This window comes from Nocardioides sp. 31GB23 (assembly GCF_040012395.1).
Taxonomy (GTDB): Bacteria; Actinomycetota; Actinomycetes; order Propionibacteriales; family Nocardioidaceae; genus Nocardioides; species Nocardioides salarius.
On record NZ_JBDYKJ010000031.1, the window covers coordinates 1 to 52028 of the forward strand.

Here is a 52028-nt window from a genome sequence, read left to right on the forward strand (position 1 = left end):
GAAGTTAAGCCTTTCAGCGCCGATGGTACTGCAACCGAGAGGTTGTGGGAGAGTAGGACGCCGCCGGACAATTCTTCGCAGCAGCCCCACCGCACCGCGGTGGGGCTGCTGTCATTTCCAGACTTCTTCTCGTGCCGCGCGCGGTGGCACAGCCGCGTGGCGCGCACAGGAAGGTCGGCACGCCGACTTCTCCACAGGGTCTCGGTGGGGGCTCCCACACCGGATGGATGCTTGTCACCCTGGTGGCCAGGAGGTGGTGCGGAATGCCCACGAAGGAGCAGTCAGAGGATCGCGAGGCGGTCAACGAGGTGCGGCTGCAGGGCCGGCTCGCACAGGACCCGCAGCTGCGCGAGCTGCCCAGCGGTGACCGGTTGTGGACCTTCCGGGTCGTCGTGGGCCGCCCGCCCCGGCCGGCGCAGGCCGACGGGCGCGGTCCCCGGGGCACCGTGGACGCCATCGAGTGCGCGGTGTGGGACGCGCGGGTGCGCCGCAGCGTGGAGCGCTGGCACGCCGGAGACGTGGTGGCGGTCGAGGGGGCGGTGCGCCGGCGCTTCTTCCGCAGCGGCGCCGGGACGGCCTCGCGGGTGGAGATCGAGGTCAGGTCCGGTCGTCGACTCCGTCGCGCACCGGGCGCATGAGCACGCCCACGCTGGGCTTGGGCTGGAACGACGTCGCCTTCTCCGGCAGCAACCTGCCGGCGCGCAGCACCCGCATCACCTCGTCGAGCTCCAGCGCGGGCAGCAGGACGGCTGTGCCGGCGGCGTTGTCGGCGCCGGAGAGTGCCTGGTCGGCGGTGTGCAGGTGGTCGACGGCAGGCGACGGCAGCCCCGCCGCGGCCAGGGCCGGAAGCAGGTCGTGGTGCAGCAGCTCGACGGGCAGCCGATCGGCAGGCACCCGGATCCAGGCGGCGTCGCGTCGGTCCGCCACCACCAGCACCTGCCGGTCGAGCGCCTCGAGCGCCTGGGCACGGCTGCCGGTGCGCACGTCGAGCCCGTGGGCGCGGGCCCGGTCGACGAGGTCCGCGACGCTGGCGCCGCGCAGCAACCGGTGGATGGCGCCGAGGAACAGCGGGGTGTCGTCGTGGTCGACCAGCATCGCCAGGCCCCGGCCCCACGGACCGTCCGCGCCGTGCTCGGCGCACAGCCTCAGGTACGCCGCGTAGCGGTGGTGCCCGTCGGCGATCAGCGCCTGGGTGCCGGCCAGGCACCGGGCGAGCTCGTCGGCGGTGGCGGGATCGGTCACGGCCCACGCCCGGTGGCGCTGGCCGCTGGGGTCGTCGACCTCGAGGTCCGGCTCGCCCGCGACCACCCGGTCGACCAGGGAGCGCTGCTGGGGGCCGGCGCGGTGGGCCAGCAGGATGGCCGCCGGCTGCAGCTGCATCTGGTGCATCCGCCGTTCCAGCTCGTCGACCTGCGCGGGCAGCACCCGCTCGTGCGGGAGCACCGCCGGGGTGGCGCCCGGGACCGCCTGCCGGGACAGGTCGAGAGCCCCGACCACACCACGCACGGTCATCCCGCGGGCGGTGTACTCGTGCACCCACACCGCGGGGGTGTCCTCCTCGACGGCGAGGCCCTCGCGCAACCAGCCGGCCAGCCGCTGCGGCACGCGCCCGTGCGGCGAGGCGAAGGCCCGGGCGCCCGCCGCGCTGCCCACGCGGTCGGCGGCCAGGTGCAACGCCCGGAAGGGGTGCAGCACCACGGGTCCGGCGAGGGCGGGCGGGCAGACCACAGCGCTCTCGTCCATCGGTGCATCGTAGGGTGCGGTCCGAACCACGACGGGGAGGGGACACACGTGCTGCGTGGGACGAGCGAGGCGCTGACCGAGCGCCACGACCTGGCGATGCTCGACCTCGACGGCGTCGTGTACGTCGACGGCGAGGCCGTGCCGCGCGCCGCGGAGTCGATCTCGAGCGCCCGCGAGGCGGGGATGCGGGTCGCCTTCATCACCAACAACGCCTCGCGCACCCCCACGACGGTGGCCGAGCACCTGTGCCGCCTGGGGGTCCGGGCCGATGCCGCCGACGTCGTGACCTCCGCGCAGGCCGCGGCTCGGGTCCTGGTCGAGGAGCTGGGGGAGGGCGCCCGGGTCGTGCTGCTCGGCGCCGAGGGGTTGGACGAGGCGGTGCGCGCCGTCGGGCTCGAGCCCGTCGGGGTGGAGGACGACGCCGCGGCGGTCGTGACCGGCTACGGCCCCGACGTGCGCTGGCGCGAGGTGATGCGCGCCGCGGTCCGCATCCGCGACGGGCTGTGGTGGGTGGCCAGCAACACCGACCTGTCGATCCCCACGGCGTACGGCACCGCACCCGGGCACGGCGTGCTCGTCGAGACGCTGCAGCGCTTCAGCGGGGTCGACCCCGTCGTCGCCGGCAAACCTGCGCGGCCGCTGCTCGACGAGACCGTGCGCCGGGTGGGCGGCCAGCGGCCGCTGATGGTGGGCGACCGGCTCGACACCGACATCGAGGGAGCCGTCGCCACCGGCGTCGAGGCGCTGCTGGTGCTGACGGGGGTCACCGACCTGGCGGCCCTGCTCTCCGCGCGTGCGCAGGAGCGGCCGACGTACCTGCACCTCGACCTGCGCGGGCTCCTGGAGCCGCACCCCGAGGTGGTCGTCGACGACACCGGCGCGACCTGCGGCGGCTGGACGGCCCGGGTCGACGACGGCCGGCTGGTGGTGCAGGGCCAGGGCGACGAGACCGACTGGTGGCGCGCCGCCGCCGTCGCCGGCTGGGCGCACCTCGACGCCACCGGTGACGTCGCGTCGACCGACGACCTGGTCGGGCCGCCGACGCCGGTGGGGCGGTAGCCTCGCGGCCATGGACGAGCAGCACCCCGCGGCACCCGACGGCCCGCACGCGGCCGAGGGACCGCACACCGGTGTGGCCGCGGTCGACGAGGTGACGGCCTCCATCGACGCGCTGCACGCGCGCCCCGTCGGCGAGCACGTGGCGGTCTTCGAGGCCGCCCACGACGCCCTGCGCCGCGCCCTCGACAGCGACCCTGACAGCGATCCCGACACGGGGACCAGCGCCCCAGACGAGGACTGAGCCGGTGCCGCCTCGTCGCCTGCGTCTCGACGCGGAGCTGGTCCGCCGCGGCCTGGCCCGCTCGCGCGAGCACGCCTCCGAGCTGGTGGCCCAGGGGCGGGTCAAGGTCTCCGGCGCCGTCGCCTCCAAGCCGGCGACGGGGGTGACCACCGACGTGGCCATCCTGGTCACCGAGGTCGACGGGGTGCCCGACTTCGTCTCCCGCGGCGGGCACAAGCTCAGCGGGGCGCTGGCCGCCTTCGGCCCGCACGGCTTCTCGGTCGCCGGTCGGCGCTGCCTCGACGCCGGGGCGTCCACCGGCGGCTTCACCGACGTGCTGCTGCGCGCCGGCGCCGCCGAGGTGGTCGCCGTCGACGTCGGCTACGGCCAGCTGGCCTGGTCGCTGCGCCAGGACGAGCGGGTGCGCGTGCACGACCGCACCAACATCCGCGAGCTGACCCCGGAGCTGGTCGGCGGCCCGGTCGAGGTGGTGGTCGGCGACCTGTCGTTCATCTCCCTGGTGCTGGTGCTCGACGCGGTGCTCTCGGTCTGCTCCGACGACGCCGACCTGGCCCTGATGGTCAAGCCGCAGTTCGAGGTGGGCAAGGACCGCGTCGGCAAGGGCGGGGTGGTGCGCGACCTCGACCTGCGCGCCGAGGCGGTGACCACCGTCGCCGCCGCCGCCGCGCAGCGCGGCTGGGGCGCGGTGATGGCGACCACCAGCCCCCTGCCCGGTCCCTCGGGCAACGTGGAGTTCTTCCTGTGGCTGCGGCGCGGCCCCGCTCGCGTCGACGCCGACGACCTCGCCCGTCTCGTGCGGGGCGAGGACCCGGTGGGGGAGCCGGGTGAGAGGGTGGAGCGGTGAGCCAGACCAGCACCCCACCGTCGCCCGACGCCACTGCCGCCGCCGACGGTGCCCGGCCGGTACGCCGGGTGCTGATGCTGACCCACACCGGTCGCGAGGAGGCCCGCAGCGCCGCCCGTGAGGTCGCCGCCGCGCTGGCCGGGCACGGGATGGTCGTGCGGATGATCGCCCGCGAGGCCCTCGACCTGGACATGAGCGTCGACGTCGAGACCACGCAGGACGAGTCGGGCGCCAGCGCCGGCTGCGAGCTCACGCTGGTCATCGGTGGCGACGGCACGATCCTGCGCGCCGCCGAGATCACCCGCGACTCCGGCACCCCGGTGCTCGGCGTCAACCTCGGCCACGTCGGCTTCCTGGCCGAGGCCGAGCACGACGACCTCGCCTCGGTCATCGACGCGGTGGTGGCCCAGCGCTACACCGTCGAGGACCGGATGAGCATCGACGTGCGGGTGCTGCGCGACGGCGAGGTCGTCACCTCGACCTTCGCGCTCAACGAGGCCAGCGTCGAGAAGGCCGCCCGCGAGCGGATGCTCGAGGTGGTCGTCGAGGTCGACGGCCGTCCGCTCTCGCGCTGGGGCTGCGACGGGGTCGTGTGCGCCACCCCGACCGGCTCGACCGCCTACAACTTCTCCGCCGGCGGCCCCGTGGTCTGGCCCGGCGTCGAGGCGCTGCTGATGGTGCCGATCAGCGCCCACGCGCTCTTCGCGCGTCCGCTGGTGGTGGCGCCCACCTCGGTGCTCGCGGTCGAGGTGCTCGCGCGCACCGACTCGGCCGGTGTGCTGTGGTGCGACGGCCGGCGCGCCGTCGACCTGCCGCCCGGCGCCCGGATCGAGGTGCGCCGCGGCGAGCGGCCCGTCCGCCTGGCCCGCCTGCACGAGGCGCCCTTCACCGACCGGCTCGTGGCCAAGTTCGGGCTGCCCGTGGAGGGCTGGCGCGGCTCGGCCGAGCGACGACGCAGGGGGCAGCACGCATGATCGAGGAGATCCGCATCAGCTCGCTGGGCGTCATCGACGCCTCCACGCTCGAGCTGGGGCCCGGTCTGACCGTGATCACCGGTGAGACCGGCGCCGGCAAGACGATGATCGTGACCGCCCTGGGCCTGCTCCTCGGCGGACGCAGCGACAGCGGCGCCGTGCGGGTGGGCGCCCGCACCGCGCGCGTCGAGGGCGTGGTCGCCACCGGCGACCTGCCCAACCTGGTGACCGCGGTCGAGGAGGCCGGCGGGGAGGTCGAGGACCAGCGCGTGGTGCTGGCCCGCAACGTCTCCGCCGAGGGCCGCTCCCGCGCGTTCGTGGGCGGCGCGGGGGTGCCGGTCTCGGCGCTGGCCGCGGTCGCCGAGCCCCTGGTCGCCGTGCACGGCCAGTCCGACCAGCACCGGCTGCTGCAGCCGCGGGCCCAGCGCGGGGCCCTCGACCGCTTCGGCGGCAAGCCCCTGGCTGCCCTGCTGGAGTCGTGGACCACCCTCTTCGACCGGCTGCGCGCGGTGGAGACCGAGCTCGAGGACGTCGTCACCCACGCCCGTGAGCGGGCCCGTGAGGCCGACCTGCTGCGCTTCGGCCTCGGCGAGGTCGAGGCGGTCTCGCCCGAGCCCGGCGAGGAGGAGGAGCTCGGCGCCGAGGAGACCCGGCTGGGCTTCGCCGACACCCTGCGCACCGCCGCCGAGCACGCCCGTGAGGCGCTCTCGAGCGAGGACGGCGCCCCCGACGCGCTGGCCACCACCTCGGCCGCCCGCACCGCCCTCGAGGCGGTGCGCGAGCACGACCCCGAGGCCGGCGCCCTGGCCGACCGGCTCGCCGACGTGACCTACCTGCTCTCCGACGTCGCCGCCGACGTCGCGGGCTACGCCAGCCGGATCGACGTCGACCCCGCGCGGCTCGCCGGGGTCTCCGAGCGGCGCGCCGCCCTGACCGCGCTGACCCGCAAGTACGGCGACACGGTCGAGGAGGTGCTGGCCTGGGCCGAGCGGTCGGCCGCTCGCCTGCTCGAGCTCGACGGCACCGACGAGCGCATCGAGCAGCTGCGCGGCGAGCAGGCCCGGCTGCGCGAGCAGCTCGCCGAGGCCGGCGAGCAGCTCACCGCCGCCCGGCGCGCCGCCGCCGAGCGGCTCGCCGCGGAGGTCACCTCCGAGCTCGGGCTGCTCGCCATGCCGCACGCCCGGCTGGGCATCAGCGTCCACCAGCACGAGAGCGCCGCGCCCGCCGAGGGCGAGCCGCAGCCCGGGGCACCGCTCCACGTGGGCGACCGGTGGCTGCGCTACGCCCGCTCGGGCCTCGACGAGGTGGAGATGCTGCTGGCCGCCAACACCGGCAGCGAGCCCCGACCCCTGCACAAGGGCGCCTCGGGCGGTGAGCTGTCACGGGTGATGCTGGCCCTCGAGGTGGCCCTGGCCGGCACCAGCCCGGTGCCCACCTTCGTCTTCGACGAGGTCGACGCGGGTGTCGGGGGCGCGGCCGCCGTCGAGGTCGGTCGCCGCCTGGCCCAGCTGGCCCGCAACGCGCAGGTGCTGGTGGTGACCCACCTGCCCCAGGTGGCGGCGTACGCCGACCGCCACGTGGTGGTGCGCAAGTCGCAGGACGGCACCATCACCAGCTCGGGCCTCACGCTCCTCGACGAGGCCGCCCGCGAGGTCGAGCTGTCGCGGATGATGGCGGGGCTGGCCGGTTCCGACACGGCCGTCGCGCACGCCCGCGAGCTGCTCGAGGTGGCCCAGCCGGCACGCGCCCTGGCCTGAGACCCGGGTCACAGCCCACCGCCGCGCGACACGGCGCACGCCTTCCATCAAGCGCCCCGCGACGGTGCGACAGTGGAGGGACATGAAGCTCTCGACCCGCCGCCGCCCCGCCCCCGTGCTGCCCGGCCTGACCGCCACCGCACGCGTGGAGCGCCGCCCCCGGACCCTGCTGACCCGCCTGCGCCCCGGCGACGTGGCGGTCGTCGACCACAGCGACCTCGACCGCGCTACCGCCCAGTCGCTCGTCGACGCCGGCGTCGTCGCGGTCGTCAACGCCGCTCCGATGCTCTCGGGCCGCTACCCCGCCCAGGGCCCCGGGCTGCTGGCCAGCCACGGCGTGCTGCTCCTCGACCGGGTCGGCGCCGCGGCCGGTGGGGTCGAGGACGGCACGAGCGTGCGCCTCCACGACGGGGTGCTGCACCTCGACGACGGCCGGGCCCTCGAGGGCCGGCTGCTCGAGGCGGCCGACCTCGAGGAGGAGACCACCCGCGCCCGGCTCGGCCTGGCCTCCCAGCTCGAGACCCTGACCCACAACGCCGCCGAGCTGCTGCGCCGCGAGGAGGAGCTGCTGCTGCACGGGCGCGGCCTGCCCACGCTGGCGACCAGCTTCGAGGGACGCGCCGCCGTCGTCGCGGTCGAGGGTCCCGAGCTCGCGGCCGAGCTGGCGCTCGTGACGCCCTACGTGCGCGAGCAGCACCCGGTCGTGATCGCCGTCCACCACGCCGCCGACCGGCTCGTGGCCGCCGGACTGCGCCCCGACGTGGTGGTCGTCGACGGACGCAGCGACCTCGACCCCCCGCGCGCCGCGACGCTGAGCGCGGCCGCCGACGTGGTGGTGGTCGTGGCTCCCGGCGCGGGGCACTCCCTGACCGCCGCCGTCGAGCGGACGGGGGTGCGGGCCGCGACGCTGAGCACCACCGCCACCGCCGAGGACGCCGCCCTCCTGCTGGCCAAGGCGGGGGAGTCGACCCCCGTGATCGGGGTGGGGCTGCACGCCGACCTCGAGGACTTCCTCGACCGCGACCGCGGCGGCGTCGCCAGCACCTACCTGACCCGGCTGGCGCTCGGCCCCCGGCTGGTCGACGCCACGGCCGTGCCGCTGCTCTACACCGGGCGGGTCCGCCCCCGTCACCTCTACGTCGTGATGCTCGCCGGCCTGGTGGCGCTGCTCTGCGCCCTGGCGGTCACCCCCGTGGGCCAGGAGTGGGCCACGCTCTGGGGCGAACGCCTCGCCGGCTGGGCCGACGCCCTGACCGACCGACTTCCCGACCTCTCGAGGTAGCACCGTGATCACCTACCGCCACCACGTCGTCTCCCTCGTCGCCGTCTTCCTGGCCCTCGCGGTCGGGGTCGTGCTCGGCGGCGGCCCGCTCGCCGACGCCGACGAGGGCAGCGACGACCAGGCCCCCGCGGCCTCCGCCGACGCCGCCCAGGACGCCCGGGGCGAGTACGCCGACGTGTTCGCCGCCGCCAGCGCCTCCCGCCTGCTCGAAGACGGCCTCGAGGGCCGCTCGGTGGCGCTGGTCAGCGCCGGCGGACCCGACGACGAGGTGCTGGGCGCCCTGACCGCCCACGTCGAGGAGGCCGGCGGCGAGGTGGCCGCGCGCTACGAGCTGCTCGACCGGCTGGTGGGCGGCTCCTCGACCTCGCTGGTCGACACGCTCGGCCAGCGCCTGGCCGAGGAGGTCGACGACGGTGCGATCGACCCCGACGCGCCGGCGTACGACCGGCTGGGCCAGCTCCTGGGGCTCGCGCTGGCCACCTCGGCCCCCGACGGCACGCCCGCGGGCGGCAACGCCCGCACGGTGCGCCAGGGCCTCGTCGGGGCCGACCTGCTGGCCACCAGCGACGCCGAGGCCTCCCGGGCCCCGCTGGTGCTGCTGGTGCTGGGCGAGGACACCGACCCCGACGTGCTGACCGGGCTGGCCTCGGGGCTGGCCACCGTCGCCGGTGGCACCGTGCTCGCCGGCGGCTCGGACTCGGCGCAGGACGGCACCCTGGCCGCGGTGCGCGAGGCCGGCACCCCCGGTGGCGTGGTCAGCGTCGACGGGGTCGAGACCCCCGCGGGGCAGGTCACGGCCGCCCTCGCGCTGCTGGTGGCCGGCAGCGGCGCCGGTGGCGACTACGGGCCCGCCGGGGTCGACGGGGCCGTCCCGCTCACCTGACCCCGCGCGTCGGTTCGAGGTCACCGCGCCGCTGGGATAGCATGGAGTTCCGTGAGGAACTCAGGCCCGACCAAGCACGTGTTCGTGACCGGAGGCGTCGCCTCCTCGCTCGGGAAGGGACTCACGGCCTCCAGCCTGGGTCGGCTGCTGCGCTCGCGCGGCCTCCGGGTGACGATGCAGAAGCTCGATCCGTACCTCAACGTCGACCCCGGGACGATGAACCCGTTCCAGCACGGCGAGGTCTTCGTGACCGACGACGGCGCCGAGACCGACCTCGACATCGGGCACTACGAGCGCTTCCTCGACACCGACCTCTCCCAGATCGCCAACGTCACCACCGGGCAGGTCTACTCGCAGGTCATCGCCAAGGAGCGCCGCGGCGACTACCTCGGTGACACGGTGCAGGTGATCCCCCACATCACCAACGAGATCAAGGACCGCGTGCTCGCCATGGGCGGCGCCGACATCGACGTGGTGATCACCGAGGTCGGGGGCACCGTCGGCGACATCGAGTCGCTGCCGTTCCTCGAGGCCGCGCGCCAGGTGCGCCACGACGTGGGTCGCGACAACTGCTTCTTCATCCACGTCTCGCTGGTGCCCTACATCGGGCCCTCCGGCGAGCTGAAGACCAAGCCCACCCAGCACTCGGTGGCCGCCCTGCGCCAGGTCGGCATCCAGCCCGACGCGATCGTGTGCCGCGCCGACCGCGAGCTGCCGATCTCGATCAAGCGCAAGATCGCGCTGATGTGCGACGTCGACGACGAGGCGGTCGTCACCGCCGCCGACGCGCCCTCGATCTACGACATCCCCAAGGTGCTGCACCGCGAGGGCCTCGACGCCTACCTGGTGCGCCGCCTCGACCTGCCCTTCCGCGACGTCGACTGGACGCTGTGGGACGACCTGCTCGAGCGGGTGCACCACCCCGAGGAGGAGGTCACCGTCGGCCTCGTCGGCAAGTACGTCGACCTGCCCGACGCCTACCTCTCGGTCGCCGAGGCCCTGCGGGCGGGCGGCTTCGCGCACAGCGCCAAGGTCAACCTGCGCTGGATCCCCTCCGACGAGTGCGCGACCCCCGCCGGTGCCGCCAAGCACCTCAGCGACGTCGACGCGGTCTGCGTGCCCGGCGGCTTCGGCATCCGCGGCCTCGACGGCAAGCTCGGCGCGCTGACCTACACCCGCACCCACGGCATCCCCACGCTGGGGCTGTGCCTGGGCCTGCAGTGCATGGTCATCGAGTACTCCCGCGAGGTGCTGGGCCTGGAGAAGGCCGGCTCGACCGAGTTCGACCCGCAGACCCCCGAGCCGGTCATCGCCACGATGGCCGAGCAGGTCGCCATCGTCGACGGCGAGGGCGACCTCGGCGGCACGATGCGCCTGGGGCTCTACCCGGCCGCGCTCAAGGAGGGCTCCGTGGTGCGCGCGGCGTACGGCGAGGCGCAGGTGCACGAGCGCCACCGCCACCGCTACGAGGTCAACAACGCCTACCGCGAGGACCTCGAGGCGGCCGGCCTGGTCTTCTCGGGCACCTCGCCGGACAACAACCTGGTCGAGTTCGTCGAGCTGCCCCGCGAGATGCACCCCTACTACGTCTCGACCCAGGCGCACCCCGAGTACCGCTCGCGCCCGACCCGTCCGCACCCGCTCTTCGCGGGCCTGGTCGGCGCCGCCATCACCCGGCAGCGCGAGCTGCGGTTCCCGATCGACGAGAAGGGCCTGCGCCGCAAGCCCGCCGACGACTGAGACGCGTGCCGCCCGGTAGCGTCGAGACCATGGACCACCCGCCGCTGCGAGACGTGCCCACGACCTGGCCGGTCGCCGAGTCGGCCGACCTGCACCGCGACGGCTGGGTCGTGGCGCTGCGCGAGGACCGGATCCGGCGCCCCGGCCACCCCGACGAGGAGCCGTTCCGCCGGGTCGTCCTCGAGCACCCCGGCGCGGCCGTGGTGCTCGCGGTCGACGAGCGCGAGCGGGTGCTGTGCCTGTGGCAGTACCGCCACGCCGCCGGGCACCGCTTCGTCGAGATCCCCGCCGGGCTGATGGACGGTGAGGACGAGGACCCGCTCGACGTCGCGCGCCGCGAGCTGGGCGAGGAGGCCGGGCTGGCGGCGGGGGAGTGGACGCACCTGGTCTCGACCTACGCCTCGCCCGGCATCTCCGCGGAGCTGGCGCACATCTACCTGGCGCGCGACCTGAGCGACGTCGGCCGGGGCGACTTCGAGCCCCAGCACGAGGAGGCCGAGATGGAGGCCGCCTGGGTGCCCTTCGACGACCTCCTGGCCGGTGTGCTGGAGGGGCGGTTGTGTGACGCACCTCTCGTCATCGCGATACTGGTGGCGCACGCTCGCGGACTCGCGGGAGCCGCCCGGCACGACGGGGTGCCGGCGGGAGTGCAGAAGGAAGGTGCAGCCAGGTGAAGGTCGGCGTCCCCAAGGAAGTCAAGAACCACGAGTACCGGGTGGCGATCACGCCCCTGGGAGTCAACGAGCTCGTCTCGGCGGGCCACCAGGTCGTCATCGAGGCCGGTGCCGGGCTGGGCTCGCAGGTCACCGACGAGGAGTACGTCGCCGCGGGCGCCGAGATGCTCCCCGACGCCGACGCGGTGTGGGGCAGCGCCGACATGATCTTGAAGGTCAAGGAGCCCGTCGCCGAGGAGTACCACCGGATGCGGGAGGGCCAGGTGCTCTTCACCTACCTCCACCTGGCGGCCGACAAGACCCTGACCGAGGAGCTGCTGGCCCGCAAGGTCACCGCGATCGCCTACGAGACCGTGCAGCAGGACAACGGCGCCCTGCCGCTGCTCTACCCGATGTCGGAGGTCGCCGGCTGCCTGGCGCCCCAGGTCGGCGCGCACTCGCTGCTCAAGGCCCAGGGCGGGCGCGGCGTGCTGCTCGGCGGGGTCGGCGGCGTGGCCAACGCCAAGGTCGTCATCATCGGCGCCGGCGTCTCGGGCCAGAACGCCGCCAACATCGCGCTGGGCATGGATGCCGACGTCACCCTGCTCGACACCGACCTCGAGAAGCTGCGGATGTCGTTCTGGCGCTACAACAACAAGGTGCACGGGCTGGCCTCCTCGAAGCTCGCGATCGAGCAGCACGTCACCGAGGCCGACATGGTCATCGGCGCGGTGCTGATCCCCGGCGCGGCCGCGCCCAAGCTGGTCAGCAACGAGCTGGTCTCGCGGATGAAGCCGGGCTCGGTGCTCGTCGACATCGCCGTCGACCAGGGCGGCTGCTTCGAGGACACGCGCGCCACCACCCACGCCGACCCGACGTTCATGGTCCACGACTCGGTCTTCTACTGCGTGGCCAACATGCCGGGCGCGGTGCCGACCACGTCGACGTACGCCCTGACCAACGCCACCATGCCGTACGCCGTCGCGCTGGCCGCCAAGGGCTGGCGCCAGGCGCTGCGCGACGACCGGTGCCTGGCCAAGGGGCTCAACACCCACGACGGCCAGCTGACCAACGGCCCCGTCGGCGCGGCGACCGGCATCGACGCCGTGGCGCTGGAGCAGGTGCTGTCCTGAGCGTGCCCGCCCTCGACGCGCCCACCGCGGCCGCCACCGACCAGCCGGCGGCCGCGGTGCGCACCTACCTCGACCACCTCTCGGTGGAGCGGGGCCTGGCGCCGAACACGCTCGCCTCCTACCGCCGCGACCTGCGCCGCTACCTGGCGCACCTCGCGGCGACGGGGGTCGAGCGTCTCGACGACGTCACCGAGGCGGGCGTGAGCGCGTTCCTGGTGCACCTGCGCGAGGGCGACGCCGACCACCCGCCGCTGAGCGCGACCTCGGCGGCGCGCACGGTGGTGGCGGTGCGCGGCTTCCACCGCTTCGCGCTGGCCGACGGGCTGGCGGCCCACGACCCGGCCAGCGGGGTCAAGCCCCCGACACCGGCCAAGCGGCTGCCCAAGGCGCTGCCGCTCGCCGACGTCGAGGCGATCCTGGAGGCGGCCGGCTCGCCGGGCACGTCGCTGGCGCTGCGCGACCGGGCGCTGCTCGAGCTGCTCTACGGCACCGGTGCCCGGATCTCCGAGGCGGTGGGTCTCGACGTCGACGACCTCGACCTGGCTCCGCACGGCGGGGACCGGCAGGAGGGAGCGGGGGACGCCTTCGAGGGCACCGTCCTGCTGCGCGGCAAGGGCGGCAAGCAGCGCGTCGTGCCGGTCGGCTCCTACGCCATCGAGGCGGTGCGCGCCTACCTGGTGCGCGCCCGCCCCGAGCTGGCCGGCCTCGGCGGCCCCGCCGGCACCGGTGGCGCGCTGTTCCTCAACGCCCGCGGCGGCCGGCTCTCGCGCCAGTCGGCCTGGACCGTGCTGACCCGCGCCGCCGAGCGCGCCGGCGTCACCCGCGACGTCTCCCCGCACACGCTGCGCCACTCCTTCGCCACCCACCTGCTCGACGGCGGCGCCGACGTGCGCGTCGTCCAGGAGCTGCTGGGCCACGCGTCGGTGACCACCACCCAGGTCTACACCCTGGTGACCGTCGACAACCTGCGTGAGGTCTTCGCGACCGCGCACCCGAGAGCCCGAGGCTGATGACCCAGCAGGACACCCGCACCACCGACCACCTGCAGGGCTTCGACTGGCCGCGGGCCGGGTCGGACGCCGACGCGGTCTACGAGGCGGTGGCGGCGTACGCCGCGAGCAAGGGCCTCGACCTCTACCCGCACCAGGACGAGGCGGTGCTCGAGCTGCTGGCGGGCAGCAACGTGGTGCTCGCGACCCCGACCGGGTCGGGCAAGTCGCTGGTGGCGCTGGCCGCGCACGCCACCGCGCTGGCCGACGACCGGGTCTCGTTCTACACCGCGCCGATCAAGGCGCTGGTGAGCGAGAAGTTCTTCGACCTGTGCACCGTCTTCGGCGCCGACAACGTCGGGATGCTGACCGGGGACGCCGCGGTCAACGCGGACGCGCCGATCATCTGCTGCACCGCGGAGGTGCTGGCCAACGTGGCGCTGCGCGAGGGACGCGCCGCCGACGTCGGGCTGGTGGTGATGGACGAGTTCCACTACTACGGCGAGCCCGACCGCGGCTGGGCCTGGCAGGTGCCGCTGCTGGAGCTGCCGCAGGCCCAGTTCCTGCTGATGTCGGCCACCCTGGGCGACGTCAGCGCGCTGGGCATCGACCTGACGCGGCGCAACGGTCGCGAGACCGCGGTCGTCGACGACGCCGAACGCCCGGTGCCGCTGTCGTTCACCTGGTCGCTCGACCCGCTGCCCGAGCGGCTCGAGGAGATCGTGACCACCGGCCAGGCGCCGGTCTACGTCGTGCACTTCACCCAGGCCGCCGCCGTCGAGCACGCCACCTCGCTGCTCAACGCGAGCTGGATCCCCAAGCCGGAGGGGATGACCGAGCGGCTGGCCGGCACCCGCTTCGGCGCCGGCTTCGGCAAGACCCTGGCCAAGCTGCTCAAGCGGGGCATCGGCGTGCACCACGCCGGCATGCTCCCGCGCTACCGCCGCCTGGTCGAGCAGCTGGCCCAGGCCGGGGAGCTGTCGGTGATCTGCGGCACCGACACCCTGGGGGTCGGCATCAACGTGCCGATCCGCACCGTGCTCTTCACCGGTCTGGCGAAGTTCGACGGCACCCGCCAGCGGGTCCTGCGCACCCGCGAGTTCCTCCAGATCGCCGGTCGTGCCGGCCGGGCCGGCTTCGACACCGCCGGCTACGTCGTGGTCCAGGCCCCCGAGCACACCATCGAGAACGAGAGGGCCAAGGCGAAGGCGGCGGCCAAGAACGCCACGATGAGCGCCGAGAAGCAGGCCAAGCGCAAGTCGAAGGCCCAGCTGAAGAAGCCGCCCGAGGGCACGGTGGTGTGGACCGAGCAGACCTTCGACAAGCTCGTGGCCGGCGAGCCCGAGGCGCTGGCCTCGCGGATGAAGGTCGACAACTCGATGCTCCTCAACGTGGTCTCGCGCGAGGAGGACGCCTTCCCGGTGCTGCGCCGGCTGCTCACCGACAACCACGAGGAGCCACGCCAGCAGCGCCGGCTGGCCCGTCGGGCGCTGCGCCTGGCCCGCTCGCTCGTCACCTCGGGGGTGCTGGTGCGCCTCGCGGAGCCCGACGAGCACGGACGCCGCTACCGGCTGACCCACGACCTGCCGCCCGACTTCGCGCTCAACCAGCCGTTGGCCCACTTCGCGCTCGAGGCGTTCGACGTGCTCACGCCCGCGGAGGAGTCCGGCGACCCGGTGACCCACGCCCTCGACGTGGTCTCGGTCGTCGAGTCCGTCCTCGACTCGCCGCGCCAGGTGCTGATGGCCCAGCAGTGGGCCGCGCGCGGCGAGGCCGTCAACGAGATGAAGGCCGACGGCATCGAGTACGAGGAGCGGATGGCGCTGCTCGAGGAGATCACCTGGCCGCAGCCGCTCGCCGAGCTGCTCGGGGCGGCGTACGAGCTCTACCGCGGCGCGCACCCGTGGCTGCCCGAGGACGCGCTGGACCCCAAGTCGGTCGTGCGGCAGATGTACGAGCAGGGGATGAGCTTCACCGACCTGGTGGGGCGCTACCAGCTGGCCCGCTCGGAGGGTCTGGTGCTGCGCTACCTCACCGACGCCTACCGCACGCTGCGCCAGAGCGTCCCCGAGCAGCACCGCTCCGAGGAGCTGGAGGGGCTGGTGGAGTGGCTGGGCGAGACGGTGCGCCAGACCGACTCCTCGCTGCTCGACGAGTGGGAGGCCCTCACCGACCCGGCGGCCGCGCTGGCCCGCCTGGGCGACGAGCTGACCCACCACGCCCCGCCGCCACCGCCTCGGCCGCTGTCGCAGCAGGGCCGCTCCTTCGACGTGATGGTGCGCAACGCGATGTTCCGCCGCGTCGAGCTGGTGGCGCGCGACGACCTCACCGGGCTGATGGCGCTCGAGCGGGCCGCGGCCGACCGCACCGAGCCGCCCCGCGAGGTGGTGATGGGTCGCTCGGCGTGGGACGGCGCGATCGAGGAGTACTACGCCGAGCACGACAGCGTCGACCTCGGGCCGGACGCGCGGGGGCCGCGCCTGCTGGTCACGACCACCAGCACGGGCGTCCCGCCCGGCCTCGACGGCGACGGGCCCGCGGCCCGGCTGCTCGAGGTGCGCCAGACGGTGCACGACCCCGCGGGGCACCACGACTGGGTCATCGACGCGGTGGCCGACCTGGACGCCTCCGACGAGCTGGGCGAGCTGGTGATGCCCACCGTGGCCTTCCACCGGCTCGGCTGAGGTGGCTGCGTGAGCCGCCTGATCAGGCCGCCCAGCTCGGTCCTGCTCCTGGTGGGGCGTGAGGACTTCACCCCGCCGACCTCCTTCGGCGGGGCCCCCTGCGCCGCGACCCCCGACTGCCTGGCGGTCGCGGTGCGCGACGTCGAGGACGGGCCGACCCTGGCCGAGCTCACCGACGACCCGGGAGCCGCGGGGCTCCAGGACCTGATGACGCTCGGCGACGTGCGGCTGGAGTCGGAGGGCCTGCTGGTGCTGCGCAACGTCTACAGCCGCGAGTACGGCACGGTCGGGGTCGAGGCGGGCACCGTGCGGGTGCGCGTGCTGGCCGACGACGACTCCGAGCCCGGACACGTGGTGTTCCTGGTCGGCGGCCCGCCGCAGGGGTGAGGGGCGCCGACCTAGCATCGGGCCCATGAGCGACCTCACCGTGACCGACCAGCCCGAGCAGCAGCGCTACGTGGCCCACGTCGACGGCGTCGAGGCCGGGGCGGCGCAGTACGAGCTGGCCGACGACCCGGCGCGCATCGTCTTCACCCACACCGTGGTCGACGATGGTTTCGAGGGCGAGGGGGTCGGCTCCGCGCTGGCCCGCACCGCCCTGGACGACGTGCGCGCGGCGGGGGAGCGCAGCGTCGTGGCCCGGTGCTCCTTCGTCGCCGGCTGGATCGACAAGCACCCCGACTACCAGGACCTGCTGGCCGGCTGACGGCACGCGAGTTCTCCACAGATTTCTCCACAGGTGGGGGATCGCCTGTGCAGGCCCACCGGGGGCTCGTGCACAGATCGGGGCACCCGACCGGACCGCGGCGGCGAACCTCGCCAGATGCTTGTGGGCGGCCCGGAGCGGTCCTAGGCTCGCCCGCAACCCGGACCCGGTCGACCGTGTCGACAAGTCGTCGTGCCGCCGTGGGCGGGGCCGGTGGAGGAGCAGCAGATGAGCGATGGTGGGATGTCCCCGGGGACCGGAGCAGGTCACGGCGGCGCCAGCGCACCCGAGGTGCCGCCACTGGTCCGTGCCCCTGCCCAGCCGCCCGCCCCCGATCTCGGAGACGATCTGTCCGTGAGCGACCCCCTGCCCTTCGAGCGTCCGGCGCGCCGTGACGCCGGCGCCCCGGTCCTCGGCCCCACCGGCCGGCCGATGCCGGACTTCCCCGAGCCAGGCCCCGTCGCCGAGCACGGCAAGGCCCGCGTCGTGGCGATGTGCAACCAGAAGGGCGGCGTCGGCAAGACGACGACCACCATCAACCTCGGCGCGTCGCTGGCCGAGTACGGCCGCAAGGTGCTGCTGGTCGACTTCGACCCCCAGGGCTCGCTGTCGGTGGGTCTCGGGCTCAACCCGCACGAGATGGACCTCTCGGTCTACAACCTGCTGATGGAGCGTGACGTCACCCTCGACGACGTCGTCGTGCCCTCCGGCGTGCCCGGCATGGACCTGCTGCCCTCCAACATCGACCTCTCGGCCGCCGAGGTGCAGCTGGTCCACGAGGTCGCGCGCGAGCAGACCCTGCAGCGCGTGCTCGCCCCGGCGCTCGAGCAGTACGACGTCGTGCTCATCGACTGCCAGCCCTCGCTGGGCCTGCTGACCGTCAACGCGCTGACCGCCGCCCACGGGGTCCTCGTGCCCCTGGAGTGCGAGTACTTCGCGCTGCGCGGGGTGGCGCTGCTCAAGACGACGATCGACAAGGTCCGCGAGCGGCTCAACCCGGGTCTCGAGATCGACGGCGTGCTCGGCACCATGTTCGACGGCCGCACCCTGCACTCGCGCGAGGTGATGGAGCGCCTGGTGCAGGCGTGGGGCGACAAGGTCTTCCACACCGTCATCCGTCGCACCGTGAAGTTCTCCGACTCCACCGTCGCCGGTGAGCCGATCACCAGCTACGCCTCGTCCTCCGCCGGCGCGGAGTCCTACCGGCAGTTGTCGCGGGAGGTGCTGGCTCGTTGGCTCGACGGGTGAGCATGCCGGCCGCCGACGACCTGTTCCGCCCCACGGCCCCGCAGCAGAGCGAGCCTCGCGAGGAGCCGCCGAAGGAGCAGGCCAAGCCGGCCGCGCGCTCCCGGCCCAGCGGGCGGGTGCGCCACGACGAGAAGATGACGGTCTACATCACCTCCGAGGAGCTGCTGGCCGTCGAGCAGGCCCGCCTGGCGCTGCGCAGCGGCCACGGCCTGGCCGTCGACCGCGGCCGGCTGGTGCGTGAGGCGCTGGCCATGACACTGGCCGACTTCGAGGCCCGCGGCGAGGACAGCGCGCTCGTACGCCGCCTCGCCGAGGAGTGAGCAGCACCATGAGCACCGGGGCGGGCGCCGTCGAGACCGACGCCGACGCCACGAGCCCCGCGTTCGCCGTGCGTCTCGACAACTTCGAGGGCCCCTTCGACCTGCTGCTCAACCTGATCGCCAAGCACAAGCTCGACATCACCGAGGTGTCGCTCTCGAGGGTCACCGACGAGTTCATCGCCCACGTCAAGGCGCTGCGCAGCGCACCCGCCGCGGCGTCCGCGACCGGGCGCGACGCCTCGCTCGACCTGGAGCAGACCACGTCGTTCCTGCTGGTCGCCTCCACGCTGCTCGACCTGAAGGCGGCCCGGCTGCTGCCCCAGGGCGACGTGGAGGACGAGGAGGACCTGGCGCTGCTCGAGGCCCGCGACCTGCTCTTCGCCCGGCTGATCCAGTACCGCGCCTACAAGCAGGTCGCCGCGGTCGTGGAGGGCCGGCTGCTCGACGAGGCGCGCCGCTACCCCCGCGCCGTCGGCCTCGAGGACCGCTTCGCCTCGCTGCTGCCCGAGGTGCTCATCGGCATCGGGCTCGAGCAGTTCGCCGCGCTGGCCGCGAAGGCGATGGCGCCCAAGCCGGTCGTCGAGGTCTCCCTGCAGCACATCCACGCCGCCCGGGTCTCGGTGCGCGAGCAGGCCGCGATCGTGGTCGAGCGGCTGCGCCGCGCCGGCACCACCACCTTCGCCGCGCTGTGCCGCGACTCCCCGGACACCCTGACCACCGTGGCCCGCTTCCTCTCGCTGCTCGAGCTCTTCCGCGAGGGCGTCGTGGTCTTCGACCAGGTCACGCCGCTGGGCGTGCTCACGCTGCGCTGGACCGGTGACGACGACGTCGACGCCGACGCCCTGGTCACCGACGAGTTCGAGGGCGCCCCGCCCGCTCCCACCGACACCCCCGAGGAGGGCCTCGCGTGAGCGACCCCCTGATCGAGACACCCGAGCCGCTGGCCCAGCCGCTCGCCCGGCCGTTGACACTGCGCCCGGCGCTGGAGGCGGTGCTGATGGTGGCCGACCAGCCCCTCGACGCGGTCAGCCTGGCCACGGCCGTGGGGCACCCCGTCGAGGACGTCGTCGGCGCCCTGCAGACGCTGGCCGAGCAGTACGACGAGCAGGACCGCGGCTTCGAGCTGCGCCACGTGGCCGGCGGGTGGCGCTACTACACCCGCGAGGCCTACGCCCCCGCGGTGGAGCGGTTCGTGCTCGAGGGCCAGCAGGCCCGGCTGACGCAGGCGGCGCTTGAGACGCTCGCGGTGGTGGCCTACCAGCAGCCGGTCTCGCGGGCCCGGGTCTCGGCGGTGCGCGGCGTCAACGTCGACGGCGTCATGCGCACCCTGCTGACGCGGGGCCTGGTCGAGGAGTCCGGGCAGGACGCCGGCACCGGCGCCCACCTCTACCGCACCACCACCTACTTCCTCGAGCGGATCGGGATCAGCTCGCTCGACGAGCTGCCCGAGCTCGCGCCCTACCTGCCCGAGATGGCCGACCTCGAGGACGAGCTCGAGCGCGTGGGAGGGTTCACCGCAGAGCCCGACGACCACGTCGCCGCCCCGACCGAGGAGACCCCGTGACCCGCCCGCCGCACGACCGCCCCGCCCCCCTCGGTGAGGACGACGGTCGCGAGATCCCGCTCGACGACGACGGGCAGGTGCGGCTGCAGAAGCTGCTGGCCCAGTCGGGCGTGGCCTCGCGGCGCAAGTGCGAGGAGCTGATGCTCGCCGGGCTCGTCGAGGTCGACGGCGAGGTGGTCACGCGGCTGGGCACCAAGGTCGACCCGCGCACCGCGGTGGTGCGCGTCGAGGGCCACCGGCTGCCGCCCACGAGCCCCCACGTCTACCTGGTGCTCAACAAGCCGCGCGGGGTGGTCTCGACCATGTCGGACCCCGAGGGGCGGCGCACCCTGGGCGACGTCGTGGCCGAGCGCCCCGAGCGGCTCTTCCACGTCGGGCGCCTCGACACCGACACCTCGGGGCTGATCCTGCTCACCAACGACGGCGACTTCGCCCACCGCATGGCCCACCCGTCGTACGAGGTGGACAAGACCTACGTCGCCGAGGTCGAGGGCCAGGTGCACCGCGGCACCATCAAGAAGCTGTTGGCCGGGGTGGAGCTCGAGGACGGGCCGGTGACGGTGAGCCGCGCGCGGCTGGTCGAGGGCAGCCACGGCCGCACCGACCGCGAGCGCAGCATCGTCGAGCTGGTCATCCACGAGGGCCGCAACCGCATCGTGCGCCGCCTGCTCGACCACGTCGGCCACCCGGTGCGCCGGCTGACGCGCACGGAGCTGGGTCCGGTGCGCCTGGGCGGGCTGCAGCCCGGTGAGCTGCGCGAGCTGACCCGCACCGAGCTGGGCAGCCTGCTGGACCGCGCTCAGCTGTGAGCAACGGGCCCCGATAGCCTGGGGCCCCGGCAACCGGGTGGACGAGGCAGATGGAGGAGCAGACGTGGCGGTGCGAGCGGTCCGGGGCGCGACCCAGCTCGAGGAGGACACGCGCGACCACATGCTCGAGCGGGTCGCGGAGATGGTGCTCGACGTGATGGCCTCCAACGGTCTGGAGGTCGACGACTTCATCTCGGTGATCTTCACCGCCACCTCCGACCTGGTCGCGGAGTTCCCGGCGTACGCCGCTCGGCGGCTGGGCTTCGGCGAGGTGCCGCTGATCTGTGCCCGCGAGCTCGAGATCGAGCGGTCGATGCCGCGGGTGGTGCGGATGATGGCGCACGTCGAGACCGACCTGCCGCGCGGCGAGATCACGCACAGCTACCTGCACGGCGCCGCGGCGCTGCGCAGCGACCTGACCCGCGTGCGCTCGGTGCCCGACGCCGATGGCTGAGACCGGTCGGCTGGTCGGGCCCGTCGAGGTCGTCGGCACCGGCCTGGTCGGCACCTCCGTCGCGCTGGCCTGCCGCCGCGCCGGGCTCGAGGTGCTGCTCAGCGACCGCAGCGACGAGCACGTGCGCACCGCCAGCGGGCTGGGCGCCGGCCGCGCCCGACGCCCCGACGACCGGCCCCAGCTGGTGGTCGTCGCGGTGCCGCCCGACGCGCTCGGGCCCGTGATCACCGCGGCGCTCGCCGCCTCCGACGCGGTCGTCACCGACGTGGGCAGCATCAAGGCCCGCCCGCTGGCGCACGTGCTCGAGGACCCGGCGGCGGCCAGGCACGCCTCCCGCTACGTCGGCAGCCACCCGATGGCGGGCAGCGAGCACTCCGGCCCGCTGGCCGCGACCGAGACGCTCTTCGAGGGCCGGCCGTGGGCGATCACGCCGCACCCCGGGGCCGACGTGGGCGCCGTCGAGCTCGTCGAGGACCTGGTGCGCGTGGTGGGCGCCGTGGTCGCGTGGCTGACCCCCGAGGAGCACGACCGGGCCGTCGCCCGCATCTCGCACGTGCCGCACCTGGTCTCCTCGCTGGTGGCCGCGCGGCTGGCCGGCGCCCCCGACAACCACCTCTCGCTGTCGGGACAGGGCGTGCGCGACGTGACCCGCGTGGCGGCAGGCGACCCTCGGCTCTACGGCCAGATCGTGGCCGGCAACGCCGCGGCCGTGGGCGAGCTGCTGGTCGAGCTGCGCGGCGACCTCGACGCGATGATCGCGGCCATCGGCGCCGACGAGCGCGGCGACCTCGAGCAGCTGCTCGAGGTCGGCGTGGCCGGCACCCGGGCCATCCCGGGCAAGCACGGCGCGCCCGCGACGGCCACGGTCTCGGTCTTCGTCACCGTGCCCGACCACCCCGGCGAGCTGGCCCGGCTGCTGGCCGACGCGGTGGCCAGCGAGGTCAACGTCGAGGACATCCGCATCGACCACGACACCAGCCGGCCCACCGGCCTGGTCGAGCTCGTGGTCGACGAGCGCAGCGGCGAGCGGCTCCTGGTGTCGCTGGAATCCCGCGGCTGGGTGACGCACCGGTAGGCTGCGGGCCCGTGATCACCAAGCCGACCGACCCCGACCCGACGCACGGGACCGGCATCGTGGTGGCCGTCGACGGCACCTCGGGCTCCGGCAAGTCCAGCACGTGCCGTGGCGTGGCCTCCCGACTGGGCCTGCGCTACCTCGACACCGGTGCGATGTACCGGGCGATGACCTGGTGGATGCTCGAGCACGGCGTCGACGTGCACGACGCCGAGGCCGTGGCCGCGCGCTGCACCGAGCCGGTCATCGACTCCGGCACCGACCCCCTCGGGCCCACGATCCACGTCGACGGCCACGACGTGGGTGTCGCGATCCGCACCGAGCAGGTCACCGGCTCGGTCTCGCCCGTCTCCACCGTGCCCGCGGTGCGCGCCCGGCTGGTGCAGGTGCAGCGTGCCGAGATCGCCGCCGCGGTCGAGGGGGCGGGCATCGTGGTCGAGGGCCGCGACATCGGCTCGGTCGTCGCCCCCGACGCGCCCGTCAAGCTCTACCTCACCGCCGACCCCGCGGCTCGTGCCGCGCGACGGGCCGCCGAGGAGGGCGGCTCCGACGTGGCGGCGGTCGAGAGGTCGCTGCGCGGTCGCGACGAGATCGACTCCGGGCGCGCGGTCTCGCCGCTGACGATGGTCGAGGGGGCCGTGCACCTCGACACCACGGCGTACACGCTCGAGGAGGTCGTGGACCTGGTCGTCGGCCTCGTCGAGGCGGTGGAGAGCCCCGCGTGAGCACCGCGCCGTCGCCGCGGCTGCGCACCACGCACTCCGACCCGCCCCGCACGGCGCAGGAGCCCCACCCGCCCCGCTTCCTGCTGCACTCGCTGCGGCCGGTGTCGCGCTGGCTGATCCGGCGCCGCTACCGCGTCGAGGTGCTGGGAGCCGAGAACGTGCCGGCCAGCGGTCCCGTGGTGCTGGCGGCCAACCACGTCGGGGTGATCGACGGCCCGATGCTGGCGATCTTCGCGCCGCGCCCGGTGCACGCCCTGACCAAGCACGAGATGTTCAGCGGACGCCTCGGGCGCTTCCTGCACCTGTCGGGGCAGCTGCCGCTCGACCGGTTCCGCACCGACGTGGCGGCCGCCCGCAGCTGCCTGCGGGTGCTGCGCGACGACGGCGTGATCGGGATCTTCCCCGAGGGACGCCGCGGCCCGGGCGACCTCCAGCGCTTCCACCGGGGGGCGGCCTACTTCGCCCTCGCGGCGGGTGCGACGGTGGTGCCGGTCTCCTTCTTCGGCACCCGTGAGCCGGGCGGGCGCAGCAGCTCGCTGCCGCGCAGGGGCGCGCCGATGCACGTGGTCTTCGGTCGACCCGTCACCATCGACGCAGTGGCCTTTCCGCGCACCAAGGAACAAGTGGAGACCACCTCGCAGTTGTTGTGGACGCACATGACGCGCGAGCTGGAGTCCGCCCGGGCCCGCACGGGCCGCGAGCTGCCGGGCCCCCTGCCCGCAGGAGACCTCGAACCCGACCCCGCCACCGGGGTCACCGATCTAGGAGCACCATGACCGAGCACGCCGACGGCATCCCCACCGAGGGGCCGCTCGTCGACGGCCCCCTGCCCGTCCTGGCCATCATCGGCCGGCCCAACGTGGGCAAGTCGACGCTGGTGAACCGCTTCATCGGCCGTCGCGAGGCGGTCGTCGAGGACGTCCCGGGCGTCACCCGTGACCGGGTGTCCTACGACGCGCACTGGAACGGGCGCGCCTTCACCGTCGTCGACACCGGCGGCTGGGACCCCGACGCGCGCGGTCTCGCGGAGCGGATCGCCGCCCAGGCCGAGATCGCGATCTCGCTGGCCGACGCGGTGCTCTTCGTGGTCGACGCGACCGTGGGCATCACCGACGCCGACGAGGCAGTGGTGCGGATCCTGCGCAAGGCCGGCAAGCCGGTCGTGCTGGCGGCCAACAAGGTCGACGACGAGCGCACCGAGGCCGAGGCCTACGGCCTGTGGAACCTGGGTCTCGGCGAGCCCTTCCCGGTCTCGGCCCTGCACGGGCGCGGCTCGGGCGACCTGCTCGACGCCGTGCTGGCCGCCCTGCCCGAGCCGCCGCCCGAGCGCGACGCCGAGGTCGGCGGCCCCCGGCGCATCGCGATCGTCGGCAAGCCCAACGTCGGCAAGTCCTCGCTGCTCAACCGGCTGGCCGGGGAGGAGCGGGTGGTCGTCGACAACGTCGCCGGCACCACCGTCGACCCGGTCGACGAGCTGGTCTCGCTGGGCGGGCGCGACTGGCGCTTCATCGACACCGCGGGCATCCGCAAGCGCGTCAAGGAGGCCTCGGGGCACGAGTACTACGCCTCGCTGCGCACCTCGATCGCCATCGACCGCGCCGAGGTCGCCGTGCTGGTGCTCGACGGCGGGCTGTCGATCTCCGAGCAGGACGTGCGGATCCTCCAGACCGTCCGCGAGGCCGGCCGCGCCCTGGTCATCGCGTTCAACAAGTGGGACCTCGTCGACGAGGAGCGCCGCTACTACCTCGAGCGCGAGATCGAGCGCGAGCTCGTGCAGGTCCAGTGGGCCCCGCGCATCAACGTCACCGCCCGCACCGGCTGGCACGTCGACCGGCTCGTGCCGGCCCTCGACAAGGCGCTGGAGGGCTGGGAGACCCGCGTGCCCACCGGTGCGCTGAACGCGTTCCTGGGTCGCCTGGTCGCCGAGCACCCGCACCCGGTGCGCAGCGGCAAGCAGCCCAAGATCATGTTCGGCACCCAGCCCTCGACGGCGCCGCCGACCTTCGTGCTGTTCACCTCCGGCAAGCTCGACGACGGCTACGAGCGCTACATCGAGCGGCGCCTGCGCGAGGAGTTCGGCTTCGTCGGCACCCCCATCGTGATCAACCAGCGGGTGCGCGAGAAGCGCAAGCGCTGAGCCCCGGTCCCGCCCGGGGTGCCGATGTCGGACCTCGGGTGGGGCTGTTGTAGTGTTCACGCGTCGCGAGGCGCTGCAGTGCAGCGGATCGCGCAGTTCGGGCTGTGGCGCAGCTTGGTAGCGCACTTGACTGGGGGTCAAGGGGTCGCAGGTTCAAATCCTGTCAGCCCGACCGAAGTAACAGCAGGTCAGAGGCGGTTCCCGCGAAGAGCGGGGGCCGCCTCTTCCTCGTTCTCACCCCCTTGTGCGTGCACTGTGCGTGCACGGACCCGCCGAGCCGGCACCAGCGAGGCCGCTGCGTTGGCCGCCTCGTGCTCGGTGGACTCGAGCAGGTGGCTGTAGATGTCGGCCGTCACGGACACGCTCGAGTGGCCCAGTCGCTTCGAGACGACGGCCAGCGGAGTGCCGGCCGCGAGCTGCAGCGAGGCCTGCTGGTGGCGCAGCCCGTGGAACGTCATCGGCGGGAGCCCAGCCCCGGCCCGGAGCCGGTCGAAGAGCCGGGTCACGTACTGCAGCTTGAGCGGGCGTCCGTCCTCCATGGTGAACACTCGGCCACTGTCGGCGTACGCCGCAGCCCAAGCGGCGCTCTCGGCGCCCTGGGCGATCTGCCAGGCCACCAGGGCTCCGATAGCCCGGTCGTCCAGCGCAACACGGCGGCGGCCGGCGTCCGTCTTCGTGGTGTCACGGCGCACGCGCAGCTCACGGCGGGCCAGGTCGACGTCGGTCCAGGCGAGCGAAACGAGCTCGGCGCGACGCAACCCCGTGAAGACGGCGACCTCGAAGAGCGAGCCGAGGCGGTGCTCGGCGGCGTGGTCGAGGAAGGCACCGACCTGCGCGGCCTCCCAGGGTGTGAAGTCCTTGCCGTCGGTCGCCGGCAGCTCGAGGAGTCGCGCTGGGGTCTCGTCGATGATCTCGTCCCGCACCGCCGAGGTGAGGCAGCCCTGGATGACGGCGACGATCCTGCGCACCGTCACCGCACCGCGGCCGGCGGCCGTCAGGTCGTCGATGAAGGCCTGCACGTGGCCGCGGCGGATCTCGCGCAGCCGCATGCTCCCGAGTCGCGACGGCGTGATGTCCTGGTCGGCGTATCGGCGGTAGTTCTCGAGCGTCGTGGGGGCCAGGGGCTTGCCACCCTTGGCGCCGACCCGGGACCGGCGCTCCAGCCACTTCTCGAGGTACTCGGCGAGGGTGTCGCGGTTCGGTGCCAGCCACTTGCCCTGGTCGAGCTTCACCGCGGCGGCGTTGCGGGCCTGCTGCGCCTCGCGCTTCGTCGCGTAGGTGCCGCCGTTGACCTGGCGGCGCTTCTTCGTCATCGGGTCGAAGCCGGCCGAGAGCCGGAAGGACCAGCGGCCGTGCTTCGGGTCCTCAAGCATCGCCGGGCAGGCACGTGAGCGCTGGGCATCGGTCGCCTGCTCGGGCAGCGTGCCGTACGTCTTGCCGGCTTCGTCTCGACAGCCGCAGCGACGGAAGACGCCGCTCACTGAGCCTGATCCATCTTCGCGAGGACGTCTTCAAGGAAGGCCAAATCAGACCCGGCGTCCCAGTTCGCGTCTGGTGCCACGCCCTCGACCCGGCGCGCTTCGGCCAGAGAGCGCAGGCGTAGGGCCCACTCCTCGTCGAGTCGCCCCGCGGCCGCCTGACGGTCCACGACACCGAAGTACCGCTCGGCAGCGGCCTCGAACTCGGCGCGCAGCTTTCCTCCCTCAGCGACGTCGACGAACCACTGGTACCGCTCGGCGAAGCCTGGCGGCAGAAGGAGATCTTCCAGCGCGAGGCCGAAGGTGCGAGCGAAGCCAAGCGCCTCGTCGACGGTGATGCTCCGGCCGCCGGCCGTGGCGGACGCCTCGAGTCGTGAGATGGCTGACTGAGGGACGTGGCACCCGTGCTCCGCCAGTGCGCGCACGAGCTGCGGCTGGGTCCATCCGCGCTGAGTTCGCAGCTCCTTGATCCTGCTAGCGAGGTACTTCGCCGAGCCGTGCTCAAGCAACCAGTCACCGTCGACGGCGAGCTTGTCGTCCTTCATGCTGCCTCCCAATATCCGAATGGGATACAGAATGCACGCGTTTCGGATTGCGGTCAAGCGTTTCCAAGTGAATCCTGATGGAGTACCGATTCATCCCAGGAGGATGCAGTGGACCAACTACTCACCACGGCCGAAGTCGCGGAGCATCTCAGGGTCACCCCGGAGACCCTGCGCCTGTGGCGGCACCGCAAGCAGGGCCCCCCGTCGTACAAGTACGGCCGGCAGGTGGTCTACCGGCTCGACGAGCTGGAGCGCTGGTTCGAGTCCTGCCGCACCGAGGTGCCGGCATGACCACAATCGAGGGCCTTCGCGACCGGCTCACGGTCACCGTCCCCGAAGCGGGGGAGTACCTCGGCCTGGGCCGCGGTGCCGCGTACGCCGCGGCTCGGCGCGGTGAACTCCCGACGCTACGGCTCGGCCAGCGGCTCGTCGTCCCCGTGCCCAAGCTCCTGGAGCTCGTCGGCTTCGACCCCGACCAGCCGCACGATCCGCCGAAGCCAGCTGCCTGACTCACGCCCCCCGTGGCCGGCGTCCTCGACCTTGCGGCAGACCACGGACAGCACGACGGGCGCCGCCACCCCGCGGCGCCCGCCCACCCGATCCGAACCCCTCCAGCACGAGGAGCTCCGCAACCATCATGCCCGCCAAGGTCAGTACCAGTCCATCAGCGCGAGTCGCCAGCACCATCCGTCTCGACCTCACCACGACCGACGAGCAGACCGCCGCCCGCCAGGCCGCCGAGCTCGCCCAAGCCTGGCCAGGGACCCGGGTCGAGATCATCGTCGGGGACGAGCCGCTTGCCTCTTGGTTCAGAGTGCTGCAGCTACTCGCAGATTCCGCCGCGCGGGCCCGCCTGGCACTCGACGTAGTGGGGACACCCGGCGCCACCACCAGCTGGACGTGCGAGCTTCGCACCCTGATCACCGCCCGCGTCGCATGAGCACGCCCGCCCGCCGACGCATCCGCGACCTCGAGCAGCAGCTCGCCGAGGCACGCGCCCAGTACTACGGGCCCGCCGACACCCAGCAGCGCACCGCCCAGCTCGCCGCCCGTCTGCTCCAGGACGCCTGGTCGGAGGCCTGGGCCGCCACATGGATGCGCCGGGCGCTGCTCTTCGAGTGGGCTGCCCCCCGCGAGACCGACTACACCGGACGTGCCACCGAGGCCGAGCTCGACGCGCGCGCCGCTCGCACGATCAGCGCCGCGGTCGCCTGCCGCAGCCGCGCCACCGGTGCAGACGGGGCCGCCACCTGGCACCTCGCCGCAGCAACCGAGTCGCTGACCATCACCCCCGACGAGCACCACCGCCTCGATCAGGCCCACCAGCGCCTCGAGGACGAGCAGGGACGAGGCACCGCAGCGTGACCCACACCGACGCCATGCCCACCTGGGACGACATTCCGATGGCAGCCGACCCTCCCGGCGCCGACGGCAGAATCCCCGACGACGTGCGCGCCCAGCTCGACGCCGAAGCGGAGGAGTCCAACCACCAGTCCTGGCTCCAGACGCAGATCGCCAGGAAGGCCGACGACCTCCGCATCCTCGAGGCCGCACGCGCCCGGGTGCAGGCAGAGAAGGCCACCGACACCAACTTCGCCGATCTCTACCTCGACCGCCTCGCCCTCGACACCCTCGAGACCCCCGAGCCCCTCATCGAGCGCGTCATCCCCAGGCACTCCTACGGCATCCTTCGCGGCCGCGACCAGTCGCTGAAGAGCTTCGTCGCGATCGACTGGGCTTGCTCCCTGGCCACCGGCAAGACCTGGCAGGGCCACGACACCCCCGACCCCGTCCGCGTGCTCTACATCGCCGGGGAGGGCGCCCACGGCCTCCGCTCCCGCATCGACGCCTGGGAGTACGCGTGGCAGCGCAGCGTCCCCGCCCACATGCTCACCGTCCGCGCCACAGCCCTGAACCTCCACACCCCCGGCCCCGCCTTCCCCCACCTCCTCGAGCACGTCACCACCGGCGGCTACGGCCTCGTCATCGTCGACACCCTGCGCCGCGTCTCCGGCGCCGCCGACGGCAACAGCAGCGAGATGGGCCTGGTCATCGACAACCTCGACAAGATCAAGCAGGCCACCGACCGCGGCAGCGTCCTCACCGTCGCCCACACGGACAAGGGTGATCACGACACGCGGGGGTACTCGGGCATCGAAGACGACGCCGACTTCGTGTGGTCCGCCAAGCGCGACGACATGACCCTCGCCCTCGAGCTAACCAAGATGAAGGACGGAGCAGACGGCCGCATCCTCCACCTCACGGCCACCCGCACCCTCGGCTCCCTCACCCTCAGCCACAGCACCCGCGGCACCACCCCCACCGTCAGCAACGAGCACCAGCTCACCGTCCTCGACGCCCTGCGCTACACCTTCCGCGACGGCGCCCGACCCGCCGACCTCCGCGAAGCCACCGGCATGGCCAAAGCCACCCTCGCCCGCGCACTCGCCGCCCTCGAAGACCTCGGCCAGATCACCAACACCGGCACCAAGAAGGCCGGCTACTGGGAGATCCCACCCATCACAGAAGACGGATCACCCACCCCAGAACCCAGTGAGACACCGACCCCGGAGGACCACCATGAATGAGACGCCCCGTCTCACCCCGTCTCAACACCCCACACCCCCTCTGACCTGCGGTGTCTCACACCGTCTCAACCCGTCTCAACCGTCGTCTCACTACCGTCTCACCCGTCTCACGACCCTTAGGAGTGAGACGGTGAGACACCGAGACGAAACACCCCCACGAGACACCCCCAACACCACCACTCGAGGCGCGGTCCGTGAGGGGGCGTCGACCTCGCGATTTGCAGGCTCCCCGCACGCGTGGTCGAGCCAGGCTGGGGGACAGCGATGGGGCGCGAGGCGGGCGGGCGTGGCGAGCTCGAGCCGGTGCACGCACGCTGCACGCACGTGGCCTGTCGGCGCAGGTCAGGCGGGTGGCCTCTTGATGCCGAGAGAGGGGCGCGCCGCCAGCGTGGCCGGGTGGTCTCGATGAGGCCGGGGGAGTCGACCCCGTCGATGCGCGGACCGCGGGTGCGCTCGGGCGACCAGTGGCCGCGGCACCGGGCACGTGCGCGGCAGGTGCGGCAGCGACGCGCAGCGGTGGCTCGCGAGGCGGCCCGTGCTCGCCGGCGGGCCCAGCGGATGGCGGGTGGTCGGTGATGACCGGTTCACGGCGGAAGGCGCCGCACTGTCCAGCCTGTCGGGTGGCGGCGGACCTGGCCGAGCACCGGGATGCGGCCGCCGTCGAGTGGTCTGCGCGGCGAAGCACGCTCAGCTTCGCGATCGTGCTCGCCCGGTGGGCGTGCCCTGCCTACCAGCCGGCGGCAGCGACGGGCGCCGCGTCAGGTGAGGCGGCTATCGAAGGCGCAGGAGTCGACGCCCATGCGGAGCAGGTGGGCGTGCTCGACGCAGAGCGGGGTCTCGAGGATCAGGGTTCGGTTGCCCTCGGGGACGCCGACCAGGAGCGGCAGGCGCACGGTCGCGGTGCCGATGACGTCGGCGACGTCGAGGCAGGTGGCGACAGAGCAGGTGGTGTCGTCAAGGTCGGCGTTCAAGGACCGCTTCATCCCTCGAGTGTGGCAGTCGCTGGGGGTGGTGTCCGTGGCTGAGAAGCGAAGCTCGGTCGCAGCCATGTTCACCGCCACGGACGGCGACCAGATCCCGTACCTCGAGGACGGCCGGTGGTTGCTGCCGCCGCCTCGGCAGTACCGGCACTGGCGACACGGCATCTCGCAGAAGGAGGTGCCGATCGGGGACTGGCCGTGGCCAGACGCCGATGAGGAAGCGATGCGCGCGGCGTCGTCGGAGGACTGGCTGTACCTGGGCTGGGCGCCCAGGCCCCGCACCCGGGGAGCGCGCTTCCGGCACGACGTCGGGCACGGCATCGTGATGGGCTACCCGGTCGGGTCAGTGCTGGTATTCGCACTCCGCCAGGCGATCGGTTGGTGGCCTCGATGAGCCCCGATTGGACGCCAGCGTTCCCCGGTCAGCGGCCGCCGTTCGCGCCGGGCAACACCCTGTCGCCGACCACGCATGGCGCGTACTCGCCACGGAAGGTGGAGCCGCTGGCCCGGGAGTTCGTCGAGCTGCTGCTCGCCGACGACCACACGCCGGCGCACGTGAAGGCTGCGGCGTACCGCGCCGAGCTGTGGGCGCTCGGTCGGGCTGAGGCGCAGGTGCAGCTGCTGAGCGAGTACCTGGCTGCCCGGGCTGAGGCTGCCGGCGACGGGATCGGGGACCTGACCAGCGAGTCGGTGCGCTCGGCGTACCTGCTGCTGCACCGGGCGGAGTCGCGGGCGGCGTCGTCGAGGTCGCGGCTGGGGCTGACGCCGGTCAGTGCTGCACGGCTGGGGAAGCACGTGGCGCAGGGTGCTGCGGCGCAGGCCGATGTAGCGACGGCGATGGCGATGCTGCACCGCCTCGAGCAGGAGGGGCGGCTGCCGGCCGGGGCGTCGGGTGATGGCGGCTCGGCGTCCGTGCGTGCGGTCAACGATGAGGCGACGGAGCAGGAGGGAGAGGGCGATGGGTGATCTGACGTTGGAGCAGCTCGATGCTGCGAGGCGTGACCCGGTGGTGTTCTCGCGGGTGATCTTGGGGGAGCCGCTGTGGGATCACCAGCTCGAGGTGGCGACGTCGCAGGCGCGGTACCGGGTGCTGTGCGCTGGCCGCCGTGCGGGCAAGACGCGGGTGTTCGGGGTGCTGGCGTTGCACCGGATGTTCGCGGTGCCGGGGTCGCGGGTGCTGCTGGTGTCGGCGGGTCGTACGTCGGTGGTCCGGACGCACAAGGAGATCGCGGGCATGGCCCGTGGTCCGGTGTCGGGCACGTCGATCGAGGACGACCAGGTGATGACGTTGACGCTGTCGAACGGGTCGGTGCTGGAGTCGGTGACGCAGTCGGTCAACGCGGTTCGATCGGCGGACGTGGACCTGCTGATCATCGACGAGGCCGGGTTCGTGGAGCAGTCGGTGTGGGAGTCGGCCGAGCCCACCATCGGTGCGCGGCCGGGGTCGCGGGTGTTGGTGGCGTCGTCGCCCTGGCGTGGGCCCGGGCACTTCTTCCACGACCTGTGGCGCCAGGGGATGGAGGCGCCGGATGCGGAGGTGTCGTCGTGGCATTGGCCCTCGACGGTGTCGCCGTTCGTGGATGCGCACTGGCTGGAGGGGGTGCGGGAGCGGAACGCCCCGGACTACTTCGCCCGCGAGTACATGGCGGAGTGGACGGGGGCGACCGGGTCGTACTTCGACTCCGACGAGATCGACGCCGTCACGGTCGAGGAGCCGCTGCTGGACCCAGAGGAGCCAGGCTCCCTGGCCAGCGTCGGCCCGGTCTCAGGTGGCGTGGACTGGGGCATGCAGCGCGACGCGCATGCTTTGGTGGTCGTGGCTGCGCTGCCGGAGCCTGACGAACGCGGCCGGACGCGGTACGCGGTGCGGTTCATCGAGGAGCGGTACCGGACGAGCTACGAGGCGTGGATCGAGCGGTTGGTCGAGCTCGGTGGCCGGGGCGGGTTCGCGTTCGCTCGGCTGTGCTCGGAGACCAACGGCGTGGGGCAGATGTCGACGCAGGTGCTGGCGCGGCGGCTGTGGGAGGACACGGGGCGTGACGTGGTGGAGCCGTTGTCGACGACGGCGAAGCTGAAGCAGGACCTGTTCGGGTTCGCACGGCTGCTGATCCAGCAGAAGCGGCTGCTGTTGCCGCGGCATCCGAGCCTGCTGCAGCAGTTGCGGGCGTTGGAGTTCGAGACGACGGACTCGGGGGTGATGCGGATCGCGGTGCCGGATCGGATCGGGCATGACGACGTGGCGATGGCTTTCGCGATGGCGCTGCAGCCGCTGATGGCCGGCGAGCTGGTGCCCGTGCCCGAGGCGCGGGTTGTGACCATGGAGGACATCCTCGAGGACGATCTGACCACCGGGCTCGAGGCGTACCAGCAGTTCCGGGACTCGCATCTCGACAGCCAGATGTTCGGGTTCCCCTCGCTGACTGACTGGCGGCTGCCGTGAGGGGGCCGGTGACGTCAGTGCTGGAGGGCTCGCACGTCGGACTCGAGCCGCTGGATGGTGCGTTGCATCTTCTGAACGTCGGATGCGATGGCGTCGTGCCAGCGGCGGTGGCGGCTCTCGTCGGCGACGGCTGCTCCGCAGTGGCGGCATTCGGGCATGGGGGTCTCCACAGGGTCGGCGGTGCGGGTGCTGGTCGGGTGGAGCGTCGGGTCTCAGCCGACGCCGGCCTGGCGGGCGATGACGGCGCCCATGACGTCGACCATGACGTCGCGGGAGACGGAGGTCAGGGCGCCGGCCGCTCGGCGGATGAGCGTCCTTTCTTCGGGGTCGGTTGTGGTCTCCTCGGCCTGGCGGAGGGCGTCGACCAGGGCGTCCACGCCCTCGCCGCCGGGCCAGATGCCTACCGCGCGCCGGCCGCGCTCACGGAGCTTCACGGCGCTGAGGATGCTGCCGCCCATGGTGTTGATCCAGGTGGCTTCGAGGTAGTCGCCGTCCTCGAGCGCTTCGATGGCGTCGACGACGTCGTCTTCGTCGATGCCGAGCGTCGTCTCGATGTGCGGCTGCAGTTGGCGTCCGTCCATCTTGCGGTTGCGGGCGATCTCGATGAGTGCCGGCAGGTCGCGAGTTGTCCACTGTTCGGGCAGGGGATGTGTCACGGGGGCTCTCTCGGTGGTGGGGGCGTGTGGTCAGGTGGTGATGCGGTCGAACTCGTACGAGGCGGGGACGCCCAGGGCGGACTGCCAGGTGACGCTGGCCTGGACCGTGACCGGTCGTGGCAGGACGCTGCCAGCCACTCGGGATGCGTTCAAAGCGTCGAGCTCGGCCTGAGCCTCTGCCTGCAGGTTCATGGTGATGACTTCTGCGGGCGCGACGTTGCCGTGCGACTGGGTGCGGCGCGGGAAGAGCCCAGTGACGGAGTCCACGATGAGCTGGACATCGTAGGCCGGGTCGGAACCGGCGTTGAGGAACGAGATTGTCGTGCGTGGTGCATCCCGTTGCACCCATCGGACGTCGCGTCGCTCGAGCTGGAGTCGCTCGAGGCGGTCGGCTCGGGCTTCGGCTGCGTGCGCGAACTCGAGCGCTTGGTCTGCGTGTCGATCGGCGCGGTTGGCTCTGTGCCAGGTGACGACGGCGACGCCGACCGTGACGGCGAGGGCGACGAGAGCGATGCCGGCCTCCGGCGTCATAGTGGCAGCTCGTCGGCGAGGAGGGCGCGGGTGCCCGTTCCGGTGAGGACTCGTTGGATCTTGTCGCCCAGACGACCGGTCCCGGGCCAGTTGGTGATGCACCCGAGGTCGATGAGGCGCCGCTCGGCGCGTTCAGCGTTCGCGTCGGTGATGTCGAGGCGGGCGGCGACGTCGTCCCGGTCAGCGTGCCCGTGCTGGTCGACGTGGTCGGCGAAGGCGCGCAGGTACGACAGCAGGTCGGCGGGGCGCCACGGGCTGAAGGCGTCGTCGGTCATGGGTTCTCCTGGGGGGTGGCGGCGTTGAGCGCAACGCTAGAGCCGAGCACGGACACCGCGTCGGCGAATGGTCACGCCTGGCCAACAGTGGCGCTCGCGCCGGCTGCAGCGACGGGGTGGCTGGAGCTGCAGCGGGCGATCCGTCGCATGGGGCGGCGGCAGGTGCCGTGTGTGGAGGACCCGGGGGCGTGGTCGGCGTCGCGGAAGACGCCGGCGGAGGCTGCCCGGCAGGACGAGGCGCGGGAGGCGTGCGGCTGGTGCCCGGTGCTGGAGCTGTGCCGGGCCTACGCCGTGGCTGCCCGAGAGCCTGTGGGTGTGTGGGGCGGGCTGAACGAGCGGGAGCGGCGGGAGGTGGGCCGGTGACGACGGCGATGGCGTGGGTGCGGGAGGCGACGGCGGCTGGTGCGTTGCTGGTGCCGGCGGATGCGCCGTGGACGCAGGCGGCGGTGGTCCAGCTGGGCCAGTGGGAGCGGCTCGGGCTGGCTGGTCGCTGCGAGCACCTCGAGGACGGGCCCGAGGTTGAGGGCCGGCTGGTGCTCGTCGATGGCCAGGGGCGCCCGACGGTGGGGCTGGTGCCGACTGGTGGGGCGCAGTCGTTCGTGCTGCAGTGCCCGGCCTGTCACCCGGGGGCGCTGCCGGTGGGGTGCCAGGTGTGTGGGCGGGCGTTGGCGCCGAAGGTGCGGCTGGTCGTGGCACGCCCGCTGCCGGGCAGTCCGCTGGTGCTGACCGGGCGGGTGTGCGTGGACTGTCGACGTGGGTGGACGGATGGTGCCCGGTGAGCGGCGTCGGGCCCGGTGATCACCTCTCGTGGGGGATCGTGCCGCCCGAGGTCGCGGCGCTACTGGTGCGGGAGTACGCCGACTGGCTGCGGCTGCTCGAGGCTCGGTCGCGGGACCTCCAGGCGGGCGGCGGCCGGCAGCTGAGCGCGGCGCTGCGGATCTTCGTGGGAACGACGCGGAACGCGGCTCGGGATCGAACGGAAGTGCTGGCGCAGGCGTGCAACGGAAGCGCGGAAGTTCCGACGGCGGTCGAGGCGGCAGAGTCAGAGCAGTCCGCAGGGGGTGGACGCTGGGTCACGACCCGGGAAGCAGCGGAGGTGTTGGGCGTGGGTGAGCGACAGGTCGTCAACCTCATCCGTAGCGATCGCCTGGCCACGTTGCGCCCGGGTCGTGTTCCCCATCAGGTCACCCACTGGTCGCTGGACCAGGAACTTGAGCGCAGGAGGAGCGCATGACCAGGAACATCGACTGGAACGAGATCGACGAGGCACTCGGCCTGCAGTCCGTTGCAGAGTCCAAGCCCGACGTGGCGGCACACTTCCGCGAGGCGGGCTTCACCGATGAGCAGGCACGCCGCGGCGCGGAGCTGATGGAGTCGGGGTCGTACTTCGGCTTCGTCGACGTCGCGACGTCGCTGGCGGGCGGGTACCGATTCGACGGGGCTTCGATGCCCATCGCGCCGGCCCAGCAGGAGCGGATCGCTGCCGTGGGTCGTCGCCTTGAGGAGGCCGCGCGAAGCGCCGACACGGTGCCCGGTGGGCAGGTGATGTCGCCCGATGGCCGCACCTTCGTGAAAACGATCGAGGAAGCCGCGGCGAAGGGCGGCCAGTCGTGAAGCGGATCAGGATCGAGGAGGCTGCGCTGCAGCACCTCGAGGAGCAGGCACGCCGGGCGATCGACCTTTCGGAGTCGCTGGCTGCGGAGCAGAGGCGCACGAGCGCCCTTGAGGTCGAGGTCGCGCGGTTGCGACTGGCCGAGGCAGCGGCTGCCGTGATCGACCGCCGCTGCTCGGAGGCGCAGGTGGTGCTGAACCGCCCCACGAAGCGCGGGCTCATGGCCGATGCAGTCCTCGACGAGAGCGGTGCCCTAGATGTCGCGGCGTTCGAGGTGATCGTCGACGAGGAGATCTGGCCGGCACGTGTGCGGGGCGCAGTCGACGTCCAGCAGGTCATCGAGAACACGCGGAAGGACTCGTGATGACGACCGAGATCACCGGCAGTACCGACGCGACCACTCTGGACGGCGCCGTCGACCAGGCCCGCGCCGACGTCGAGGAGCAGCGCAGCCGCTTAGCCCAGTGGGAGGCGAAGCTGGCCGCTGCGCAGCACGAGCTGGAGTCCCTCCAGGGCCGCGCCGGTGTCGAGCTGCTCGAGGACCCCGACGCCGAGGAGCACATCGCCACCACCATCGCCCAGCTGCAGGCGCGCATCACCCTGGCCAGCAAGGCGATCACCGCACAGCGGCCCCGGATCGTGCTCGCCGAGTCGGCCTACCTGGCCGCGGAGGCCGACCGGCTCGAGGCACCGCTGGCGGGCGTGCAGGAGCGGATCGAGGCACACGAGGCGAAGACCCGGAAGCTCCTCGCCCAACTGGAGGCCCACGAGGGCCCGTACGTGACGGAGAAGGTCCATGTGCAGGAGCAGCTCTCCCGGGACGTCGTCTGGATGGGCGGCCCGCCCACGTTCAAGGTGCCGAAGAGCGAGCTGATGCGCGCGGAGGCGCAGGTCGCTCGTAGGCAGCTGTCGGTGCTGCGTGAGCTCGCGGCCGGGCGGGACCCTAGGCCGATGATCAGCTCGTGGGGGCTGAGCCGGTCCGAGGCCTACCCGGAGTGTGTCCGGGGCGCGGAGGCGCTCGTCCACACTCCGGCGTTCCTGGACTCGGTGGCCGCGCTGCGGCGCCAGGTCGAGGAGCTGGAGGAGGTACGGGACGGCCTGCCCGGGCGCCTGGCGGACTACCAGCGCCAGAAGGGCCTGCACACCCCCGGAGAGAACGACGAGACCTACGCCGAGGCGCGACTGCGGCAGCGGATCGCCAGCATCGACGGCGAGCTCGACCAGGCCCGTGCGGACCTCGCAGCGCTGACCGGCTCCGAGGCCTGAGCCACCCGCGCAGCAGCGCCTGAGAGGAGCCCTCGATGACCAGCACCGTCCGGTCCGTGACCGTCCGCATGGAGGCGGACGTCGCGAAGTACATCGCCGACATGCGCCGTGCCGGTGCCGAGACCGACAAGGCGTTCCGTCAGGTCGACCTCAAGCAGGTCGACACCCGCCTGAAGTCGATCGACGCCTCGACCAAGTCGATGGCCACCTCGATGCGCGTGGGCAGCGTGCAGGTCCGGACGCTCGACACCGATGTCCGCACCCTGGGGCGCGACCTGCACAACTCCGGTTCGGAGCTCGACCGGTTCTCGGGCCGCGCGCGAATCCTGGTCGACCTGCTGGCCATGGTGGGCCCGGCTGCCGTCCCGATCGGTGCCGTAGCGGTGCCGGCGTTGGCCGGGCTGACCTCGCAGCTCGGGTTCAGCGTCATCGCCGCCGGTGGCGCCGTCTTGGCCTTCCAGGGCGTCGGCGACGCGCTCGAGGCCATCGAGAAGGCCCGCCTCGACCCGACGGTGGAGAACCTGCAGGCCGCCCGCGACGCGATGCGCGACCTGGGCCCCGACGCCGGCGACTTCGTCGGGAAGCTGCAGGCCCTGCGTGACGAAGCCAGCCAGCTCACCATCACCGCCGCCGGCGGGCTGATGCCCGGCCTCAACACGGCCCTCGATGTCTTCGACAACCGGCTCCCCGAGCTGAAGGCCATCATCGCCGAGGTCACCGACGCCACCGGCGACGCGATCGCTGGCGGCGCCGCGTCGCTGAACGGAGCCCGCTGGGACGACTTCTTCGGGTTCCTCGAGGACAACGCTCGCGAGAACATCGACGGGCTCGCCGACTCCGTCGGCAACCTCGGCCACGGCCTCTCCGAGCTGTGGATGGCGTTCTCCCCGCTCGAGAGCGACTTCATCGACTGGACCCGCGACGCCTCCGAGTCCTTCGACGACTGGGCGACCCGCCTGGACCAGACCGAGGGGTTCGAGAACTTCCTCGACTACGTCGCCGCGAACGGCCCTCAGGTCGCCGACACCGTCGGTGCCCTCGGCGGCGCGGTCGTGGACCTAGTGCAGGCCGCAGCCCCGCTCGGTGGCCCGTCGCTGCAGGCCATCGAGGGCATCGCCGAGGCGTTCTCGCTGATCGCTGACTCCGACGCCGGCACTGTCCTCATCGCTGCCGCAGCCGGAATGGCGACCTTCAACCGGGCCAACGCGATCTGGATGAAGACGAAGAACGCCACCCCGATCCAGGCGAACATCGTGACTCCGATCAAGGACATGCGTGCCGCAGCGCCGACGATCGGCCAGGTCGGCACCTACTTCAAGTACCTCGGCCAGGACGCCAAGTTCGCCTCCAAGCAGACCCTTGCCGCCCGGGCCTCGGTCGCCGGTTTCGCGCGCACCGCTGCCCCCACCCTGTTCAAGTCAGCGGCCCTGGGTGGCGGCCTGGCGCTGGCCATGTCCGGGGTCAGCGACTCCATGGGGCTCTCCAACACCACGAGCCTCGCCCTCATGGGCTCCATCGCCGGCCCCTGGGGTGCCGCGATCGGCGGCGGCATCGGCCTGGCCCTCGACTTCGCTGCCGCACAGGAGCGGATGGCCGAGGAGACCCGAACCACCGACGAGGCGATCAAGTCGCAGTCGCTGAACACGATGATCAAGCGGTACCGCGATGTGCGCCGCGAGATCGCCGAGATCGCCGACATCGAGCCGTGGGAGTTCTGGAAGACGCTGCCGGCCGCGATGGACGGCATCGTCAACAACGAGGTCAAGCAGATCAACAAGCTGGACGCCGCGATCGCTGGTTTGCGGATGGACCGGGCCTGGGAGCAGGACGCGCGCCGTGCCGGTGGCGGCATCGAGGACTTCCTCCTTGGGCCGCTGGGTAAGTCTGCTGACGCCTTCCGCATCGCATCGCTGGGCGCGGACGACTACTCCGCCTCGCTGCAGCGGCTCAGCGATGTGCTCGGCAACCGCGGGAAGTGGCGTGCGTTCCAGGCTGCGATCGACGACGCCCGTGCCTCGCTCGAGGACAACGGCCGCACTCTGGACCGCACCACCGAGAAGGGCCGCGCGAACGAGGCGGCACTCGACGGGATCGCGGCCACCGCGCTGGCCGCGTCCGAGTCGCTCAAGGGCATGAAGCGGGTCGAGTTCCTGTCGGGTGCACGCAAGCAGTTCATCGAGGTGGCTACCTCGATGCGGATGCCCATCGAGCGGGCTCAGGACCTTGCCGACAAGCTCGGGCTCGTCGGGAAGCAGAAGCCGAAGCCCCAGGTCGACGCCGACACCTCCAAGGCCGACCGCAAGCTCCAGCGGACCCTCGAGAAGGCCAATCAGCTGGGGCTGATGGTGCCCAAGCCCCGCGTCGACGCGAAGACCGCCGAGGCCGACGGCGCCTTCGCCGACCTGTTCCGCGCTGGCGGCCAGCTCGACGCCATGCGCCCGACTCCCCGCGTGAACGTAGATGCCAGCGGCGTCCTGGGACAGATCAACGCCGTGCGCGGCTGGCTGAACAACATCCCCGACGAGACCGTCAACGTGTGGGTCACCCGCCGCACCGTCACCGGCGGAGGTAAGGGCCCCGTCATGGAGTCTGCCCGCGGCAACCTGTTCCCCTCGGTCACCGCGTACGCCCAGGGCGGCCTCGACCGGCCGGACCGCCACCTCCCCGAGGTCGCCACCGGCGGCCCCGTCCGAATCTGGGCCGAGCGCGAGACCGGGGGCGAGGCCTACCTCCCCCTCGCCAACGACGACCGCCGACCCCGCGCCCGCGCGATCGCCGAGGAGGTCGTCGGCCAGTTCGGCGGCAAGGTCTTCTGGAACGCCCGCGGCGGTGTCTACCGCTCTAGCGGCGAGATCGCCTCCACCAGCGGCGGGCGCTCGGTCGGGGCTCTGCGACAGGCGCTGCAGGGGATGTCCATCGGTGGCCACCTCAGCCTTGACGCCGACGGCCGTGGCGGCACCCTCGACGCTCGCATCGAGCGGGTCTCGTCCGGCGTCGTACGCCGCGAGCTCGACGCCGACGCAGCGTTCGACGACATAGTCACCGGGCGCTGAGATGGGTTTTCGCTGGAACTGGCCCGCGGGAGGTGGTCGGGTGGTGGATACTCGCGCCATGGTGATGGTACTGACCGAAGTGCGCCGCGCCGGTCGAGCGTCGCACCTGAGCCTGCGAGCACGCTGGCATGCTTGGCGCCTTGATCGCGCACGGCAACTCGAAAGTCACCATCAACTGGCTCTCGCGGAGCGGTTGGCGGATGCCCGGCAGCTGCTATCTCGCCGATGACGGAGATCGTCGAAGTCCTCAACACGCTCGCAGCCAACTCACCCGAGACCGGCGCGGTTGCTGCCGGTGGGATCGCGTTGAGCAAGGTTCTCGGCCCCAGCGTGACCGCCGTCGGACGCGCTCTCGGGGACTTCACCGACTGGCGAATGCGGAACCTGCTCAAACTCTCGGAGAAGACGCAGGCACGCGAGACCCTCGGCGAGGGCGAGGTACATCCGCGGGTCGCTCAGCAGATTCTTTCTGAGGCGTCGTGGTCCGAGGACGACGTGGCCCAAGAGTACTTTGCCGGCATGCTCATCGGGTCGAGAAACCTGCGGGGCTCCGAGATGGACACGGCGTACTTCGCCCGCGTCACGGCCGGCTTGACTGCTGTCCAGCTCAGACTTCACCACATGGTCTACGAAGCCGTAAGCCGACTCGGCACAGGCAACGAGCTCCGCACCCGCCTGGGAGCCAAACAGGTGCAGATGTACTTTCCGATGAGCGTGCTCCCGCCCGTATTCGGGTTGCCTATGCGCGAGCTCGGCCTCGTGGGCCGGGCGGCTGCTGTGCTCGAGCGTGAGGACCTCATCGGTGAGTACGTCTTTGACCCCTCCGATGACCTCACCGTCTTAAAAGGGTGGTTCCCGCAGGCACGGGAGCCGGGCCTGGCGTTGAACGTGACTGGTTTCGGAGCACAGGCATTCCTGATGGCCTACGGCGTCAACGAGACCAACTCGAACGCGCTGCTGTCGATGCGTCTCCCCCATGTGGCAACCGAGATGCCACGTGCGGACGAGGTCGTCTACGGGCCGACCGTACGCAACGCTCCCAGCGCCAGCGCGGACGCATGAGCGAAGCCACCGCCTCCCGATCTCGCCAGCGGCACCGTCCTCGCCGCCTTCGGCCGGCTGCTGAGCGCGTAGCTGAACCGCGGGGTGCCGGTGCCCGCACCTAGCGTCACGAGCATGACCCAAACCAGCACCACCACCTGCCCCCTGTGCGGCTCCATCGTCGAGGGCGGCCTCCGGTCCAGGCACGAGATCCACCACCGCGAGCTCGTGAAGCTCAAGGAGCGCCAGGACGAGATCGCTCCCGCATCGAAGCCGTCCGGCCCGCCCTCGAAGCCGCTCATGGCGATCGGGGACGGGCCGGTTCTAGGCGAGTTCTAGGCGTCGTACGCCGACCCCCACACCTCCCACGGGGTCAGCCCCAACAGTTCGACCGTGAGCTGGTCGGCAGCGCGATACGTGACCGTCCCGTCCCGACGGGCGCGCTGGATCGCCTTCTCCGCCGCGGACCCGCGCGCGGCACCGACGGCACGAACACCTCCCGCGGCCGTCAGTAGAGACAGCAGCGGCTCCGCGGGCAGCCGCCGGGGTCGACGCGCCCTCAGCCTCTGCTGCACCCGCCAGACGGCATAGGCCTCGACCGAGCTCCGATCCAGCAGCCACCGACGGTTCACCAGCATCCCCTCAAGGTGCCCCCCGTCGGCCAGCATGTTGATCCGCCCGCGCGTCACGCCTGCAAGGACAGCAGCCTCAGCGCTGGTGACCAGCCGGCGGCCCACGCCCCACCCTGCATCGCTCAGCGTGTACGGAACGGGAGTGTCGTCGTCTAGCGGCCCCCGCTCGGTCTCGAGCGCGCTCACCGGTCGGTTCCCAACGAGCGCAGCAGCCCGTCGAGGGCAGCCCGTCCAGTCGGAACGGCGCCCTCCCCGTGACATGTCGGGCAAGGGCCGCTCAGGCGGTCGTAGCCCTCCGGGTGGATGCACGTTGGGCACCGCACCTCAGCCTTATCGTCGGTCGCAGCAAGCAGCATGGCGACGGCCACCGCCGGCACCTGGACGTCGAACTCGCGGCCGGCCACCTGTCCCTCGAGGACGATGCTGGTCTGCTGGTCGTCGACGGCGCGAACCAGCCATGCCCACCAACCGTCCGCGGCCTCGTGGCCGGGGCCGATCAGGTCGACGGTGGCACTGGCGTGGAACTCGGCGTGCTCGGCCGGGTCGGTCACGGTGCACCAGTCGTGCACCTCACAGGTCGCGCGAGCCGGCTTCCCCACCGTCTCGTGCTGCAGCTGCTCCGTGTTGGTCCTATCGTTCGTCATGGATCTGATCCCTTCTATCCAGGGTTCTGGTTCGTGGCCTCGGCTGGTGTTCCCGCACCGGCCGGGGCCGTCTTGCTGTCAGATGCCGTCGCCGTCGACGGACTTCGCCCGTCCACCACCTCCCTTCTGCTTCGCTCGCCGCGACTGCGCGGACCTCAACGCCAACCGCTGGTAGTGCGCACGGCGAGCGCTCTCGACTCGGATCGCCCGCTCGGCCGCCGGGAGCCGACGCTCCGGGTCGACCTGGTCCTCGAACTTCCGATACATCCCGTCCCGCGCCGCCTGCGTCGCAGCCGACCGGTCCGTGGTGTTCGCCCACCGCGTCTGCGCCGCGATCTTCGCGATCTGCCTCCGATCGGTAGCGGCCACAGGCTCGTGCGCCGGCGGGGCGTCGTCCGCGGGGGACGTGCCCTCGGGTGCGCTCATCACGCACCGCCCTTCGGCGGAAGATCGCGCTGGACGCGGATCAAGTCCTCGAGCTCGTCGACGCTGCGGCGGCAGGTCGGCGTCCACGCCGCCTCGGCCTGCTCGCGCGGAGTCATCTGCGCGATGGCCTCGTCGGAAGCGGCGAGGACCGCACCCGCGGCCTCGATGCACTCCTGCTCGGTGGGTCGTCTCGTCTGCTCGCTCATGCCCGCACGGTCCCATCGGCCGGGGACACCCGGCGCCGATCGCGGGCCCGGACACCGTCGAGGGCAGCGTGCACGAACGAGGTGACTCCGTCGACGCTGCCACGGTCGATGCCGTGGTGCGCGGCGACGGCGTACAGCTCGAGCGCCAGGGCCACGGAAGCGTCGACCTGCGTCAGCGGCATGGGCGTGGTGGCGTACGACGCCGAGCGCCGCACCGCGGCCTCGATGGCGTCACGGTCGTCGGCGGTCAGGGCGTGGCGGTGACCGGGGGAGTGGAGCATGGCGAGGTCCTCTCGTGCGTGCACTTGTGTGTGCACACCGCTTGGCATGAGGCGAAACGGAACGTCATCGGGACCGGCCGGGCTGGCGATGCTTGCGCCTGAGCGACACCCATCGACACCAGCCGAGACAGAGCGTCACGGGGGGCCGATCCCTGGGGGTCAAGGGGTCGCAGGTTCAAATCCTGTCAGCCCGACCGGACTCGGACCGCCCCTGATCTGCGACTGCGCAGATCAGGGGCGGTCCTGTCGTTGGCGGGCCTCCGCACCGCTCGCTCGCACGCGCGGCTCCTCGGTCAGCTTCGAGGCGGGCAGCAGGAAGCAGTGGCGCTGCAGGCACTGGATCCTGACGTGCTCGACCGGCCCGTCCGTCGACTCGACACGGTCTCGCCAGAGCACCTCGGCGATCGATGCGCACTCGGGACACAGGGTCAGGTCCATGGCGGGCTCCTCCGGGTTCGGCGCGGCGTTCACCCGGGAGGCGCGACCCGGCCGGTCGCACCGCGACGGGTACCGTCGCGTGCCCGTGCGTGGCACGATGCTGTCGGAGACTGCCGATGCGAATGCCGGAGACGCGCTACGTCCGGGCCGGGGACGCCGAGATCGCCTACCAGACGATCGGGTCCGGTCCGGTGGACCTGGTGTGGGCGTACGGCATGCTGACGCACCTCGAGGTCAAGTGGGAGGAGCCGTCGCTCGCGGCGATGCTCCGAGAGCTCTCCCGCTTCAGCCGGCTGATCCTCTTCGACCGGCGCGGGTGCGGCCTCTCCGACCGCGGCGACCGCCACCTGTCGCCCACGCTCGAGGAGCGGGTCGAGGACGTCGTCGCGGTGCTCGACGCGGTCGGTTCGCAGCAGGCCTCCTTCTTCGGCGTGTCCGAGGGCTGTGGCCTGGCGGCGCTCTTCGCCTCCATGCACCCCGAGCGGACCCACCGGCTGGTGCTGTACGGCGGCATCTCGCGCCTGCTCCGGGACGCCGAGCACCCCTGGGGGGTCATGGACGCCGCGGCGTACGACGCCGCCTTCGCGCCGGTGTTCCGCCAGTGGGGCACCCTGGAGGGCGCCGCGGCGATGGTAGGTCTGGTCGCCCCCTCCGCCGCCGGGGACCGCGACTACCTCGCTTGGTTCGCCCGGCAGCAGCGGCTCTCGTTGAGCCGCGACGCGGTGGTGCGCTTCATGGCGACGGTGGTCGCCTACGACCTGGACGCGGTCTTCCCATCGGTCCACGTGCCCACCCTGGTCCTGCACCGGTCCGGCGACACGGTGGTGCCGCTCAGCAGCCCCCGACGACTGGCGTCCAGGATCCCGGGCGCCCGCCTGGTCGAGCTGCCCGGGACCGACCACCTTCCCTACGTCGGTGACTCCGCCTCCGTGGTCGAGGCCGTGCGGGCGTTCCTCGGCGCGGCCATCGCGCGTGCACCCGCGAGCAGCAGGTTGGTGACTCTGCTCGTCACCGACGCGCGCACGCCGGCGGCCGTCGCCCTCGTGCGTCGCCACGTGCGGCGCATGGACGGGGCAGAGGTGACCAGCCCGTCGGGCGAGGAGCTGGTGTGGTTCGACTCGGCGACGCGTGCCCTGCGGTGTGCGATGGGTGCGCTGCGGGCGGCCCACGCCCAGGGGATCGAGCTGCGCGCCGTGGTGCACGCCGGTGAGTGCGAGGTCGGTCGGGGCAGCGTCGACGGAGCACCTGTCGTCGTCCCCACCGCCCTGCTGCGGCAGGCACCGGCGGGTCGGGTCCTGGCCACCGCCACCGTGCGCGACATCGTGCCGGGCTCGGACATCACCCTGACCGACCCGTGGCGCGTCCGACTGCCAGGCACGGGCGGGGTGCTCACGGTGACGACGGCGGCGGCCGGCGAGACCCTCTCGGCGGGCGGTGTGGGCGGCGGCGGCGGTCATGGTGGCGGTGCGGAGCGGGTCTTCCGCAAGGACGGTGAGTACTGGACCCTCGCCTTCGAGGGGCGGACGGTGCGGCTGCGAGACAGCAAGGGCATGGCCGACCTGATGACGCTGCTCGCTGCGCCCGGCCGCGAGCGCCACGTCCTCGATCTCGTCGCCGGGACGCCCGGCACGTCTGCGGTGCACGCCGCGCTGCACCGGTCGGCGCCGCAGCCGGTCATCGACGCGCAGGCCCGCGGCCGCTACCGCCAGCGGCTCGCCGAGGTGGACGAGGCCCTGGGCGGCAGCGACGTCGACACCGTCGTGAGCGCGCGCCTCCTCGAGGAGAAGGACTGGCTGCTGCGCGAGCTCACGGCGGCCTACGGCCTGGGAGATCGGGCACGAGCGGTGCCCGACGAGGTCGAACGGGCTCGCAAGGCCGTCTACCGCCGGGTCGCCGACGCCCTTCGCCGGGTGGAGCAGGCCCACCCCGGGCTCGGGCGTCACCTGCGGTGCTCGGTGCACACCGGCGTCTACTGCAGCTACGACCCGGAACGAGATCTCGCCTGGACCACAGGTCGCCAGGATCCGCAGACCGACTAGTCGGGGAGGGCGGCTCCCGGGTGGTCACGGAGGTGTCGCAGCAGGACCCCGGCGAGCTGCGGAGCGTGGGTGCTCGCGACCGTGTGGTCGGCCCCGTCGACGAGCACCTCGGTCGCGTGCGGCAGCAGCCGGACCAGCCGACGCCGCATCTCGCTGAACCACGGCGCGGTCCGGCCGCCGCCGACGAGAAGGACCGGGCACCGGATGGCCCGGGCCTCCTCCGCGCCGAACCGCCAGGACCGCAGGGCAGGGAGGTCCCAGGCGAAGAAGGTCGCGGCGTCGCGCTCCATACGTCGAACCGAGTCGGGGGCGCCGAGGTCGCGCCAGCTCTCGCCGACCAGCACGGTCATGAAGTCGTCGAGCGCCACGCCCGCACCGGCGGTCTCGAACTTCTCCACCAGCGTCGAGCAGGCACGGCGGAAGTCCACCCCTCCTGGGGTGCCCGTCGGCGGTGGCTCGACCACGCTCAAGGAGTGCACCAGCTCCGGATCGGTGTGGGCCAGGCGCAGCGCGACCGCCGCGCTGTAGCTGACGCCCACCACGTGTGCCGGGGCAACACCCATCGCGCGGACGACCTCGGCCGCGTCGGCGGCATCGCGGGCCAGGGACGGACGCCCACGCGGCGCACTGCTGCCGGCGTAGCCCCGCCGGTGGTACTGCAGGACCCGGTGGCGGCCGGGGGTGGCCAGGTGGCGGCCGAGGGGTCGCAGCTCGTCGGCATCGAGGGCGGTCTGGAGCACGACCACGGGCTCCCCGCGGCCGGAGACCTCGACCTCGAGCTGCCCCTGGGGCACGTCGAGGAGCTGCCAGCGACCCTCCACCCGTCGAGGATCCCGCTGCGCGGCGCCGTGCGCAACGGGGCGGCGCGCGGGCTTCACACGGGTAGGGTCCGGGTCCTGCCACCCGCCCAGGAGCCCTCCATGCCCGCCCAGCCCGACAGTGCCCCCCACGTCGACAGCGTCCCCGAGACCTTCGACGAGGCGGTCGCGCGCCACATCGCGCTCTTCCGTCCCCGGCCGGAGTCCTGGTCGACCACCGTGCCCAGCCCCACTGTCGACCAGCGCGGTCTCGACGCGCGCCAGCGCACGGAGGCGGTGATGAAGGTCGGGTTCCTGTGTTCCGCCTTCACACCTGCCTTCGTGCTCGTGCCCTACTCGGGCGTCCCCGTGCTGGCTGCCTGGGTGCTGGCCGGGCTCTGGTTCTTCGTGTGCTTCGTCGTCCCCGCCTTCACGGTCACGTCCGCGGATGCCGAGCCGTCGTGGGTCGATGTGCCCGACGACGCGGCCAGAGCGCACGAGGCCTTCCCGGGCGCCCTGGCCCGGCTGCGCGCCGGTGACGCTGCCCCCGACGTCATCGCGGCCGTCGAGGCCCAGCGACCGGTGCTCGACGCGAGCCTGGTGCACCTGGGTCGCCTGCGCGCCGACAACGACCCCGGCTCACGACTGAGCGTCGCGCTGCGCGACCGGATCGTCACCATCGTCGCCCAGGTCCAGGCGCTGGTCGACCTGGACACCCGTCGCCACGACCTGGCACATGCGGCCCTGCTCGTGGAGGGCCTGCCCGATCCGACGGCCGCGCGTCTCGCCGAGGCGGCGCAGTCGATCGTGGACGAGACGCGCATCATCGAGAGCACGTTGGCCGCCCGAGCCGGCGACAGCAGAGGGCGGTCCTGACAGACGGCGTGACGGGTCGGGAGGACGGGCGCCGGGCCGGGCACGTCCGGCGTCGTTGTCGGTGGTCGTCTCTAGGGTCGAAGACATGACCACCAGCGACGAGCTGCCCGCCACGGCGGGCGAGTGTGTCGCGATGCTGGAGGAGCTCGAGGCGCTGAAGTCCCACCTGGCTGCGCGCCAGGCCAGACTCGCCGCTCGTCTCGAGGACCTCCAGGCCGACGCCTCGGCCCGCTCGGTCGGCGCCCAGGTCGCGCTCGCTCGCCACGAGTCACCCCACCGCGGTGCCCGGCTGCTGGCGATGGCCTGCACCCTGGTCGACGACCTGCCCCACGTGCTGGCGGCCCTCGACGACGGGCTGATCAACGAGCACCGCGCCGAGATCCTCGCCAGCGAGGCCGAGCACGTCCACTCCGCGCTGCGCCCGGACTACGACACCGCCCTGGGCGAGCTGCTGGGCACCGGTGCACCGCTGGGCGACCGGGCGCTGCGCCTGGCCGCGCAGCGCATCGCGATGCGCCTCGACGACCAGGCCGCTGCCCGACGTCGCGAGCGCGCGCACCGCAATCGCCGCGTCACCTCCTGGCGCCGCGAGGACGGCACCACCCAGATCACCGCGGTCGTCTCCGACGTCCACGCCGCCGCGATCATGCAGTCCCTGCACCAACGCGCCGAGGCACTCAAGACCCAGCCCGACGAGGACCGCTCCCACTCCCAGATCGTGGCCGACCTGTTCGTCTCCCGCCTCACCGGCCAGATCACCGCCACCCACACCCCCGTCGCGCTCAACATCGTGATCTCCGCCGAAGCGCTGCTCGGCGACGGTGACGAGCCCGCGGAGGTCGTGCCCATCTACGGCGGCGCCGGCGGACCCATCCCCGCCTCCGTGGCCCGCAAGCTCGTCTGCAGCGCCCCCGAGATGGGCACCCGCGTCCGGCGCCTGTTCGCCGACACCGACCAGCTCGTCGCCATGGAATCGACCTCGCGGACCTTCGACGGGCTGCTGCGCCAGTTCATCACCCTGCGCGACCGGACCTGTCGCACTCCCTGGTGCAACGCCCCCATCCGCCAGCACGACCACATCACCCCCGACCACCAAGGCGGCCCCACCAGCATCCCCAACGGCCAAGGCCTGTGCACCGCGTGCAACCAGCTCAAGGAAGAACCCGGCTGGCACCACCGCGTCCTGCACCACTACGACCTCGACCCCCACGACGTCGAGATCACCTCACCCGCCGGCCAGACCGTCCACTCCCGCGCCCCCGACCCACCCGGCCTCATCCCACCCGAACCCACCTGGACCGAGGAATCACCCGGCCACTGGGTGCTCAGCGCCTGATCCGGCTGCTGGAGTCGGCGCGGACGTCAGGCGTCGTAGTCGACCCGCAGCTCCTCGCTGACCGGGTGCGCCTGGCAGGTGAGCACGTAGCCCTCGGAGCGCTCGGCCTCGTCGAGCGCGTGGTCCTGGTCCATCACCGCGCGGCCGAGCAGCACCTTGGCCCGACAGGTGCCGCAGGCCCCGCCGGCGCAGGAGTACGGCGCGTCGACACCCTGCCGCAGCGCGGCGTCGAGCACGGTCTCGCCCGTCGAGCGCAGCTCGAACGTGGTCTCGCGGCCGCCGAGGGCGACCGTCACCCGGCTCTCCACGTCGAGCGCGACCGAGGTCGCCGCGTCCTCGGTGTGGAAGACCTCCGCCAGGACGTGCTGGCCGCGCTCGGCCAGGGTCTCGCGCAGGTCGTCCACGAGCTGCTCGGGGCCGCACAGGAACCAGGTGTCCACCTCGTGCGCGACGAGGGTGTCGACCAGGTCGGCGTCGACCCGGCCGGCCAGTGCGGCCGAAGGCTCGCGCGACAGCACGTGGTGCACCTCGAGCCGGCCCCCGAACCTGGCGACCATGGCCTCGAGGTCGTCGCGCAGCATCGTCGACGCGACGCTGCGGTTGCCGTAGACCAGCGTGGCCCGGCTGTCGGGCTCGGCCTCGAGCGTGGCGTCGAGGATCGAGAGCACGGGGGTGATGCCCGAGCCGGCCGCGACGGCGGCGTACGAGCGCGCGGCGCCGGGCGACACGTCGTGGCCGAAGCGACCGGCCGGCGTCATCACGTCGAGGATGTCGTCGGCCTCGAGACGCTCCTGGGCGTAGCCCGAGAAGACCCCGCCCTCGACCCGCTTGACCGCGACCCGCAGCGTGCCCTCTTCACGCGGTGGCAGCAGAGAGTAGGAGCGTCGCACGTCGTCGCCGCCGAGGACCGCACGCAGCGTCACGTGCTGGCCCGCGCGGTGTCGGTATGCCGGGGCCAGGTCGGCGGGCACCGTGAACGTCACCACCGTGCTGTCGGCGGTCAGCGGCTCGACCGAGGCGACCCGCAACGGGTGGAAGGTCGCACGCCCCGGCTTCGGCGCCGCCTCGGCGAGGTCATCGGTCAGGCGCCGCCAGGTGCGGTACTCCGCCGGGGTGAGCGAGCGCCCGAAGACGGTCGAGATCGCCGCGTTGCGGTCGAGGTAGGCCTGCTCGTTGCGGCGCCACGCGCGCACGTAGCGGTAGAAGGGCACGCTGGGGTGCAGGTGGTGCACCAGGTGGTAGTTCTGGTAGACGAACAGCGGCGTGGCCCACCACTCGCCGCCGACCCGGAGCCGCGTCGCGCGGTACTTGTCCTGGCGGCCGGTGAAGGGCAGCCCGTGGTGCGGCAGGTAGTCGAACCACCAGGCGAGCACCACCAGTCCGAGCCGCTGGGGCAGCAGGAAGGCCACGACGAGGGCGGTGCCGTGGCCGGCGGCCACGAGCGCCACGGTGCCGGCGACCACCACGGCGGCCGCCACCGCCGTCGCGACCACCTCGCCGACGGGGCGCTGCCGGACGCGGCGCGCGTAGAAGACGACGTACCAGGCGTCGAGGGTCGCCCAGCGGAAGGGCAGCTGCCACCAGGGGCCCTCGCTGGTCCAGGCGTCGGGATCCACCGACTTCTGCTCGTTGGTGTTGCGGTGGTGCTCGATGTGGATGAAGCGGAACATCCCGTAGCCGGCGTACGGCGCGACCAGCGGCACGGACAGGTGGCCCATCAGGTCGTTGAGCCGGCTGTCGGTGCTGACCGCGTGGTGGGTGGCCTCGTGCAGCACGCTGAACATCAAGAACGTGACGGCCGCGCCCATCGGCACCGTCGCCCACGGTGACCAGCCGGCCCCGAGCACCCCGTAGAGCTCGAGCGCGAACAGCGCCGCGGCGCCGACGTACAACCCGGTCGTCGGCCAGGCGACGGGGGGCACCCGCTCGCCGGGGTCGGGCAGGCCCAGCGCCGGTGTCGTCGGCGGAGTGGCGGTGGGGAGGGTCTGCGTCATCGGGGGTCCTTCGGTGGGGGATGGACTCAGGGTTTACAGAAACGACCAAGATGTCAAGAGACGCGGGCGGGTGGCGACAGCGGGCGCCCGGGCTGTGAAGGTGGGGGGCATGGAGCAGCCCACGCCCCGCAGCCACGAGGAGTCCGTCCGGATCGAGGCCAGGCCGGAGGCGGTCTACGACCTCGTCTCCGACATCACGCGCACGGGGGAGTGGAGCCCGGTGTGCACGGCCTGCTGGTGGGACGACGAGAGCCGGGCGGGCCAGGTGGGTGCCTGGTTCACCGGTCGCAACCAGACCCCGGTGCGCACGTGGGAGACCCGGTCGGTGGTGGTGGCGGCCGAGCGCGGCCGCGAGTTCGCCTGGGTGGTCGGCGACGGCTTCGTGCGCTGGGGCTTCCGGCTCGCGCCCGACGGCGACGGCACCACGCTCACCGAGTCGTGGGAGTTCCTGCCGGCCGGGATCGCGATGTTCGAGGCGAAGTTCGGCGAGCAGGCGCCCGAGCAGGTGGCCGACCGCACCGAGCAGGCCCTCGACGGCATCCCGCGCACCCTCGCCGCCGTCAAGCGGATCGCGGAGGCGCGGGTCGGCTGACGGTCCGAGCGGCGTGGACCCGGATGTGTCGCCGCACACGTCCGGGGTCCGGCGGGAATGAACCCCTGGGGGCGCAGGTTGGCCCCCGCGTGCGAGGACCGGTGACCGAGGGTGAGCTGCTGACGCGGCGCATCGTCATCGACCTCCAGCGGCGCCAGTGCGCCGATTGTCGCAGCTGACTGAGCCCCTTCATCCCTCCTCGGTCCCCGAGCCGACGGCGTACGCCGTGCGGCCGCTGCGAAAGGCACCACCCGTGAGCTCCACCCTGCCCGCTCCCACCCC

General features: G+C 72.8%; 61 protein-coding genes and 1 tRNA gene. 47 read left to right on the forward strand and 15 right to left on the reverse strand.

What is annotated here, in order from left to right; all coding sequences use genetic code 11:
* Positions 1–263 precede the first annotated feature (263 nt).
* Positions 264–638, forward strand: coding sequence for a single-stranded DNA-binding protein (locus tag ABKW28_RS11470; protein WP_348609547.1), 375 nt, complete (start codon positions 264–266; stop codon positions 636–638).
* On the opposite strand, the gene ABKW28_RS11475 is transcribed toward ABKW28_RS11470, so the two are convergent.
* Positions 598–1743, reverse strand: a complete 1146-nt coding sequence (locus ABKW28_RS11475) for a DUF1015 family protein (RefSeq protein WP_348609550.1) — start codon at positions 1741–1743, stop codon at positions 598–600. The genes ABKW28_RS11470 and ABKW28_RS11475 overlap by 41 nt on opposite strands.
* A gap of 48 nt (positions 1744–1791) precedes the next feature.
* Here ABKW28_RS11475 and ABKW28_RS11480 point away from each other — a divergent pair, with 48 nt between their 5' ends.
* The 25 genes from ABKW28_RS11480 (at position 1792) to ABKW28_RS11600 (ending at position 25192) form a co-directional block, all read left to right on the forward strand.
* A complete protein-coding gene (locus tag ABKW28_RS11480) occupies positions 1792–2802 on the forward strand; it encodes an HAD-IIA family hydrolase (protein WP_348609553.1) in 1011 nt (336 codons plus the stop codon).
* 10 nt (positions 2803–2812) lie between these two features.
* Positions 2813–3043, forward strand: coding sequence for a hypothetical protein (locus ABKW28_RS11485; protein ID WP_348609555.1), 231 nt, complete (start codon positions 2813–2815; stop codon positions 3041–3043).
* Positions 3044–3047: 4 nt separating this feature from the next.
* Positions 3048–3887 (forward strand): TlyA family RNA methyltransferase, encoded by an 840-nt coding sequence (locus tag ABKW28_RS11490; protein WP_348609558.1) that lies wholly within the window; start codon positions 3048–3050, stop codon positions 3885–3887.
* A 74-nt stretch (positions 3888–3961) separates the two neighbouring features.
* A complete protein-coding gene (locus ABKW28_RS11495) occupies positions 3962–4861 on the forward strand; it encodes an NAD kinase (protein WP_193668917.1) in 900 nt (299 codons plus the stop codon).
* On the forward strand, positions 4858–6618 hold the full coding sequence (recN, locus tag ABKW28_RS11500; RefSeq protein ID WP_348609561.1) for a DNA repair protein RecN: 1761 nt from the start codon (positions 4858–4860) through the stop codon (positions 6616–6618). Before ABKW28_RS11495 ends, recN begins: the two co-directional genes overlap by 4 nt.
* 82 nt (positions 6619–6700) lie before the next feature.
* A complete protein-coding gene (steA, locus tag ABKW28_RS11505; protein WP_348609564.1) occupies positions 6701–7900 on the forward strand; it encodes a putative cytokinetic ring protein SteA in 1200 nt (399 codons plus the stop codon).
* 4 nt (positions 7901–7904) lie between these two features.
* Positions 7905–8783 (forward strand): copper transporter, encoded by an 879-nt coding sequence (locus ABKW28_RS11510; RefSeq protein ID WP_193668704.1) that lies wholly within the window; start codon positions 7905–7907, stop codon positions 8781–8783.
* A 51-nt stretch (positions 8784–8834) separates the two neighbouring features.
* Positions 8835–10523 (forward strand): CTP synthase, encoded by a 1689-nt coding sequence (locus ABKW28_RS11515; protein WP_348609567.1) that lies wholly within the window; start codon positions 8835–8837, stop codon positions 10521–10523.
* Positions 10524–10552: 29 nt separating this feature from the next.
* Positions 10553–11197: an NUDIX hydrolase gene (locus ABKW28_RS11520; RefSeq protein ID WP_348609570.1), complete on the forward strand. Its 645-nt coding sequence runs from the start codon at positions 10553–10555 to the stop codon at positions 11195–11197.
* A complete protein-coding gene (gene ald, locus ABKW28_RS11525) occupies positions 11194–12309 on the forward strand; it encodes an alanine dehydrogenase (protein ID WP_348609573.1) in 1116 nt (371 codons plus the stop codon). Before ABKW28_RS11520 ends, ald begins: the two co-directional genes overlap by 4 nt.
* Positions 12310–12311: 2 nt before the next feature.
* Positions 12312–13319, forward strand: coding sequence for a site-specific tyrosine recombinase XerD (locus ABKW28_RS11530; protein WP_348609576.1), 1008 nt, complete (start codon positions 12312–12314; stop codon positions 13317–13319).
* The gene (locus ABKW28_RS11535) at positions 13319–15982 is read left to right on the forward strand and encodes a DEAD/DEAH box helicase (protein WP_193668708.1); all 2664 of its coding nucleotides are present in this window, start codon (positions 13319–13321) and stop codon (positions 15980–15982) included. Before ABKW28_RS11530 ends, ABKW28_RS11535 begins: the two co-directional genes overlap by 1 nt.
* Positions 15983–15991: 9 nt before the next feature.
* On the forward strand, positions 15992–16369 hold the full coding sequence (locus ABKW28_RS11540; RefSeq protein WP_348609579.1) for a hypothetical protein: 378 nt from the start codon (positions 15992–15994) through the stop codon (positions 16367–16369).
* A gap of 25 nt (positions 16370–16394) precedes the next feature.
* On the forward strand, positions 16395–16688 hold the full coding sequence (locus ABKW28_RS11545) for a GNAT family N-acetyltransferase (protein ID WP_193668710.1): 294 nt from the start codon (positions 16395–16397) through the stop codon (positions 16686–16688).
* Between the two features lie 432 nt (positions 16689–17120).
* The gene (locus ABKW28_RS11550) at positions 17121–17936 is read left to right on the forward strand and encodes a ParA family protein (protein ID WP_227491668.1); all 816 of its coding nucleotides are present in this window, start codon (positions 17121–17123) and stop codon (positions 17934–17936) included.
* Positions 17921–18256, forward strand: coding sequence for a hypothetical protein (locus ABKW28_RS11555; RefSeq protein ID WP_193668711.1), 336 nt, complete (start codon positions 17921–17923; stop codon positions 18254–18256). Before ABKW28_RS11550 ends, ABKW28_RS11555 begins: the two co-directional genes overlap by 16 nt.
* An 8-nt stretch (positions 18257–18264) precedes the next feature.
* Positions 18265–19167 carry a ScpA family protein gene (locus ABKW28_RS11560; protein ID WP_193668712.1) on the forward strand — a complete coding sequence of 301 codons (903 nt, stop codon included), beginning with the start codon at positions 18265–18267 and terminating at the stop codon, positions 19165–19167.
* Positions 19164–19820: an SMC-Scp complex subunit ScpB gene (scpB, locus tag ABKW28_RS11565; RefSeq protein WP_348609582.1), complete on the forward strand. Its 657-nt coding sequence runs from the start codon at positions 19164–19166 to the stop codon at positions 19818–19820. Before ABKW28_RS11560 ends, scpB begins: the two co-directional genes overlap by 4 nt.
* A gap of 53 nt (positions 19821–19873) precedes the next feature.
* The gene (locus ABKW28_RS11570; protein WP_204797340.1) at positions 19874–20629 is read left to right on the forward strand and encodes a pseudouridine synthase; all 756 of its coding nucleotides are present in this window, start codon (positions 19874–19876) and stop codon (positions 20627–20629) included.
* A gap of 64 nt (positions 20630–20693) precedes the next feature.
* Positions 20694–21083, forward strand: coding sequence for a chorismate mutase (aroH, locus tag ABKW28_RS11575; protein ID WP_193668714.1), 390 nt, complete (start codon positions 20694–20696; stop codon positions 21081–21083).
* Positions 21076–22158, forward strand: coding sequence for a prephenate dehydrogenase (locus ABKW28_RS11580; protein ID WP_193668715.1), 1083 nt, complete (start codon positions 21076–21078; stop codon positions 22156–22158). Before aroH ends, ABKW28_RS11580 begins: the two co-directional genes overlap by 8 nt.
* Positions 22159–22169: 11 nt before the next feature.
* Positions 22170–22883, forward strand: a complete 714-nt coding sequence (gene cmk, locus ABKW28_RS11585; RefSeq protein WP_307822732.1) for a (d)CMP kinase — start codon at positions 22170–22172, stop codon at positions 22881–22883.
* Positions 22880–23659, forward strand: a complete 780-nt coding sequence (locus tag ABKW28_RS11590) for a lysophospholipid acyltransferase family protein (protein WP_348609584.1) — start codon at positions 22880–22882, stop codon at positions 23657–23659. Before cmk ends, ABKW28_RS11590 begins: the two co-directional genes overlap by 4 nt.
* The gene (der, locus tag ABKW28_RS11595; protein WP_193668716.1) at positions 23656–25020 is read left to right on the forward strand and encodes a ribosome biogenesis GTPase Der; all 1365 of its coding nucleotides are present in this window, start codon (positions 23656–23658) and stop codon (positions 25018–25020) included. Before ABKW28_RS11590 ends, der begins: the two co-directional genes overlap by 4 nt.
* A gap of 98 nt (positions 25021–25118) precedes the next feature.
* Positions 25119–25192 (forward strand) — tRNA-Pro (locus tag ABKW28_RS11600).
* 16 nt (positions 25193–25208) lie between these two features.
* On the opposite strand, the gene ABKW28_RS11605 is transcribed toward ABKW28_RS11600, so the two are convergent.
* Together ABKW28_RS11605 and ABKW28_RS11610 are read right to left on the reverse strand one after the other, a co-directional pair.
* A complete protein-coding gene (locus ABKW28_RS11605) occupies positions 25209–26501 on the reverse strand; it encodes a tyrosine-type recombinase/integrase (RefSeq protein ID WP_348609587.1) in 1293 nt (430 codons plus the stop codon).
* Positions 26498–27043 (reverse strand): helix-turn-helix transcriptional regulator, encoded by a 546-nt coding sequence (locus ABKW28_RS11610; RefSeq protein ID WP_348609590.1) that lies wholly within the window; start codon positions 27041–27043, stop codon positions 26498–26500. The genes ABKW28_RS11605 and ABKW28_RS11610 overlap by 4 nt, the downstream gene beginning before the upstream one ends.
* A 108-nt stretch (positions 27044–27151) precedes the next feature.
* Here ABKW28_RS11610 and ABKW28_RS11615 point away from each other — a divergent pair, with 108 nt between their 5' ends.
* The 5 genes from ABKW28_RS11615 to ABKW28_RS11635 all read left to right on the forward strand — a co-directional run bounded on the left by ABKW28_RS11615 (position 27152) and on the right by ABKW28_RS11635 (position 29631).
* Entirely contained in the window at positions 27152–27334 is a 183-nt protein-coding gene (locus tag ABKW28_RS11615) for a helix-turn-helix domain-containing protein (protein WP_348609593.1), read from the forward strand.
* On the forward strand, positions 27331–27552 hold the full coding sequence (locus ABKW28_RS11620) for a helix-turn-helix domain-containing protein (RefSeq protein ID WP_348609595.1): 222 nt from the start codon (positions 27331–27333) through the stop codon (positions 27550–27552). The genes ABKW28_RS11615 and ABKW28_RS11620 overlap by 4 nt, the downstream gene beginning before the upstream one ends.
* Before the next feature lie 128 nt (positions 27553–27680).
* Positions 27681–27983 (forward strand): hypothetical protein, encoded by a 303-nt coding sequence (locus ABKW28_RS11625; RefSeq protein ID WP_348609598.1) that lies wholly within the window; start codon positions 27681–27683, stop codon positions 27981–27983.
* Positions 27980–28408 carry a hypothetical protein gene (locus ABKW28_RS11630; protein ID WP_348609600.1) on the forward strand — a complete coding sequence of 143 codons (429 nt, stop codon included), beginning with the start codon at positions 27980–27982 and terminating at the stop codon, positions 28406–28408. Before ABKW28_RS11625 ends, ABKW28_RS11630 begins: the two co-directional genes overlap by 4 nt.
* Positions 28405–29631 (forward strand): AAA family ATPase, encoded by a 1227-nt coding sequence (locus tag ABKW28_RS11635; RefSeq protein ID WP_348609603.1) that lies wholly within the window; start codon positions 28405–28407, stop codon positions 29629–29631. The genes ABKW28_RS11630 and ABKW28_RS11635 overlap by 4 nt, the downstream gene beginning before the upstream one ends.
* A gap of 758 nt (positions 29632–30389) precedes the next feature.
* Here ABKW28_RS11635 and ABKW28_RS11640 read toward each other — a convergent pair.
* Complete coding sequence (locus ABKW28_RS11640) at positions 30390–30614, reverse strand: hypothetical protein (protein ID WP_348609605.1); 225 nt, start codon at positions 30612–30614, stop codon at positions 30390–30392.
* Positions 30615–30678: 64 nt separating this feature from the next.
* Between ABKW28_RS11640 and ABKW28_RS11645 the strand changes: the two genes are divergently transcribed.
* From ABKW28_RS11645 to ABKW28_RS11655, 3 genes are read left to right on the forward strand one after another with little or no spacing between them, the layout of a single operon-like run.
* A complete protein-coding gene (locus ABKW28_RS11645; RefSeq protein ID WP_348609608.1) occupies positions 30679–31005 on the forward strand; it encodes a hypothetical protein in 327 nt (108 codons plus the stop codon).
* Positions 31002–31577: a hypothetical protein gene (locus tag ABKW28_RS11650; protein ID WP_348609611.1), complete on the forward strand. Its 576-nt coding sequence runs from the start codon at positions 31002–31004 to the stop codon at positions 31575–31577. Before ABKW28_RS11645 ends, ABKW28_RS11650 begins: the two co-directional genes overlap by 4 nt.
* Positions 31570–33051, forward strand: a complete 1482-nt coding sequence (locus ABKW28_RS11655) for a terminase family protein (RefSeq protein ID WP_348609614.1) — start codon at positions 31570–31572, stop codon at positions 33049–33051. The genes ABKW28_RS11650 and ABKW28_RS11655 overlap by 8 nt, the downstream gene beginning before the upstream one ends.
* Positions 33052–33263: 212 nt before the next feature.
* On the opposite strand, the gene ABKW28_RS11660 is transcribed toward ABKW28_RS11655, so the two are convergent.
* The 3 genes from ABKW28_RS11660 to ABKW28_RS11670 are packed head-to-tail and all read right to left on the reverse strand — an operon-like array spanning position 33264 to position 34513.
* Positions 33264–33707, reverse strand: a complete 444-nt coding sequence (locus tag ABKW28_RS11660; protein ID WP_348609616.1) for a hypothetical protein — start codon at positions 33705–33707, stop codon at positions 33264–33266.
* Positions 33708–33737: 30 nt separating this feature from the next.
* A complete protein-coding gene (locus tag ABKW28_RS11665) occupies positions 33738–34238 on the reverse strand; it encodes a hypothetical protein (RefSeq protein ID WP_348609619.1) in 501 nt (166 codons plus the stop codon).
* The gene (locus ABKW28_RS11670; RefSeq protein ID WP_348609621.1) at positions 34235–34513 is read right to left on the reverse strand and encodes a hypothetical protein; all 279 of its coding nucleotides are present in this window, start codon (positions 34511–34513) and stop codon (positions 34235–34237) included. Before ABKW28_RS11670 ends, ABKW28_RS11665 begins: the two co-directional genes overlap by 4 nt.
* Positions 34514–34660: 147 nt before the next feature.
* Between ABKW28_RS11670 and ABKW28_RS11675 the strand changes: the two genes are divergently transcribed.
* The 9 genes from ABKW28_RS11675 to ABKW28_RS11715 all read left to right on the forward strand — a co-directional run bounded on the left by ABKW28_RS11675 (position 34661) and on the right by ABKW28_RS11715 (position 41824).
* Positions 34661–34876 carry a WhiB family transcriptional regulator gene (locus ABKW28_RS11675; RefSeq protein ID WP_348609708.1) on the forward strand — a complete coding sequence of 72 codons (216 nt, stop codon included), beginning with the start codon at positions 34661–34663 and terminating at the stop codon, positions 34874–34876.
* Positions 34873–35292: a hypothetical protein gene (locus ABKW28_RS11680; protein WP_348609624.1), complete on the forward strand. Its 420-nt coding sequence runs from the start codon at positions 34873–34875 to the stop codon at positions 35290–35292. The genes ABKW28_RS11675 and ABKW28_RS11680 overlap by 4 nt, the downstream gene beginning before the upstream one ends.
* A complete protein-coding gene (locus tag ABKW28_RS11685) occupies positions 35289–35747 on the forward strand; it encodes a helix-turn-helix domain-containing protein (protein WP_348609627.1) in 459 nt (152 codons plus the stop codon). The genes ABKW28_RS11680 and ABKW28_RS11685 overlap by 4 nt, the downstream gene beginning before the upstream one ends.
* A complete protein-coding gene (locus ABKW28_RS11690; RefSeq protein ID WP_348609630.1) occupies positions 35744–36127 on the forward strand; it encodes a hypothetical protein in 384 nt (127 codons plus the stop codon). The genes ABKW28_RS11685 and ABKW28_RS11690 overlap by 4 nt, the downstream gene beginning before the upstream one ends.
* Entirely contained in the window at positions 36124–36489 is a 366-nt protein-coding gene (locus ABKW28_RS11695; RefSeq protein ID WP_348609633.1) for a hypothetical protein, read from the forward strand. The genes ABKW28_RS11690 and ABKW28_RS11695 overlap by 4 nt, the downstream gene beginning before the upstream one ends.
* Positions 36489–37391, forward strand: coding sequence for a hypothetical protein (locus tag ABKW28_RS11700; protein ID WP_348609636.1), 903 nt, complete (start codon positions 36489–36491; stop codon positions 37389–37391). The genes ABKW28_RS11695 and ABKW28_RS11700 overlap by 1 nt, the downstream gene beginning before the upstream one ends.
* A 35-nt stretch (positions 37392–37426) precedes the next feature.
* Positions 37427–40444: a hypothetical protein gene (locus tag ABKW28_RS11705; RefSeq protein WP_348609639.1), complete on the forward strand. Its 3018-nt coding sequence runs from the start codon at positions 37427–37429 to the stop codon at positions 40442–40444.
* 225 nt (positions 40445–40669) lie between these two features.
* Positions 40670–41506: a hypothetical protein gene (locus ABKW28_RS11710; RefSeq protein ID WP_348609647.1), complete on the forward strand. Its 837-nt coding sequence runs from the start codon at positions 40670–40672 to the stop codon at positions 41504–41506.
* Between the two features lie 114 nt (positions 41507–41620).
* Positions 41621–41824 carry a hypothetical protein gene (locus ABKW28_RS11715; protein WP_348609650.1) on the forward strand — a complete coding sequence of 68 codons (204 nt, stop codon included), beginning with the start codon at positions 41621–41623 and terminating at the stop codon, positions 41822–41824.
* On the opposite strand, the gene ABKW28_RS11720 is transcribed toward ABKW28_RS11715, so the two are convergent.
* The 6 genes from ABKW28_RS11720 to ABKW28_RS11745 form a co-directional block, all read right to left on the reverse strand.
* Complete coding sequence (locus tag ABKW28_RS11720; RefSeq protein WP_348609653.1) at positions 41821–42303, reverse strand: hypothetical protein; 483 nt, start codon at positions 42301–42303, stop codon at positions 41821–41823. The genes ABKW28_RS11715 and ABKW28_RS11720 overlap by 4 nt on opposite strands.
* Positions 42300–42668, reverse strand: a complete 369-nt coding sequence (locus ABKW28_RS11725; protein WP_348609656.1) for a hypothetical protein — start codon at positions 42666–42668, stop codon at positions 42300–42302. Before ABKW28_RS11725 ends, ABKW28_RS11720 begins: the two co-directional genes overlap by 4 nt.
* A gap of 171 nt (positions 42669–42839) precedes the next feature.
* A complete protein-coding gene (locus ABKW28_RS11730) occupies positions 42840–43187 on the reverse strand; it encodes a hypothetical protein (RefSeq protein WP_348609659.1) in 348 nt (115 codons plus the stop codon).
* Positions 43187–43393, reverse strand: a complete 207-nt coding sequence (locus ABKW28_RS11735; protein ID WP_348609662.1) for a hypothetical protein — start codon at positions 43391–43393, stop codon at positions 43187–43189. Before ABKW28_RS11735 ends, ABKW28_RS11730 begins: the two co-directional genes overlap by 1 nt.
* Positions 43390–43674: a hypothetical protein gene (locus tag ABKW28_RS11740; protein WP_348609665.1), complete on the reverse strand. Its 285-nt coding sequence runs from the start codon at positions 43672–43674 to the stop codon at positions 43390–43392. Before ABKW28_RS11740 ends, ABKW28_RS11735 begins: the two co-directional genes overlap by 4 nt.
* 231 nt (positions 43675–43905) lie before the next feature.
* Complete coding sequence (locus ABKW28_RS11745) at positions 43906–44112, reverse strand: hypothetical protein (RefSeq protein WP_348609668.1); 207 nt, start codon at positions 44110–44112, stop codon at positions 43906–43908.
* 122 nt (positions 44113–44234) lie between these two features.
* Here ABKW28_RS11745 and ABKW28_RS11750 point away from each other — a divergent pair, with 122 nt between their 5' ends.
* Positions 44235–46151: an alpha/beta fold hydrolase gene (locus ABKW28_RS11750; protein WP_348609671.1), complete on the forward strand. Its 1917-nt coding sequence runs from the start codon at positions 44235–44237 to the stop codon at positions 46149–46151.
* Here the strand turns inward: ABKW28_RS11750 and ABKW28_RS11755 are convergent.
* Positions 46148–46972 carry an alpha/beta hydrolase gene (locus tag ABKW28_RS11755; protein ID WP_348609674.1) on the reverse strand — a complete coding sequence of 275 codons (825 nt, stop codon included), beginning with the start codon at positions 46970–46972 and terminating at the stop codon, positions 46148–46150. The two genes, ABKW28_RS11750 and ABKW28_RS11755, sit on opposite strands and share 4 nt — an antisense overlap.
* Positions 46973–47071: 99 nt before the next feature.
* Here ABKW28_RS11755 and ABKW28_RS11760 point away from each other — a divergent pair, with 99 nt between their 5' ends.
* Both ABKW28_RS11760 and ABKW28_RS11765 read left to right on the forward strand, forming a co-directional pair.
* Positions 47072–47824, forward strand: a complete 753-nt coding sequence (locus ABKW28_RS11760) for a hypothetical protein (protein ID WP_348609677.1) — start codon at positions 47072–47074, stop codon at positions 47822–47824.
* 85 nt (positions 47825–47909) lie between these two features.
* Positions 47910–49160 (forward strand): DUF222 domain-containing protein, encoded by a 1251-nt coding sequence (locus tag ABKW28_RS11765; RefSeq protein WP_348609680.1) that lies wholly within the window; start codon positions 47910–47912, stop codon positions 49158–49160.
* Between the two features lie 26 nt (positions 49161–49186).
* On the opposite strand, the gene ABKW28_RS11770 is transcribed toward ABKW28_RS11765, so the two are convergent.
* Positions 49187–51154 (reverse strand): fatty acid desaturase, encoded by a 1968-nt coding sequence (locus tag ABKW28_RS11770; RefSeq protein WP_348609703.1) that lies wholly within the window; start codon positions 51152–51154, stop codon positions 49187–49189.
* A gap of 109 nt (positions 51155–51263) precedes the next feature.
* Here ABKW28_RS11770 and ABKW28_RS11775 point away from each other — a divergent pair, with 109 nt between their 5' ends.
* Positions 51264–51746 (forward strand): SRPBCC family protein, encoded by a 483-nt coding sequence (locus ABKW28_RS11775; RefSeq protein WP_348609706.1) that lies wholly within the window; start codon positions 51264–51266, stop codon positions 51744–51746.
* Positions 51747–52028 lie beyond the last annotated feature (282 nt).

What these genes read in the sequence shown, in the direction of transcription:
- steA (WP_348609564.1), top strand. Translation starts at nt 6,701, where the DNA reads ATGAAGCTCTCGACCCGCCGCCGCCCCGCCCCCGTGCTGCCCGGCCTG.
- der (WP_193668716.1), top strand. Translation starts at nt 23,656, where the DNA reads ATGACCGAGCACGCCGACGGCATCCCCACCGAGGGGCCGCTCGTCGAC.
- ABKW28_RS11625 (WP_348609598.1), top strand. Translation starts at nt 27,681, where the DNA reads ATGCCCGCCAAGGTCAGTACCAGTCCATCAGCGCGAGTCGCCAGCACC.
- ABKW28_RS11470 (WP_348609547.1), top strand. Translation starts at nt 264, where the DNA reads ATGCCCACGAAGGAGCAGTCAGAGGATCGCGAGGCGGTCAACGAGGTG.
- ABKW28_RS11560 (WP_193668712.1), top strand. Translation starts at nt 18,265, where the DNA reads ATGAGCACCGGGGCGGGCGCCGTCGAGACCGACGCCGACGCCACGAGC.
- ABKW28_RS11630 (WP_348609600.1), top strand. Translation starts at nt 27,980, where the DNA reads ATGAGCACGCCCGCCCGCCGACGCATCCGCGACCTCGAGCAGCAGCTC.
- ABKW28_RS11580 (WP_193668715.1), top strand. Translation starts at nt 21,076, where the DNA reads ATGGCTGAGACCGGTCGGCTGGTCGGGCCCGTCGAGGTCGTCGGCACC.
- ABKW28_RS11715 (WP_348609650.1), top strand. Translation starts at nt 41,621, where the DNA reads ATGACCCAAACCAGCACCACCACCTGCCCCCTGTGCGGCTCCATCGTC.
- ABKW28_RS11730 (WP_348609659.1), bottom strand. Translation starts at nt 43,187, where the DNA reads ATGAGCGCACCCGAGGGCACGTCCCCCGCGGACGACGCCCCGCCGGCG.
- ABKW28_RS11645 (WP_348609608.1), top strand. Translation starts at nt 30,679, where the DNA reads ATGTTCACCGCCACGGACGGCGACCAGATCCCGTACCTCGAGGACGGC.
- ABKW28_RS11760 (WP_348609677.1), top strand. Translation starts at nt 47,072, where the DNA reads ATGCCCGCCCAGCCCGACAGTGCCCCCCACGTCGACAGCGTCCCCGAG.
- ABKW28_RS11545 (WP_193668710.1), top strand. Translation starts at nt 16,395, where the DNA reads ATGAGCGACCTCACCGTGACCGACCAGCCCGAGCAGCAGCGCTACGTG.
- ABKW28_RS11475 (WP_348609550.1), bottom strand. Translation starts at nt 1,743, where the DNA reads ATGGACGAGAGCGCTGTGGTCTGCCCGCCCGCCCTCGCCGGACCCGTG.
- ABKW28_RS11690 (WP_348609630.1), top strand. Translation starts at nt 35,744, where the DNA reads ATGACCAGGAACATCGACTGGAACGAGATCGACGAGGCACTCGGCCTG.
- ABKW28_RS11770 (WP_348609703.1), bottom strand. Translation starts at nt 51,154, where the DNA reads ATGACGCAGACCCTCCCCACCGCCACTCCGCCGACGACACCGGCGCTG.
- ABKW28_RS11535 (WP_193668708.1), top strand. Translation starts at nt 13,319, where the DNA reads ATGACCCAGCAGGACACCCGCACCACCGACCACCTGCAGGGCTTCGAC.
- ABKW28_RS11700 (WP_348609636.1), top strand. Translation starts at nt 36,489, where the DNA reads ATGACGACCGAGATCACCGGCAGTACCGACGCGACCACTCTGGACGGC.
- ABKW28_RS11735 (WP_348609662.1), bottom strand. Translation starts at nt 43,393, where the DNA reads ATGAGCGAGCAGACGAGACGACCCACCGAGCAGGAGTGCATCGAGGCC.
- ABKW28_RS11610 (WP_348609590.1), bottom strand. Translation starts at nt 27,043, where the DNA reads ATGAAGGACGACAAGCTCGCCGTCGACGGTGACTGGTTGCTTGAGCAC.
- ABKW28_RS11710 (WP_348609647.1), top strand. Translation starts at nt 40,670, where the DNA reads ATGACGGAGATCGTCGAAGTCCTCAACACGCTCGCAGCCAACTCACCC.
- ABKW28_RS11550 (WP_227491668.1), top strand. Translation starts at nt 17,121, where the DNA reads ATGCCGGACTTCCCCGAGCCAGGCCCCGTCGCCGAGCACGGCAAGGCC.
- ABKW28_RS11665 (WP_348609619.1), bottom strand. Translation starts at nt 34,238, where the DNA reads ATGACGCCGGAGGCCGGCATCGCTCTCGTCGCCCTCGCCGTCACGGTC.
- ABKW28_RS11520 (WP_348609570.1), top strand. Translation starts at nt 10,553, where the DNA reads ATGGACCACCCGCCGCTGCGAGACGTGCCCACGACCTGGCCGGTCGCC.
- ABKW28_RS11655 (WP_348609614.1), top strand. Translation starts at nt 31,570, where the DNA reads ATGGGTGATCTGACGTTGGAGCAGCTCGATGCTGCGAGGCGTGACCCG.
- ABKW28_RS11740 (WP_348609665.1), bottom strand. Translation starts at nt 43,674, where the DNA reads ATGCTCCACTCCCCCGGTCACCGCCACGCCCTGACCGCCGACGACCGT.
- ABKW28_RS11675 (WP_348609708.1), top strand. Translation starts at nt 34,661, where the DNA reads ATGGGGCGGCGGCAGGTGCCGTGTGTGGAGGACCCGGGGGCGTGGTCG.
- ABKW28_RS11620 (WP_348609595.1), top strand. Translation starts at nt 27,331, where the DNA reads ATGACCACAATCGAGGGCCTTCGCGACCGGCTCACGGTCACCGTCCCC.
- ABKW28_RS11495 (WP_193668917.1), top strand. Translation starts at nt 3,962, where the DNA reads ATGCTGACCCACACCGGTCGCGAGGAGGCCCGCAGCGCCGCCCGTGAG.
- ABKW28_RS11670 (WP_348609621.1), bottom strand. Translation starts at nt 34,513, where the DNA reads ATGACCGACGACGCCTTCAGCCCGTGGCGCCCCGCCGACCTGCTGTCG.
- ABKW28_RS11775 (WP_348609706.1), top strand. Translation starts at nt 51,264, where the DNA reads ATGGAGCAGCCCACGCCCCGCAGCCACGAGGAGTCCGTCCGGATCGAG.
- ABKW28_RS11765 (WP_348609680.1), top strand. Translation starts at nt 47,910, where the DNA reads ATGACCACCAGCGACGAGCTGCCCGCCACGGCGGGCGAGTGTGTCGCG.
- ABKW28_RS11650 (WP_348609611.1), top strand. Translation starts at nt 31,002, where the DNA reads ATGAGCCCCGATTGGACGCCAGCGTTCCCCGGTCAGCGGCCGCCGTTC.
- ABKW28_RS11485 (WP_348609555.1), top strand. Translation starts at nt 2,813, where the DNA reads ATGGACGAGCAGCACCCCGCGGCACCCGACGGCCCGCACGCGGCCGAG.
- ABKW28_RS11745 (WP_348609668.1), bottom strand. Translation starts at nt 44,112, where the DNA reads ATGGACCTGACCCTGTGTCCCGAGTGCGCATCGATCGCCGAGGTGCTC.
- ABKW28_RS11705 (WP_348609639.1), top strand. Translation starts at nt 37,427, where the DNA reads ATGACCAGCACCGTCCGGTCCGTGACCGTCCGCATGGAGGCGGACGTC.
- recN (WP_348609561.1), top strand. Translation starts at nt 4,858, where the DNA reads ATGATCGAGGAGATCCGCATCAGCTCGCTGGGCGTCATCGACGCCTCC.
- ABKW28_RS11750 (WP_348609671.1), top strand. Translation starts at nt 44,235, where the DNA reads ATGCCGGAGACGCGCTACGTCCGGGCCGGGGACGCCGAGATCGCCTAC.
- ABKW28_RS11640 (WP_348609605.1), bottom strand. Translation starts at nt 30,614, where the DNA reads ATGAAGCGGTCCTTGAACGCCGACCTTGACGACACCACCTGCTCTGTC.